Genomic DNA, 56,579 nt, shown 5'->3' with positions numbered 1-56,579 from the left:
GCCGTCGAGCCGCCTCCCGAGGCCGCACCGGCAGCGGCAGCAGCACCCGTTGCCGCACCGGCAGCAGCACCCGTTGCCGCTCCCGTGGCAGCCCCGGCAGCGCCCGCCGCCCCCGCAGTCGCAGCCCCGGCAGCGCCCGTCGCGGCCCCGGCCGCTCCGGCAGCAGCACCGGCAGCAGCACCGGCCGCGGTCCGTGGATCGCACGCCGGAACCTCCGGCTACGTGACGCCGATCGTTCGCAAGCTCGCCAACGAAGCCGGCGTGGATCTCTCCACGATCACCGGGACCGGGGTGGGCGGGCGCATCCGCAAGGAAGACATCGCCGCCGCCGCCCAGGCAGCTCCCGCCGCGGCGTCCGCACCGGTCGTCGAGGTCTCGCCGCTGCGTGGGACCACCCAGCCGATGTCGCGCCTTCGCAAGGTCGTCGCCGAGCGGGCCGTCATTTCGATGAACTCCTCCGCGCAGCTCACCACCGTTGTCGAGGTCGATGTCACCCGCATCGCCATGCTTCGCGACAAGGTCAAGGCGGACTTCCACGCCAAGACGGGCAACAAGCTCTCGTTCCTGCCGTTCTTCGCCCTGGCCGCGGCCGAGGCTCTGCGGACGTACCCGATCATCAACGCCAGCGTTGACGGCGACCAGATCGTCTACCCGGCGCAGGAGAACATCAGCATCGCGGTCGACACCGAACGCGGCCTGCTGACCCCGGTCGTGCGCAACGCCGGAGAGCTCGACCTCGCCGGCTTCGCCGCGGAGATCGCCGACCTGGCGGCGCGGACGCGCGACAACAAGCTCAAGCCGGACGAGCTGTCCGGTGGTACCTTCACGCTGACCAACACCGGTTCGCGCGGCGCCTTGTTCGACACCCCGGTGGTCTTCCTGCCGCAGAGCGCCATCCTCGGCACCGGAATCGTCTACAAGAAGCCGGTCGTCGTGACGACCGACGGCCTGGACTCGATCGCCGTGCGGTCGTGCCTGTACCTGGCCCTGTCGTACGACCACCGCATCGTCGACGGCGCGGACGCCTCACGCTTCCTCACCACGATGAAGGCGCGCCTCGAGGCCGGCGCGTTCGAGGGCAACCTGGGCATCTGATCTGATCTGATCTGATCAGCCCGCTTCATCCGCTCCACAGGCTGGGGGCGACCCGCTCGGGTCGCCCCCAGTCTTTTTGTCGCTGAGGGGTCGCATATCGACCTTCCTGGGGCACACGAAGGTCGATTTGCGACCCCTCACGGCCTGGGCGGCAGGTAGTAGTCGAAGATCTCGCGCAGACGCCAGCCGGCTTCGCCCCTGACCACGAGGACCGAGGCCGGCTGGCCGTGCGGTCCAGCCTGTTCGCCGGGCGGCGCCTGATCACCGGGCGGGGCGAGCGCGACGAGCGCCGAGTTGCCGGAGCGTTCCACCAGGCTCACCGTATGGCGCTCGAAGGTGGGCGCGTCGGCCGCGGCACCTCCCTGCTGGGCAGACCGTGCGGAGTACGTGTCCGCGGCCATGACGGCCGAACCCGGCTGGTCGACGCCGTCGAGGCAGACGACGGATGCCGCGGCGAGGCAGCCGGCGCGCAGCGCGAGCAGCACCGGAACCGCGAGAACCGGCTCGTCGCCGGACAGCGCCGCCAGCTCCGGCGCCTCGAGGCTGTCCCGTCCCTCTCCCACGGCGGCCGAGGCTCGCCCTGCCCCGCCGGCAGGCTGCCTGCCGGAGGCATCCGTGTCGGCGCCACCCGGGCCGGAGGCCTCCGTGCCGGTTCGGGCGGGCAGGAGGCCGGTCGCCAGGAGGACGAGCCCCGCGGCCACGACGCCCGCGAGCCAGAGCGGGCGACGATGCGGCCTGGCCTTGTCGCGCAGGCGCGCCACCGTTCGCCCCATATGATGCCCGTCCAGCGCGCCGAGGACCGCCGTCCGGACCTCCGGGGGGAGGTGCAGCTCGAGCAGGCGGGCCGCCAGGTGCCTCACCGCCTGCGGTCTCACGGTCGGTGGCCTCACCGCCTGGGGTCTCACTGTCTGCGGACTCAGCGTCGACGGCCCCACCGTCGACCCGGCGGCCCCGGCGTGCGCCCCGCGGACACGGCCGTGCCTCGCTTCGATCCGCAGCGCCGCCCGCCCGGCTTGTGCCCGGACCGCCGCGCCCCCGACGCCCTCGCCGTCCTGCGGCCCAGGCGCGCGCACGGGCGTCGCAGCGGCCCAGCCGAAGAGCCGGCGCTCCAGCTCGTCGAGGCACGGCCGGAACGGCACGGCGCCGGCGGCCTCGTCGAACCACGCGGTCAGCCGTCCGGCCGCCGGAGCGGCCGGATCAGCCGGGTCGAGGCAATCGAGCACACCGTGGGTCAGCACGCCGAGCCGCAGGTAGTTGGCGCGGAGGGCGGGGATCCGGGCCACCCCGGCGGGCGGCAGGTCGCGCAGTCCGCCGAGCCCGGCGAGCACCGGCCGGCCCCGCTCGTCGAACAGCACCGACGCCAGGCTGAACCCCACATGCGCGAAGCCCGCCTCATGCAGCGCGGAGAGCGCCGTGACCATCGGGGCGAGGATCGTGACGGCCTCGCCAGGGCGGAGCGCGTCGACCCCGGCGAGGCGCCGGTTCAAAGACGCCCCTGCCAGGCGTTCCAGCACAAGGCAGACACGCCCGTCGGGCAGGGTGGCCACGTCCAGCAGCCCCGGAAGCAGCCCAGCGGGAGACTGCGACAGCGCGCGGACCTCCCGCTCGATCGACGCTGGATCCGTCTCAGGGTCGAACACCTTGAGCGCGACAGTGACCGGCAGGCTGCCGACCGGGAGGCCGCCGGTTTCGTCCCCCGGCTCCGCGCGCCGGCCGGCGTGGCCGAGGTAGACGACGGCCCTCCGGCCCGACCCCAGCCGCCGCACGACGCGGTACCCGGCGAGGGTCGACGGCTCGGGGCCGCCGACCCACTCCGCGCGGGCCGGGTCGGAGCGCGGCGGCACACCCGGGGTGTCCCCCGGCGCCGCTGCCCGGTTCGCGCGTCTGCCCACGAGGACAGTGTCACGCCGCTGCAACGGACGCCCGGCCGTCGAGGGCGACCTCGTGGCCCGGGGCGTGGACCGCTGACGGTGGAGGAGGGGCAGAGACCCTCGGACGAGACCCTAGACTGGACGCATGCTCGACTTTGTCGTCGCGGGGCTAAGCGCCAACTCCGTGCCGTATGTTGAGGGCCTTGAGCTCCAACGCGCAGTCCACCGTTCGGTCGTCGCTCGTGAGCGACCCGACACCGTCATCCTCCTGGAACACCCGGCCGTGTACACCGCCGGGAAACGCACCGAACCGGAGGAACGTCCCACCGACGGGACCCCGGTCATCGATGCCGACCGGGGCGGCAAGATCACCTGGCACGGGCCGGGGCAGCTGGTCGGCTATCCGATCCTGCACCTCGCCGAACCCGTTGACGTCGTCGGCTATGTGCGGGGCCTGGAGGGGATCCTCATCGACGTGCTCGCCGGCTTCGGAATCGACGGAGTCCGCGTGCGCGGACGCTCCGGCGTCTGGGTCGGCCCCGCCGGCAAGGAAGACAAGATCGCCGCCATCGGCATCCGCGTCGCCGAGGGTGTCACCATGCACGGTTTCGCCCTCAATTGCAGCAACTCGCTCGAACCGTACAGCCGCATCATCGCCTGCGGTATCAAGGATGCCGGCGTCACGACCATGTCCCTGGTCCTCGGCCGCGAGGTGGATCCGTCCGAGTTGATCGAACCCATCCGGGCTCGATTCCGGAGCGACGCGATGAGCGACGTGGCGGTGAACGCATGAGCGCAGCGCCCGAGGGCCGGAAGATGCTCCGGCTCGAGATCCGCAATGCCGAGACCCCGATCGAGCGCAAGCCCGAGTGGATCAAGATCAAGGCCAAGATGGGTCCCGAATACCAGCAGATGCAGAAGCTGGTCAAGAGCGAGAACCTGAACACGGTCTGCCAGGAGGCCGGCTGCCCGAACATCTACGAGTGCTGGGAAGACCGCGAGGCGACCTTCCTGATCGGCGGCTCGCAGTGCACCAGGCGGTGCGACTTCTGCATGATCGACACTGGCAAACCGGCCGACTACGACCGCGACGAGCCCCGCCGCGTCGCGGAATCCGTCGTCAAGATGCAGCTCCGCTACGCGACCGTCACCGGTGTGGCCCGGGACGACCAGCCCGACGAGGGTTCGTGGATCTACGCCGAAACGATTAGGGAGATCCATCGCCAGAGCCCGGGCACGGGTGTGGAGATCCTCGTCCCGGACTTCTCCGGCAACCCGGATCACCTCGGCGAGGTCTTCTCGGCCAAACCGGAGGTCTTCGCGCACAACGTCGAGACCGTGCCGCGCATCTTCAAGCGCGTCCGCCCCGCGTTCCGCTACGACCGTTCCCTCGACGTCCTCACGCAGGGCCGTAACGCCGGGCTGATCACCAAGTCGAACCTCATCCTCGGCATGGGCGAAGAGCGGGCCGAGGTCAGCCAGGCCCTCCAGGACCTGCACGACGCCGGAACCGACATCATCACGATCACCCAGTACCTGCGGCCGAGCGCCCGCCACCTCCCGGTGGCCCGCTGGGTGAAGCCGGAGGAGTTCGTCGAGCTCAAGGAAGAGGCCGAGGCGATCGGATTCCTCGGCGTGCTGTCCGGGCCGCTCGTGCGTTCGTCCTACCGGGCCGGCCGCCTGTGGGCCCAGTCGATGATGAAGAGCGGCCGCGAGGTTCCGGAGGATCTGCAGCACCTCGCGGATGCGACGCTCGGCTTCGCGCAGGCCGTGTCGTGAGCCCGTTTCGGTCACGCGGGATTCGGCTGACTGGGTAGTCTTAGACTCATGGCACGCAGCAAGGACAAGACCCCCCGTCCCCCGAAAGAACCCGGCCGCATAAAGCAAATGTGGCAGGTCTTCCAGATGACGAGGCGCTACGACTCGAACATCGTCCTGTTCATGATCCTGGGCTTCCTGATCCCCGTCGTGCTGAGCGTCGGGCTGGCCCTGCTGACCTCGGGCGGCGGCTGGACCATCGCCCTCTGGGCCGTCGCCGGCGTGCTCGGCGGCGTGCTCGCGATGCTGATCATCCTGGGCCGCCGCGCCGAGAAGGCCGCGTACTCCCAGATCGAAGGCCAGCCGGGAGCCGTCGGCGCGGTGCTCCGCAGTTCGCTCAAGCGCGGCTGGGTCGGCAGCGAGATGCCGGTCGCCGTGAACGGCAAGACCCAGGACGCCATCTACCGCGCCGTCGGCCGCGGCGGTGTCGTGCTGATCAGCGAGGGACCCCGCAGCCGCACGGCGCGCATGCTGGACGACGAACGCCGGATGGTGTCGCGACTCGGCGGCAACATCGCCGTAACGGTGGTTTCCGTCGGCCCGGACGAGGACGCGGTCCCCCTGCACAAGCTCGCTCGCCGGTTGACGAAGATCAAGCCGACGCTGACCAAGGCCGAAGTCCTCGCCGTCAACAACCGTCTGAACTCGATGGCCCGGAAGCTGCCCATCCCCAAGGGTGTCGACCCGACCAAGGCCCGGCCGAAGCGCGCGTAGCCTCACCCTCCCCGCAGCCCTCACCTCCCGGCAGCACAGGACACGCCCGGCCGGATCGGCCGGGCGTTTTCTCTGTCCGGCTTCTCTGCCCGACGTCAGCCGCGGACGAGGACCGTTCCGGCCACCTTGTCGTGGAAGCCGCGCTGGTCCGAATCCCAGACGAGAGCCGGGACGACCAGGCCGAGGAGGACCGACCGCACGATCGGGCGCCAGGGTCCCACCCAGCCCCCGGCGAGCGGCACGACGTAGAGCCCGACCAGGCGATGCCCGACGCTGCCGCCGATCGTCGGGATGAACAGGATCTGCAAGGCGACGAAGAGACCCGTGGTGGCGAACCCGTTGACGAAACCGTCCGCGGAGAAGAAGAGCGCGGATGCCGCGTAGGCGAGCGCCCAGTCGATCGCCAGGGCCGCGATCCGTCGCCCGGGGCGGGCCACCGAGCGGGGTCCGGACTCGGGAAGGCCGAGGCGCTCCCCCGGCCATTTGCTGGGGGCCAGCTGGCCAAAGGGGATGGATTTCGATCTCGGGTCCGACACCCGATAAGTCTACCGAGCGCGCTCCGGCGTAACATGTGTGAAACATAAGCGTCACCCTCGGGTAATGCCGTCAGACTAATCTCAGTGAAGTCGCACCGACCGACCTGTCCCAGATCCACGCCGTTTGGAGTTAATCCGCATGTTCCGCGATTCCTCAGAAGTGCTCAAATACATCAAGGACACGGACGTCAAGTTCCTTGACATCCGATTCACTGACCTGCCCGGTGTGCAGCAGCACTTCAACATCCCGGCCTCGACGGTGGACGAAGACTTCTTCACCGTCGGCCAGATGTTCGATGGTTCGTCGATCCGCGGTTTCGCGTCGATCCACGAGTCGGACATGCAGCTCATCCCGGATGTCACCACCGCCTACATCGACGCCTTCCGCGCCGAGCGCACGCTCATCATGCTCTTCGACATCTACAACCCGCGCAACGGTGAGATCTACTCCAAGGACCCGCGCCAGGTGGCCAAGAAGGCCGAGAAGTACCTGGCCTCCACCGGCATCGCCGACACCGCGTTCTTCGCCCCCGAAGCCGAGTTCTACATCTTCGACGACGTGCGCTACGAAGTGAACCAGCACTCCAGCTTCTACTCCGTCGACTCCAGCGAGGGCGCCTGGAACTCGGGCAAGCAGGAAGAGGGCGGAAACCTCGCCAACAAGACCCCGTTCAAGGGCGGCTACTTCCCGGTCAGCCCGGTCGACCAGCACGCCGACCTGCGCGACGACATCTGCCTCAAGCTGATCGACGCCGGACTCATCCTCGAACGCAGCCACCACGAGGTGGGCACCGGCGGCCAGGGCGAGATCAACTACCGCTTCGACACGATGGTGGCGGCGGCCGACGACCTCCTCAAGTTCAAGTACATCGTCAAGAACACCGCGCACGACTGGGGCAAGACGGCCACCTTCATGCCCAAGCCGCTGTTCGGCGACAACGGCTCGGGGATGCACACCCACCAGTCCCTGTGGGCCGACGGCAAGCCGCTGTTCTACGACGAGGCCGGCTACGGCGGACTCTCCGACGTTGCCCGCTGGTACATCGGCGGCCTGCTCAAGCACGCTCCCGCCGTGCTCGCGTTCACGAACCCGAGCGTCAACTCCTACCACCGCCTGGTCCCGGGCTTCGAAGCCCCGGTCAACCTGGTCTACTCGGCCGGCAACCGCTCGGCGTCGATCCGGATCCCGATCACCGGCACCAACCCCAAGGCCAAGCGCATCGAGTTCCGGGCGCCGGACGCCTCCGGAAACCCGTACCTCGCGTTCGCCGCGCAGCTCATGGCCGGCCTCGACGGAATCAAGAACCGCATCGAGCCGCACGAGCCGGTCGACAAGGACCTCTACGAGCTGCCGCCCGAGGAAGCCAAGAACATCCCGCAGGTCCCGTCCTCGCTCGAGGCCGCCCTGGACGCCCTCGAGGCCGACCACGACTTCCTGCTCGCCGGGAACGTGTTCACGCCCGAGCTGATCGAGACCTGGATCGGCTACAAGCGCGAACACGAGATCAAGCCGCTCGCGCAGCGCCCGCACCCGTTCGAATTCGAACTGTACTACGGCGTCTAGACACCAGCTCAACGCGTTTCGGCGGGGCCGCAACTCTTCGGAGGTGCGGCCCCGCTGCGTTGCGGTCCCGCGGCCGGCGGGTCAGCCGGTGGTCGGCCCGGCGCGCTCCACCGGACCGTAGAAGAGCCGCTCGAACACGGCGCGCGCCCGGCGGGTGACCGCGAGGTAGTCCTCTTCGAGCGCGTTGGCGGAGCCGGGCGGATACTCCATCACCCGCGCGACGCCCTCGAGCTGGACGCGGTCGGTCGGCAGGACATCCGAGGTGCGGTTCGTCCACAGGGTGATCGCCGAGCGGGCCCGCGAGGCGAAGTCCCACGCGGCACGGAGCGTCGCCGCGTCCGTCTCGGCGACCAGCCCGGCCTCGACCGCCGCCTGGAGCGCGCGCAGGGTCGACGTGGTGCGGAGGCCGGGGACGGCCGCCGCGTGCTGCAACTGCAGCAGCTGCACGAACCATTCCACGTCGCTCAGCGACCCTCGGCCGAGTTTCAGGTGCCGGTTCGGATCGGCCGCCTGGGGCAGGCGTTCGTTCTCGACCCGCGCCTTGATGCGTTTGACCTCGCGTACCTCCTGCTCGGCGATCGCGACCGGGTAGCGCACGGAGTCCGCCACCGCCTCGAAGTCGGCCAGGAGCGCCCGGTCCCCCGCCACTCCCCTGCCCCGCAACAGCGCCTGGGCCTCCCAGGTGAGCGACCAGCGCCGGTAGTAGGCCTCGTACGAGTCGAGTGAGCGGGCGACGGGGCCGTTCTTGCCCTCCGGCCGCAGGCCGATGTCCAGGTCGAGCGGGAGGCGGTTGTCCTCGGTGAGCCGGTTGAGTTCGCGCACGATGAACCTGGCGCGGTCGTGGGCGGCTTCGCCCTGCACCTGGCCGGCCCGGAAGACGTACATGACGTCGGCGTCCGAGCCGAAGCCCAGCTCCGCGCCGCCGAAGCGTCCCATGCCGATGACCGCGAACTCGATCCCGTCCGGCGCCGTTGACGCGTCCGCACCGCCCAGGCCGGTGCCGCGGATGGCGGCGAGGACGCTCTGGATGACGGTGGCGTTGACGTCGGTCAGCCCGGCGGCGAGCTCCTCGATCGTGAGCTGGCCGAGCACGGAGGAGAACGCCAGCCGGAGCATCTCCCGGCGCCGGGCGGTGCGCAGGATCGACGCGGCGGCATCCGGGCTCTCATGCCGCGCCAGCACGGCGCGCGCCTCCTCCTGGAGCGCGGCCAGGGGGCGCGGGCGCAGATCGTCTTCGTCTTCGAGCCACGCGACGGCCTCGGGGATCTTCTCCAGCAGCTCGCCGACGAATCGGGAGGCCGAGAGCACATGGGTCAGGCGCTGGGCGGCACCGGACGAGTCCCGCAGCATCCGGAGGAACCAGTAGGTCGAGCCCAGGTTGTCGCTGAGCCGCCGGAAGGCGAGCAGGCCGTAGTCGGGGTCGGCGCCCTCCGAGAACCACTGCAGCATCACCGGGATCAGGTGGCGCTGGATCGCGGCGCGGCGGGACACCCCGCCGGTGAGCGCGCCGATGTGGCCGAGGGCGCCTTTCGGGTTCCGGAAGCCGATCGCGGCGAGCCTGGCCTCCGCCTGCGCGGTCGTGAGCGCCCGCCCCTCGGCCGGCAGGGCGGCCACCGCGGACAGCAGCGGACGGTAGAAGAGCCGTTCGTGCAGGCCGCGCACGCGCTGCTTGGTCTCCGCCCACCGTGCCGTCAGCTGGGCGGCGCTCGTCGCCAGCCCGGTGGCCCGGGCCAGGATGCGCAGGCTCGCCTCGTCGCGCGGCACCAGGTGCGTGCGGCGCAGTTTCTCGAGCTGCAGCCGGTGTTCCATCAGCCGGAGCATGCGGTAGTCCTGCGCGAACTCGGCGGCCTCGGCGCGGCCGACGTAGCCCGCGTCCGCCAGGGCGACCAGGGCCGGCAGGGTTCCGGGCTGCCGCACGTCGGGGTCGGCCTGGCCGTGCACGAGCTGGAGCAGCTGCACGGTGAACTCGATGTCCCTGAGGCCGCCGGGACCGAGCTTGAGCTGCACGTCCACCTCGTCGTCGGGGATGTTCGTCGTCACCCGCTCGCGCATCCGCTGCACGGATTCGACGAAGTTCTCCCGGCTCGCGCTGGTCCAGACCTTGGGGGCGACCCCCTCGACGTACCGGGCGCCGAGGTCGAGGTCGCCGGCCAGCGGCCGGGCCTTGAGCAGCGCCTGGAACTCCCAGCTCTTCGCCCACCGTTCGTAGTAGGCCAGGTGCGACTCCAGCGAACGGACGAGCGCTCCGTCCTTGCCCTCCGGCCGGAGGTTGGGATCGACCTCCCAGAGCTCGGGCTCGACGGCGGACTCATTGATGCCGCGGATCATCACGATGGCCAGTCGGGTGGCGATGTCGACCGCTCGTGCGCTGCCGAGGCCGGCCTCCTCGTTTCCCTCGGCAACGAAGATCACGTCGACGTCGCTGACGTAGTTCAGTTCGTTGGCCCCGGCCTTGCCCATCCCGATGACCGCCAGGCGGGTCTCGCGCACCTGCTCGACCGGATAGACGCCGTGGGCGGCAACGGCGCCCGAGCACATGCTGCGGGCAACGGCCAGCGACGCCTCGAGGGCGGCGGCGGCCAGGTCGGCGAGGGTGCGCGCCACCTCGTCGACGCCCGCGACCGGGTCTTCCTGCTCCAGGTCGAATGCCGCCAGCTCCGCGAGCCGTCGGCGGTACCGCACGCGCAGGGCCACCCAGCCCGCGTCCTCGACCAGGGTTGCGAAGCCGTCCAGGGCGCCGACGGAATCCAGCAGGTCGGCGGCCAGCTCCTCGGGGCCGGGTAGCGTCGCCCGGGTGCCGGCGAGGATCCCGAGCTCGTCCGGGTGGCGGAGGAAGAACTCGGCCAGGCCGCTCGACGCGCCGATCACCTTCAGCAGGCGGAGGGTAGCGTCCGGATGCTCGAGCAGGGCTCGCGCCTCCCCCGGCGCCTGGCGCAGAAGCGCGAGCAGGGCCCCGAGCGCGGCGTCCGGGCTGGCCGTCCGGCCGAGCAGCGGGAGGAGGGCAGGCGCGTCCGGGCCGCCGAGGGAGTGGACTTCCTCGAGCCGGGCGCGGACGACGCCGAGCTCGACGAATCCCACCCGGGCAAGCTCGGTCAGGGTCAGCTGTTGCCGCGCCATGAAGTGCCGTTCCTCGTCTGCTCGTCCCCCTCGAGCTTTAGAGCATCTCGAGGTTCTTGCGCAGCTCGAACGGGGTGACCTGGGACCGGTAGTCTCGCCACTCCTGGCGCTTGTTGAGCAGCACGTAGTTGAAGACCTGCTCGCCCAGGGTCTCCGCGACGAGCTCGGACTCCTCCATGAACTGGATGGCGTGGTCGAGGCTGGCCGGAAGCTGGTGGTAGCCGAGGGCCCGGCGTTCCGTGTCGCTCAGGCTCCAGACGTTGTCCTCCGCCTCCGGGGGAAGCTCGTAGCCCTCCTCGATGCCCTTGAGCCCGGCGGCGAGCATGAGCGAATAGGCCAGGTACGGGTTCGCTGCCGAGTCGATGGCCCGGTATTCGACGCGGGCGCTCTGCCCCTTGTTGGGCTTGTAGAGGGGCACCCGGATGAGCGCAGAGCGGTTGTTGTGCCCCCAGCAGACGAAGCTCGGGGCCTCGTCCCCGCCCCACAGGCGCTTGTACGAGTTCACGAACTGGTTGGTGACGGCGGTGATCTCCGGCGCGTGCTTGAGCAGGCCGGCGATGAACTGGCGGCCGGTCCTGGACAGCTGGTACTGGGCGCCCGCCTCGTAGAACGCGTTCGTATCGCCTTCGAACAGCGAGAGATGGGTGTGCATGCCGGAGCCGGGATGCTCGGACATGGGCTTGGGCATGAACGTCGCGTAGACGCCCTGCTCGATCGCCACCTCCTTGATGACGGTCCGGAAGGTCATGATGTTGTCGGCCGTCGTCAACGCGTCGGCGTACCGCAGGTCGATCTCGTTCTGGCCCGGGCCGGCCTCGTGGTGGCTGAACTCGACCGAGATGCCGAGGTCTTCGAGCATCCGCACGGACCGGCGCCGGAAGTCGTGCGCGGTGCCGCCGGGGACGTTGTCGAAGTAGCCGGCCGAGTCGACCGGAACGGGACCGTTCTTGCCGAACTTGGAGGACTTGAGGAGGTAGAACTCGATCTCGGGGTGCGTGTAGAACGTGAAGCCGCGTTCGGCCGCCTTCGCGAGGGTGCGCTTGAGCACGTTCCTCGGGTCGGCGACGGCCGGCTGTCCGTCCGGCGTCGTGATGTCGCAGAACATGCGCGCGGTCGGATCCACCTCACCGCGCCAGGGCAGGATCTGGAACGTGGTCGGGTCGGGGTGCGCGAGCACGTCGGCCTCGAACGACCGGGTGAGGCCCTCGATGGCCGACCCGTCGAATCCGAGACCCTCGGCGAACGCCCCCTCGACCTCGGCCGGGGCGATGGCCACCGACTTGAGGGTCCCGACGACGTCGGTGAACCAGAGACGGACGAACTTGATACCCCGCTCCTCGATGGTACGAAGAACGAAGTCGCGCTGCTTGTCCATTCAGGCCCTTTCTTGTTCCCTCCTAGGCTAGTGTCTGCCGTCGCCGATCGGGCGAAAACGGGGCCGGCACGACGCCGAATGACGCTCTGACTACACTTGAGCCATGCCAGAGTCGTCCACGCCCGACGCATCCGCCGCCGCCCCGGAGCAGAACCCGTTCGCGGTTGTTCCCCCTGGCCCCAAGCGAGTGCGCACGCGCCACTTCCACAACGCGAAGCAGCAGGGGATCCCGATCACCGGGCTCACCAGCTATGACATGCTCACCGCCCAGATCTTCGACCAGGCCGGGATCGACTTCCTGCTCGTGGGCGATTCGGCCGGGAACAACGTGTTCGGCTACGAGACCACCCTCCCGGTGACCGTCGATGAGCTCATCCCGCTCACCCGCGCCGTGGCGAGGGCGGTGACCCGGGCGCTGGTCGTCGCGGACATGCCGTTCGGCTCGTATGAGACCGGGCAGGTGGAGGCGCTGCACACCGCGGTGCGCTTTATGAAGGAGGCCCAGGCCCACGCCGTCAAACTCGAGGGCGGCGTGCGCAGCCACAAGCAGATCAAACGGATCGTCACCTCCGGCATCCCGGTCATGGGCCACATCGGCTTCACCCCGCAGAGCGAGCACGGCCTCGGCGGCCACATCATCCAGGGTCGCGGCGAAGCCGCCGATCGGCTGATCGAGGACGCTCTCGCGGTGCAGGACGCCGGCGCATTCGCGGTCGTGCTCGAAATGGTCCCGTCGTCGGTCGCCGCGCAGGTGACCGCGCGGCTGGAGATCCCGACCATCGGGGTCGGCGCCGGGCCGGACGTGGACGGCCAGCTGATGGTGTGGACCGACTTCGCCGGCATGACCGACGGCCGGGTCCCCCGTTTCGTGCGCCGGTATGCGAACCTGCGCGGCGTCCTGACGGATGCCGTGCACCAGTTCAAGGACGACGTCGATTCGGGCGCCTACCCGGCGCCCGAGCACAGCTACGAGTAGAGCCGGCTACGAGCAGGGCGTTCGTCGCGTGCGGGTGCGGGCCGGTCAGCGGCCTTCCCGGGCGTCGTCCTCCGCCCATTTGGCGCTGTTCGCCCGGAGCTTCTCCAGGGCGTGACTCGCCTCGAGCTCGGTGGCGAACGGTCCTACCCGATCGATGGACTGCGACTGGGGGCCCTGCTCGACCTGGCCGGTGCGCATGTTGTACCAGAACTGGTGTTCAGTATCAGCGGTCATAATTGATTTTATGCCTAAGAACCCCGCCGGTCACCTCACACCAGGAACGGTGTCCCCCACCCGCCCCGTACCCGCCCACATTGTGCGCCCGGAGTACGTGGGCAAGGAGGCCCCCGCCCGCTTCGCCGGGTCCGACGTGTATTCGCCGGAGAAGATCGAGCTGATCCGCGAGTCCGGCCGGATCGCGGCGCAGGCCATCCAGGCGGTCGGCCGCGCCGTGCGGCCCGGTGTGACGACCGAGGAGCTCGACCGGATCGGCCACGATTTCGTGATAGCCCAGGGCGCCTACCCGTCGACCCTCGGCTACCGCGGATACCCCAAGTCGCTGTGCAGCTCGGTCAACGAGGTCATCTGCCACGGCATCCCCGACGACACGGTGCTGGAAAACGGCGACCTCGTCAACATCGACATCACCGCCTACAAGAACGGCGTGCACGGCGACAGCAACGTCACCTTCATCGTGGGCGAGGCCGCCGACGAGGTCACCCTGCTCGTCGAGCGCACCCGCGAGGCCCTCGCCCGCGGGATCAAGGCCGTCGCCCCCGGGCGCCAGGTCAACGTGATCGGCCGGGCGATCGAGTCCTACGCCAGGCGCTTCAATTACGGGGTCGTTCGCGACTTCACCGGCCACGGCGTCGGCGAGGCCTTCCACTCCGGGCTGATCATCCCGCACTACGACTCGGCTCCGCTCTATGACACGGTGATGGAGGTCGGCATGGTGTTCACGATCGAGCCGATGCTCACGCTGGGCACGCACCAGTGGGACATGTGGGCGGACGACTGGACCGTGACGACGAAGGACCGGAGCCTGACGGCGCAATTCGAGCACACCCTGGTGGTCACGGAGCGCGGCGCCGAGATCCTCACCCTGCCGTAGCCGGTAGGTTTTCACTATGAGTTCATCGACGGCCATCGGGATCGACATCGGCGGGACCGGCATCAAGGGGGCCGTGGTCGACCTCTCGACCGGCGAACTGCTCTCCGACCGGGTCAAGCTCGCGACGCCGAAGGGCGGGAGCCCGCGGGACATCATCGAGACGACCCGCAAGCTCCTGACGCTGGTCTCGGGGGGTTCCGACGCCAACGCCGCGCTACCGATCGGCGTGTGCTTCCCCGCGGTGGTCAAGCACGGGCGCACCATGTCGGCCGCCAACGTGTCCGACAAGTGGATCGGCCTGGATGCGGAACAGCTCTTCGAGGAGGGCCTCGGCCGCCCGATCCACTTCGTGAACGACGCGGATGCCGCCGGTTATGCGGAGGCGCAGTTCGGCGCCGCCCGCAACGTCCCCGGTGTCGTCCTCCTGACCACGCTCGGCACCGGCATCGGCTCGGCGCTCCTGAACGACGGGGTGCTCGTGCCCAACACCGAGCTCGGCCACCTCGAGATCGACGGCCGTGACTACGAGACCCGGGCGGCCTTCTCGGCGAAGGAACGAGAGAACCTGAGCTGGGAGAAATGGGCCGGCCGGCTGCAGAGGTACTACACGACCCTCGAGAAGCTCTTCTCCCCCGACCTCTTCATCGTCGGCGGCGGGGTGTCGAAGCACCACCAGGAGTTCCTGCCCCTGCTCACACTCTCGACCCCGATCGTGCCCGCGGTGCATCGCAACAACGCGGGCATCCTCGGCGCCGCGGCCCTCGCCATCAGGTTCGGCGTCTGAACTCGACCCCTCGGGACACATCACCCGCAGGCGGGTAGGCTCCCCGCCAGGACCAGTCGTCCGTGAGGAGGTCTCCCCGGTGAGAGGGCCGCAACGCCCACGGAACCCCCCGGCGGCCGCCGCACACTCCCGCACGCGCCATGACGCCGCTCGCTGACTTGCCGTTCATAGAGCCTCAGGACCGCCGGGAGTGGCGGGCCTGGCTGGAGGAGCACCATGCCGACTCCCCCGACGTGTGGCTGGCCGTGGGCAAGAAGGGGAACTCGGTCACCGGCCTGGACTACCAGGCCGCGGTGGAGGAGGCCGTCTGCTTCGGCTGGATCGACAGCGTCGTGAATCGCCTGGACGATGCCCGCTTCAAGCAACTCATGACCCCGCGTAAGCGCGGCAGCATCTGGGCGCAGAGCAACAAGGAGCGGGTGGCCCGGCTCACGGAGCAGGGCCTCATGGCCCCCGCGGGACTCGCGGCCGTGGCGGCCGCGCGGAACGACGGATCGTGGACGCTCCTGGACGAGGTGGAGGCGCTCGTGATCCCGGAGGACCTGGCGGCCGCCCTCACCGGCGACCCGGTTGGCGGGCGCGCGTTCGAGGCCCTGCCGCCCTCGACGCGCAAGCAGCTGCTGTACTGGATTTGCCAGCGCCAAACGTCCGGCAACCCGCCAGAAGCGGATCACGGAGGTCGTCGCCGCCGCGGCCGAGGGACGGCCGGTGCGGCCAGCGACTGCCGGCGGCTGACCCCGCCTGGCCTGCGGGGAGGGAATGGGCCGGCTGGTACGCCGGGTTCTGTCCCGGTGCCGAAGCACCCTGGACGGCCATCTATCTTGGGACTACGTTGCCGCAGCCCTCTAGCGGTCTACCCGGAAACTCGGCGAGCAGCCTTAGCGTTTCCTGTTCGACCTTGCTCCGGACGAGGTTTACCGAGCCGACCAGGTCACCCTGGCCTCTGGTGGTCTCTTACACCACCGTTTCACCCTTACCGCCGGCCGAGGCCGGTGGCGGTCTACTTTCTGTGGCACTGTCTCGCGGGTTGCCCCGGGTGGGTGTTACCCACCGCCCTGCTCTGTGGAGCCCGGACGTTCCTCGGCATCCGCCGCCCCGAAGGGCACCGAATGACGCGACCGTCTTGCCGACCCATTCAGGTCAAATCTTACAGGCCGAAGCTCTCGCCCATGTCCATGGCCCGGTTGGCGATCGCGTCGGCGCGCGCATTGTCGGCGCGGGGAATCCATTCGAAGGTGACCGACCGGTGGCCGATCAGGCCGCGCGCCTCCTCAGCGAGCGCGCGCATGTCCGGATGCTTGATCTTCCAGCGGCCGGACATCTGCTCGACGACGAGCTGGGAGTCCATCCGCACGTGGATGTCCGCGGTCGGGTCGATCCTGACGGCGCGCCGGATGCCTTCGAGCATGCCGCGGTATTCGGCGACGTTGTTCGTCGCGATGCCCACCCAGGTCCCGATCTCCGCGAGGATCTCACCGGTCGCCGCGTCGATGACGAGCGATCCGCTCCCGGCGCGTCCCGGGTTTCCGCGGGACCCGCCGTCGGCTTCGACGATGAATGACCGCCCCACTAGATGCCGGATTCCTCCGTGCGCACCAGGATGGCGCCGCAGTCCGGGCAGAAGACGACTTCCTCGGCGGCGGCGGCCCGTACGATCTCGAGGTCGTTGCCGGTGAGCGTCATGGTGCAGCCGCTGCAGGTCCGGGCGCGGAGCAGCGCGGCGGCGTTGCCCCGGCCCACCACACGGCGCTTCTCGTACAGGGCGCGCAGCTCCTCCGTCAGGGTCGCCGCGATGGTCTCGCGGTCCCTGGCCAGGTCGCTCAATTCGCGTTCCAGTTCGGCCAGCCGGATGTCCCTGGCCTTTTCGGCCTGGCCGATCTGCTCCGCGAGAGCGTCACGGGACGCTTCCACCTCGGCGACGGCCGCTTCGCGTTCTTCAAGGCGCTCCATCACCGCCAGCTCGATTTCCTCGAGGTCGGTGTGCCTCTTCCGCAGGGCGGCCAGTTCGGTCTCGAGGGCCTGGACGTCCTTGACCGAAGAGGTGTGCTCGACCCGGTCGGTGTCGCGGGCGATGCGCTTCTCCACCACGTCGACGTCCGATTCGATCCGGCCGAGCTCGATGCGCACATCCTCGAGTTCGCCGGTGCGCGCCGCCAGGGTCATCCGGGTCTTCTCGGCCGTGGCGCCGAACGCGGCGAGTTCGGCGAGCTGGGGCAGCGCCTTCGCCTGGTGCTGGGTCTGCTGGATCCTCGTGTCAAGGGCCTGGAGCCGGAGAAGTTCCTTCTGCTGTGCTGGAGATGCCTTCACAATGTCCTGACCTTTACGAGTGTTGTGTGTGAACGAGTTGAGGGAGCCGGATGGCTACTGGATGACGACGAAGTCCCACGGATCCGTGCGGAGCTCGCTGACGGTGACGCGCATGCCCGGGAGGGCCTGGCGAAGCTGCTCGGCGGCGGTCTCGAGCCACAACCACTCGCTCGCCCAGTGCGAGACGTCGAGGAGCGCCGGCCCGGCGCCGGCCAGCCTGGCCTGCTCCCGGGACTCGGAGGCGGGGTGGTGCCGGAGATCGGCGGTGATGTACACGTCGGCAGCGAGCACGGCCGGATGCCCGAGCAGCGAGTCCCCGGCGCCGCCGCAGAGGGCGACGGTCTGGATCGGCCGCCCGTACTCCCCCGCCGCACGCACCCCGGACGCGGTGGGCGGCAGCAAGTCCGCCACGCGTCGGGCCAGCAGGCCGAGGGTCGTCGGTTCGGCGAGGCGGCCGACCCGGCCGATCCCCGTTCCCGGGACGGTGCCCTCGCTGATGGGCAGGGCGTCCACGAGCCCGAGCCGGGAGGCGAAGATGTCGGAGACGCCGTCGACGACGATGTCGGCGTTGGTGTGGGCCGCCAGGAGCGCGCAATTCGAGCGGATCAGGCGACTGAGCAGCGCTCCCTTGTAGCGGTCTTCGGCGACGCTGGTCACGCCGCGCAGGAGCAGCGGGTGATGCACGAAGAGGAGGTCGGCGTTGGCTTCGATGGCCTCGTCGACGGTGTCGGCCACGGCGTCGACGGCCAGGTGGATGTAGTCGACCGGGCTTGCCGGGTCCCCGCTCAGCAGGCCGGGCGCGTCCCACTGAGCAGCCCCGGATAGCGGCCACAGGTCGTGGGCGACCCGGGTTACGTCGGCGAGCGAAAATGACACGGGGCCAGCCTACCGGTGACTACGCGCCGGGCGGGTGCCTGCGGGGTCCGCCCCGGAGCCTCGCCAGGAAGCCTCGCCGTCTCCTGCCCTCGACGACGCGCTCATCCGCGCCGACCCGCGGGCTTCCGATCGGTTCGGCCGCTCCGGGGACCACGTCGTCGGCATCGTCGGGAAGGTCCGTGTCGAACCCGTTTGCGACCACCGGGTGCGAGCCGGTCGGGGCTCCCTTGTCGACCGCAGCGGCGAGATCGTCATCGCCGTGCGCTTCGGGTTCCTCGGGTGGTTCGGAGCCTTCCTGGCCCGCCGACTCGCCATCGAGCATGTCGGGATTCTACTCGGAAGGCCTCCGGTTTGGCCCGCCCCGGCCAGACCAGGGCGACCACGCCGGCCAGCAGCAGGACGAGTCCGGCCCAGCCGAACGGATGCAGTCTCTCGCCGACGACGAGGACGGCCAGGAGGGTGGCCACCAGCGGCTCGACCAGGGTCAGGGTCGTGGCCGTGCTGCTCCGCACATGCCGGAGGCCGGCGCCGAACAGCAGATAGGCGGCGAACATCGGACCGATCGCGAGGTAGGCAGAAATGCCGATGCTGCCGGCCGAGGTAAGGAGCGGGCCTCCGGTCGCGACGAGCACCGGAAGGAGGCACAGGGCGCCCAGGCCGAACAGCGCCCCCATCGTGGCGTTCGAGCCATGCCCGCGGCCGATCAAGCGGTGCGAGCTATCGGTGTAGACGGCATAGCTCAGGCCGGCGGCGAGGCCGAGGAACACGCCCAGGGCGGCCGAGCCGTCCGCGCCGGCGACCGCGGGGCGCCCGATCACCAGCAGCGCCGTGCCGACGAGGGCGGTCGCCGTGCACCCGGCCCACCGCGCCGTGAGGCCGCCGTGCTTGTCCCGGAGGAAGTCGATCAGGCCGGCGAAGACGGGCGCCGAGGCCAGCGAGACGACGGTGCCCATGGCCACCCCGGCCAGGTGCATGGAACTGTAGAAGGCGAGCGGGTAGACCACGATTCCCAGGACGCCGACGACGAGGAGCCGGCGCGCCGAACGGTCCCGGATCGCCCGGACGGCCCCGCGCGAGGTGAGCGCGAAGAGCAGAGCCCCGCCGACCGCCATGGTCGCGGCGCCCGTGGCCAGCGGGCTGACAGAATCCGGAAGGAAGTGCGCGGCCGTCCCCGTCGTTCCCCAGAGCACTGCCGCCACGAGGATCGGGGCTACCCCGCGGCCCCGGTTCACCAGCCGAGGGTCCCGGGCTCACCTTTGAACGGCCCGACGACGCGGGAGGTGATCCAGCCGCCGTAGAACCCGCCGGCCTGCGGCCGCACACGCTCGCCGTCGACCGTGCACTCGTCCATGCGGCCGGGGTACACGGCGACGCGGTCGACCAACTCCCGGTAGCCGGGCGCTGGCGAAGGATAGAACCAGGCCGCGGCCTCCGCCCGTTCGCCGGCGGGCAGGGCGACGCTGAGGTAGGACGCCGCCCCCTTGTACTCGCACACGGTATGGCCGTCTGCGGGCTGCAGGACACCGGGCGCGAAGGCCGATCGCGGCAGGTAGTAGACCGGCGGGTGGCTGGTCTCCAACACCCGCACGGCGTCCGTGGTGTCGGCGATGACCTGCCCGCCGAAACGGACGACGACCCGGGCTTCCACTTGCTCCACCCGCGGTGGGCGGGGGTAGTCCCACACGGATTCCTGCCACGGACCCGGCCGGGCGACCTCTTCCTGGGGCGGTTTCATCCAGCCAGCGTACCGGCAACGCAACCCGGGTACACTCCCCGCTGGATGCGTGATCGGAGAGGCACTCCGTCGTGACTCCAGGCAAGAGGAGGCATTTCCATGGCCGAAGACGTGATCGTCGCGATCGATGGCGGGCCGGCCAGCAACGCGGCCGTGGACTGGATGCTGGACCGGGCGCGGACGGCCACCCTGTCAGTGGAGCTCACCACGGTGGTCGAGCTCGACTGGGCCCCCGCCGGCGGACCGGAGGATGATTTCCACATTGTCTACGAACGCGCGCTGTCGGAGGCGGGGCGCCGGGTGGATGAGGCCGCGCCGACCCTCAGGAAGACCAGCGTCGTGCGCCGCGGCAGTCCGGTGGAGGAGCTCATTCGCGCCTCGACCAGGGCTGATCTCCTGGTCATCGGCACGAACAAGAGGACCGGATTCCTTGCGGGTGCGGTGTACGGAACGCTGCCCCTCCGGCTGGCGGCTCACGCTCGCTGTCCCCTGGTCGTCGTCCCGGCCAATTGGACTCGCAGCGACGGGCCCGTCGTGGCCGGGGCCGAAGACGACCGCTCTTCGGATGTCGCCCTGGACTTCGCTGCGCGTGAGGCGGCCCGGCTCGGCCGGGGCCTGGTGATCGTGCACGCCTGGACGATCCCCGCCACGCTGGGCCTCGACGACGGCTCGATCGTTCCCTTCGACGCCCTCCAGGAGGCCCACGAGGAGATCCTGGCCCTGGCCGCCGGGCGCATCAGGGCCGCTCATCCGGGACTGGAGGTCGCCCCCGTCCTGGAGCAGGGTCCCGCGGCGCCGACGCTCGTCGAGGCGTCGCAAATGGCCGCGCTTCTGGTCGTCGGCACCCACGGCCGCGGCGCCGTGGCCGGCCTCATCCTCGGTTCGGTCAGCCACGATGTGCTGCTGAACATGCCGTGCCCGATCGCGGTTGTCCCGCGCCCGGCCCCGCCGCCGGTCACCGCGATGTAGTCCGCCTATCGGGAACGGTCAGAAGTCGAACTCGTCAGTAGTTGAACTCGTCGAACTGGGCGAACTCGGGATCGCTGACCAGCCCGAGGGGCGTCTGGACGGACCGGTCCTCCGCCTTGCGACGCAGCAATTCCGTCGTGCCCAATTCGACGAGTTCGATGGTCGCCCTCTCGGCCGTCACGCTGACCAGTTGGCTGGCGGAGCCGATCAGGAACTGGGCCCGGCCGTGGGTGCCGTCGTCGCAGATGACCGGGATGTCGACCACGTCGACCTGGCTTCGGCCGCTGAGGGCTTCCGCGTAGACGAGCACGGCATCCGCAAGATCAGTGCCGGTGACGACGGAGCCGCCGGGATGAAAGATGCGTTTCATGGTTATCCCCTGTTTGCTCACGATGGACGTGTGCTGCCGGGGTCCGGGGCCGCGGAGACCATTCTACGCCGCCCGCCCGCCCGGGCGCCCCTGCCGGCGAAGAATGTCTCCCGACGATGCGATATAGGCCAGGGCTCTCAGAGAGAGAGAGAGTGCGGTTGACGACGCCTTCGGCGACGTCGACCAGCGGGATGCCGTTGCTCCGGGCGTGGTCCCGCAGAAGCCTGAAGGCCTCGTCCATGTTGGCCTGGTGGGTGAAGGCGAGCACGCCCTTGGCCTGCTCGATCAGCACCCGGCTGCTGAGGGCATGCTGGAGCTGCTGGCGAGCCACGTCGCTCTCCCTGATGGCCCGCTCCTGCAGGATGCCGATCGTGGCCACGTCGGCGAGGGCCTGCACAGTCAGCGCATCCTCCTCGCCGAGGCCGCCCAGGCGGTCCCAGAAGAGGTTCAGCGAACCGATGGTCGTCGACCGGAGCCTCAGGGGCACGGCGCGCATGGAGGCGAAGCCCTGTTCGAGTGCTCCCGCGCGGAACCGCGGCCACTTGGGTCCGACTGCGTCGATGTCGGGGACGGAAACGGCGCGCCCGGTCGTGAAGCACTCCACGCAGGGCCCGCTTCCGGACCGCAACTGGAGAATCTCGACCAGCCGGCTGCGCTCGTTCGTGGATGCGACGACCTCGAGCTCGCCATCGCCGGCGGACAGGATGATGCCGGCGGCCGACGAGGCAAAGAGTGGCACGCACTTCTCCACGAGCGTCTGCAACAGGTCAACGATGTCATAGCCGACGACGAGCGTATCGGCAAGAGTGACGAAGGTCTCGACCAGCTGACCTTCACGTGTCTGGGTCACCATGAAAGCATTCTAGATGTCGTTCAAATCCGAGGCGAAATCCACCCGCCGTGCCACGATGTCGGCCGCCACCTCGCGCACCGATCGCCCGTGGGAAAAAGCATAGCCGTGGATGACGAGGAGCGCGTCCGCGGCGGACAGGCCGAGTTGGGCCAGGATCATCCCGGTGGCCTGGTGAACCACCCGCCGGGAGTAGCCGTCGTCCGCCTCCGCGTCCTGCTTCAGGGGCTGGGCGGACAGGGTGCGCCGGAGGACCTGGAGCGCGACGAGGCCGGCCAGGGCCACGGCATCCGTGACCTGGACCTCTGACAACATTCCCGGGCGCTTCGCGTACAGGTCGATGGCTCCGATGTTGAGCGATCCCAGCACGAGCGGGAAGGCGTACAGCGCCCCGACCGGCGCGTCGCCGATGGCCTGGAGGAAGACGGGCCAGGCGGAAGTAACCGTGCCGTGCAGGTCCGGCATCAGGACGGGCCGGCGCGTGGCCAGCGCATCCCAGCAGGGGCCCTCCCCGAGGTCGAACTGGAGCTCGTCGATCCGGGCGGCATGTTTGTCGCTCGCGCAGACCGTCTCGGTGCCGAAGGGGACGCCCAGGGTTGAGATCGCGACCCCGGTGATCGGCAGCACCCGCAGGAACGGCCGGCACAGGGTGGTTGCGTTGTGGTGGGCCGAGGAGAGTTCCTCGACCGCTGCCCCGAACGATCGCCGATCAGCCATGGGGGGTGGGAGCAGACGCAGGTGCGGTGGACCGGGTTGACATGGTGACCTCAGGATCACCCCGCTTCGCGGCAGACCGACCGGTTTCGTCGTTGGCACGGACTGGGCCGCGTTGCCACCAGCGTATCGCCCCGGCAGCACGCGGCGCCGGATTGGCTGACCCCCCTTGACAATGGAGGTTGCGGAAGTTAGGAGCAGGCCCCTGCTCTACGGGTGGCGTGTTCCTCGCCCGGCCAGGACGGCTCGGTAGCCCTCCCGATAGCTCGGGTAGCTGAAGCTGAACCCCGTGCTCCGCAGGAGCTGGTTGCGGAGCCGCTTGTCGCCGCCGCGCGGGCCGAGGGTTTCGGTGATCGTCGGCGCAGGCAGCCCGAGCTCGTCGGCGAGGAACTCCAGGACCTCGGTGCCGGCGACCGGGGCACTGTCCACGCCGAGGTAGAGCGGTGCCGGCTGTTCCGTCCTCAGCATCAGGTGAACGATCGCGGCTGCCGCGTCGTCACGGTGGATGCGGTTCGTGTGCCGCGACCGAGCCGACACTGTGGCCCGGCCTTCCCTCACCTGCGTGATGAGGCGCTCCCGGCCGGGACCGTAGACGCCGGCCAGTCGGAACACCACGGCCGCCGGGATGCGGGCGTGCAGCATCCGTTCGGCTTCCAGCAGGATGGCGTCGGTGCCGGCTTGCGGGTTCGCCGGCGTCTGCTCGTCGACCCAGCTGCCGTCGGACACGTCGTAGACGGCCGTTGATGAGACCAGCAGGAAACGGCGGGGGGTGACGGCGGCCTCGTCGAGGGCGTCGAGGAGGTTGCGCAGGCCGTCGACGTAGGCCGCCCGGTACGCCTCGGGCGTGGGACTGCCCGCGGCCAGTGCCACGATGACGATCTCGGTGTCCGGCGGCACGGCCGGTTTCTCCCGGCTGAGGTCGATCGACTGGCCGGAAATCGCCGCGGGCAGCAGGCCCGGGTTGCGGCGCAGGCCCAGCACTCGGTGTCCGAGTTCGACAAAACGGAGGCCGGTCTCCGTGCCGAGGTCGCCGCATCCCGCGATGAGTACCTTCACGTGTTCCCCTCGTTCATGGGGGTCAGTCCCGGGGTCCTGACCCGGGGTCATGGTCCCGGGGTCCTGCTGGTGGGCCCTACCGGGCTCGAACCGATGACATCCACGGTGTAAACGTGGCGCTCTACCAACTGAGCTAAAGGCCCCGACCGCGCCACACGGGCGCGAGTTCGAGTAGGTCAAGCATACCCATCGCGGACCTACACTGATGCATGAGCACTGAGCGACTGACCTGGCACAGCCAGCACAAGAAGACCCTCGACCGTGGCGCCCGGGCGGCCGACCTCATGCGCAACGGGATGGGCAGCTGGCCGTTCGTGGGCACGTTCCTCGCCATCATGGCGGTCTGGGCGGTCCTGAACACGGTCGGGCTGGACCGTCAACTGCACTGGGACCCTTACCCCTTCATCCTGCTGAACCTGTTCCTCAGCATGCTCGCCGGCCTGCAGGGCGCCATCCTGCTCATCGCGGCGAAGCGGCAGGACGCCATCGCCGCAGCGCTCGCCCAGCACGACTACGACACCGACGTCTCGGCGAAGGCCGACATCGGCCTGCTGATGGCGCTCAACGAGCGCCAGTTGGAGATGATCATGGACCTGCGCCTGCTAGTGACGGGCCTGCACGACGACCGCTCCGGCGACCCGGCCCCCGCGGCCCAGTAGGGGGCCGGGGGCAAAGGCGTCAGGCGGGCTGGAGTTCGGCCAGCGCCGCCTGGTAGGCGCCCAGGGAGCGCGGCTCCCCCGGCGCCGTGATGAAACTCGCACGGATGATCCCGTTCGGGTCGATCAGGAACGTCGCTCTGTTCGAGAATCCCTTGGCGTCGAGGAAGACGCCATATTCCTTGGCGACGGCGCCGTGCGGCCAGAAGTCGGCGACCAGGCTGAAGGTGTACCCCTCCTGCTCCCCCCACGCGCGCAGGGTGTGCCGGGAATCCACGGAGATGCCGATGAGTTCCACGCCGGCGGCGTCGAAGAGCGCGAGGTTGTCCCGGAGCTCGCAGAGTTCACCGCTGCAAATGCCCGAAAAGGCCAGCGGGAAGAAGACCAGCGCGACCGACTTTTCGCCGCGGTAGCGGCTGAGCTGGATGCGCTCGCCGTACTGGTTGACGAGCTCGAAATCGGGTGCCAGGGTCTCGTTTTCCAGTGCCATGGTGCGTTTCCTTTCCGTGCCGCGATGGAGGCGGCTGAACACGGTCACAAAGCATAGCCCCGCCGGATGGGCGCACCCGACCTTCCGGCGCCGCCTCGCACGGACACCGACTAAAATTAGTAGGCTGGCGTGGTGCCGCGGGGTGTGTCTGACCCACCCCCGTTTCCGGCACCACTAAACATGGCACGACCTGCCTAACAGAGAGAGGTCGAGTGTGACTGTCGACGATCAGGATCCGTACTCGGTTGCTAAGCACGACGCAGACCCCCAGGAGACCGCCGAGTGGTCGGAATCGCTGGATTCGCTCGTAGCGGAGCACGGGCACGAACGTGGCCGCGAGATCATGCTGAGCCTGCTCAAACGCTCCAAGGAACTGCACCTCGGCGTGCCGATGGTGCCCACGACGGATTACATCAACACGATCGCCGCCGAGAACGAACCCGAGTTCCCCGGTGACGAGGACATCGAACGCCGCTATCGCGCCTGGATCCGCTGGAACGCGGCGGTGCTGGTGCACCGCTCCCAGCGCCCGGGCATCGCCGTCGGCGGGCACATCGCGACCTACGCGTCATCCGCCGCCCTCTACGAGGTTGGCTACAACCACTTCTTCCGCGGCCAGGACCACCCCGGCGGTGGCGACCAGATCTTCATCCAGGGGCACGCCTCCCCCGGCACCTACGCCCGCGCCTTCCTCGAGGGTCGCCTGAGCACGGACCAGCTCGACGGCTTCCGCCAGGAGAAGTCGCACGCCCCCAACGGCATTTCGTCGTACCCGCACCCGCGGCTGATGCCCGAGTTCTGGCAGTTCCCCACCGTGTCCATGGGTCTCGGACCGATCAACGCGATCTACCAGGCGCAGCTGAACCGCTACCTGACCAACCGCGGAATCAAGGATGCCAGCGACCAGCAGGTCTGGGCGTTCCTCGGCGACGGCGAAATGGACGAGGTCGAAAGCCGCGGCCAGCTCCAGGTCGCCGCCAACGAGGGCCTCGACAACCTCAACTTCATCGTCAACTGCAACCTCCAGCGCCTCGACGGCCCGGTGCGCGGCAACGGCAAGATCATCCAGGAGCTCGAGAGCTTCTTCCGCGGTGCCGGCTGGAACGTCATCAAGGTTGTCTGGGGCCGCGAGTGGGACGAACTGCTGAAACGCGACACCGACGGCGCCCTGCTCAACCTGATGAACGTCACCCCCGACGGCGACTACCAGACGTACAAGGCCGAAAGCGGCGCCTACGTGCGGGAGAACTTCTTCGGCCGCGACCCGCGGGCGCTCAAGCTCATCGAGGACTACACCGACGACGAGGTCTGGAACCTCAAGCGCGGCGGGCACGACTACCGCAAGGTCTATGCGGCGTTCAAGGCGGCGTCCGAGCACAAGGGCCAGCCCACCGTCATCCTGGCGAAGACGATCAAGGGTTACGGCCTCGGGCCGAGCTTCGAGGGCCGCAACGCGACCCACCAGATGAAGAAGATGACGCTCGACAACCTCAAGACGTTCCGCGACAGCATGCACGTGCCGATCACGGATGCCCAGCTCGAGGAGAACCCGTACCTGCCGCCGTATTACACCCCTGGCGACCAGGACGAGGCGATCCAGTACCTGCACGATCGCCGCCGGGCGCTCGGCGGCTACCTGCCGGAGCGTCGCAGCAAGTACACCCAGCTGAACCTGCCGGAAGACGCCACCTACGCCGTCTCGAAGAAGGGCTCCGGCACGCAGGAGATCGCCACCACCATGGCGTTCGTGCGGCTGCTCAAGGATCTGCTTCGCTCGAAGGACTTCGGCCACCGGATCGTGCCGATCATCCCCGACGAGGCCCGCACGTTCGGCATCGACGCGTTCTTCCCGAACGCGAAGATCTACAACCCGAACGGCCAGCACTACACCGCGGTGGACCACGCCCAGCTGCTCGCCTACAAGGAGAGCCCGCAGGGCCAGATCCTGCACGTCGGCATCAATGAGGCCGGAGCCATGGCGGCGTTCACGAACGTCGGCACCTCGTACGCCACCCAGGGCGAGCCGCTGATCCCGATCTACGTCTTCTACTCGATGTTCGGCTTCCAGCGCACCGGCGACGCCATGTGGGCGGCGGGCGACCAGATGGCGCGCGGCTTCATGATCGGCGCCACCGCCGGCCGCACCACGCTCACCGGCGAAGGCCTCCAGCACGCCGACGGCCACTCGCCGCTGCTGGCCTCGACCAACCCGGCCGTCGTCTCCTACGACCCCGCGTACGGCTACGAGATCGGCCACATCGTGCGCGACGGGCTCGAGCGGATGTACGGCGGCAAGCACGCCACGCCGAACGTCATGTACTACATCACGGTCTACAACGAGCCGTATGTGCAGCCGCCGCAGCCGGAGAACGTGGATGTCGACGGCATCCTTCGCGGAATCCACCGGGTCAGCGAGTCCACGCTGACCGGACCGAAGGCGCAGCTGATGGCGTCGGGCGTGGCCGTGGGCTGGGCACTCGAGGCGCAGAAGATGCTCGCGGAAGACTGGGGAGTGTCCGCCGACGTCTGGTCGGTCACCTCCTGGTCCGAGCTGCGCCGCGACGGTCTCGCGGCCGAGGAGCACAACTTCCTCTACCCGGATGCCGAGCCGCGCACCGCGTACGTGACCGAGAAGCTGGCCGGGGCAAGCGGCCCGTTCGTCGCCGTGACCGACTTCATGCACGCGATTCCCGACCAGATCCGCCAATTCGTGCCGGGTGACTTCGCGACGCTGGGTGCCGACGACTTCGGTTTCTCCGACACGCGTCCGGCGGCCCGCCGCTTCTTCAAGATCGACGGACCGTCGATGGTCGTGCGCACGCTCCAGCAGCTCGCCAGGCGCGGCGAGATCGACCGCAGCCTGGTGGGCCAGGCGATCGCGAAGTACGAGCTGCACGACGTCACGGCGGGCACCACCGGCTCCGCCGGGGGCGAGAGCTAAGCTCCCCGTGGCACCGGCGCCCAAGACGAAGGAACAGACGCTCGCCTGGCTGCGGACAATCTCTGGTGAGTTGTCCACGGCCACGCTCAAGCGTCTCGAGGACACGCTGCCCTGGTACGGCGATATGCCACCGGGGCGGCGGTCCGCCGTCGGTCTTGTCGCGCAGGCCGGGATCACCTCGTTCATCTCCTGGTTCGACGATCCCACGTCGACCCCGTGGATCGCGGCGGATGTCTTCGGCGCCGCCCCGCGCGAGCTGCTTCGCTCGATCAGCCTCCAGCAGACCCTGCAGCTGATCCGCGTCAGCGTGGAGGTCGTCGAGGAGCGGGTCAAAGACGGCAGCGAACTCCTCCGGGAGGCCATCCTGCTCTACTCGCGGGAGATCGCATTCGGTGCGGCGGATGTCTACGCCCGGGCCGCCGAGGCCCGCGGGCTCTGGGACGCCCGGCTCGAAGCCCTCGTCGTCGACTCAATCCTCAGCGGCGAATACGACGACGAGCTCCCCAGCCGGATCGCGGCGCTCGGCTGGCATGGGCACGGCGAGGTCTGCGTGCTCGTCGGGACAACCCCGAAGATGCTCGACGTGGACCGCCTGCGCCGATCGGCGAGGCACATGGCCGCCGACGTGCTGATCGGCGTGCAGGGCAACCGGCTCGTGCTCGTGATCGGCCGCGCCCATCCCACCGCGGTCGACCCCGACGACGCGATCGGCACATCCGGCGCGCTCAGCTTCATGGAAATCGCCCTCCAGCTCGAGCCCAGTTTCGGCCCCGGCCACCTGGTCCTCGGGCACGAGGTGCCCAACCTCGTCGACGCCTCCAAGAGCGCGAAGGCCGCCCTGGCCGGCTTCGCCGTCGCCCGATCGTGGCGGAACGCCCCGCGCCCGGTGCAGGCCGACGACCTGCTGCCCGAGCGTGCCCTCGCCGGTGATCCGCTCGCCCGGGCGACGCTGATCCACCGGATCTACCGTCCGCTGCAGGCACATTCCACCGAGCTGCTCACCACCCTGTGGTGCTACCTCGACAACGGCCGGTCCCTCGAAGCGACGGCGCGGGAACTGTTCGTGCACCCGAATACCGTGCGCTATCGCCTCAAGCGGGTGTCCGAGGTCATCGGCTACGACGCCACCGGAGCCCGGGAAGCCCTCATCCTGCAGGCGGCCTTGATCATCGGCTCGATCAGCGACCACGACGGTTCGACCCGTCGTCGCTGAGGCGGCCGCGGAGACGGTTTTGCCGGATACGACAAACGATCGCCCGATACTTGGTGCACCATCGACACCCGGGCTCCCGCCCGGGTTGGGAGACTAGTCACGTGATTGTCGTCGTTTGCCCCGGACAGGGCTCCCAAACCCCAGGATTCCTCGCCCCGTGGCTCGAGCGCCCCGACTTCGCCGCCGAGCTGGCGGACATGTCGGAGGCGGTCGGCATCGACCTCCAGGCGCACGGCACGCAGAGCGACGCCGACACGATCCGGGACACCGCGATCGCCCAGCCACTCATCGTTGCGGCCGGGCTCCTGACCCTCCGGGCTCTGCTGGCCGACGGCCGCCGGAGCGCCGTCGCCGGCATCGCCGGCCACTCCGTCGGCGAGATCACGGCCGCCGCCGGCGCCGGAATCCTCAGCGCCGCCGACGCGGTGCGCTTCGTCCGTGAGCGCGGGACCGCCATGGCCAGGGCCGCGGCGCTCGAACCCACCGGCATGAGCGCCGTCATCGGCGCCGACGAGGCCGAACTGCTCGGCCGGCTCGCCGAGCTGGACCTCGAACCCGCCAATTTCAACGGCGGCGGCCAGATCGTCGTCGCCGGGGCGCTCGGCGCGCTCGGCGCCCTCGCCGAGACCCCGCCCAGCCGTGCCCGGGTGATTCCGCTCCAGGTCGCCGGCGCATTCCACACGCGGTATATGCGCCCGGCCCGGGAGCAGCTCGCGTCCGTCGCTGCCGGCCTCGCGCCCCACGATCCCACCCTGCCGATCTGGACCAATCACGACGGCAGCCGGGTTTCCAGCGGCGCCCGTTTCCTCGAGCTGCTGGTCGGCCAGGTCGCGTCGCCGGTACGGTGGGACCTGTGCATGCAATCCTTCGCGGATGCCGGCGTGACCGGCATCATCGAAGTTGCACCTGCCGGAGCCCTCGTCGGGCTCGCAAAGCGGGCACTCAAAGGCGTTCCCAGCGTCGCCATCAAAACGCCGGACGATCTTCCGGCCGCGTGGGCGCTGCTCGAGCAGCAGCCCTGAGCCGGAACTAAGAAACACAAGCGAGGAAGTCGCATGACCCAGCCAACACTCCAGCAGTCGCACGGACCGCAGTACACCCGCATCCTCTCGGTGGGGGCCGCCCGCGGCGACCTCGTCGTGCCCAACGAGGAACTGGTCGGACCTATCGACTCCTCCGACGAGTGGATCCAGCAGCGCACCGGAATCATCAGCCGCACGAGGGCCAGCCAGGACATCCTCGCCGTCGACCTCGCCACGGACGCCGCCCGCGAGGCCATCGAGCGCAGCGGGATCGATCCAGCGCTCATCGACGCGGTCATCGTCGCCACCATCAGCAACACCCAGCAGACCCCGTCCATTGCCGCCGTGGTCGCCGACCGGGTCGGCACGACGCCGGCCGCCGCCTACGACGTCAACGCCGCGTGCGCCGGCTACGCGTACGCGATCGCCCAGGCCGACGCGCTCATCCGCGCCGGGGCCGCCCACTACGCGCTCGTCATCGGCGCGGAGAAGCTCTCCGACGTCGTCGATCCCACCGACCGCAGCATCTCCTTTCTGCTCGGTGACGGCGCCGGCGCCGTGGTCATCGGCCCGAGCGAGTTCCCCGGGATCTCCCCCACCGTGTGGGGTTCCGACGGCTCGAAGGCCGACGCCGTGGGCATGAACCACACCCTGCAGGAGTACCGACGGGGCGAAGCGCCCTGGCCGACCCTGCGCCAGGAGGGCCAGACGGTCTTCCGCTGGGCGGTCTGGGACATGGCCAAGGTTGCCAAGGAGGCCCTCGCGGCCGCCGGCATCACCAGCGACCAGCTCGCCGCCTTCATCCCGCACCAGGCCAACATGCGCATCATCGACGAGTTCGCCAAGCAGCTGAAGCTGCCGGATTCCGTCGTGATCGCCCGTGACATCGCGACCACCGGCAACACGTCGGCCGCGTCCATCCCGCTGGCAACCCACCGCCTGCTCGAAGAACACCCCGAGCTCAGCGGCGGCCTCGCGCTCCAGATCGGCTTCGGCGCCGGACTGGTCTACGGCGCGCAGGTCGTTGTGCTGCCGTAGCCCCGCACGTCCATCTAAACTGAGTCTCGGTCAAACGAGACACCCCCAAGGAGAAAACAACATGGCATTGTCCACCGAAGAAGTTCTTGCCGGCCTGGCCGAACTCATCAACGACGAGACGGGCATCGCAGCCGACACGGTCGAGCTGGACAAGTCGTTCACCGACGACCTGGACATCGACTCCATCTCGATGATGACCATCGTCGTCAACGCAGAAGAGAAGTTCGACGTCAAGATCCCCGACGAAGAGGTCAAGAACCTCAAGACGGTCGGCGACGCCGTCTCGTTCATCACTAAGGCGCAGGGCTAAGACCTGCGCCGACGGACAGGCCGGCCGGCATTCGCCGACCGGCCTGTTCGTGCGGGACTTGTCTCTCGCGTTTCCACGCCTCACGGGGAGTTATTTTATGACCAAAAAGATCGTTATCACCGGCATCGGCGCGACCTCGCCTCTCGGCGGGACCGCCTCCGAAAGCTGGTCCGCACTGCTGGCCGGTGAATCCGGCGCACGCACGCTCGACTACGACTGGGTCGCCGAGACTCAACTTCCGGTGACCTTCGCCGCCCAGGCCCGGGTCTCCCCGAGCGAGATCCTCGCCCGGCACGAAACGAAGCGCCTTGACCCGTCCAGCCAGTTCGCGCTGATCGCCGGGCGTGAGGCCTGGGCCGATGCCGGCTCACCCGAGGTCGATCCCGACCGCCTGGCCGTCGACTGGTCGACCGGCATCGGCGGGGTCTGGACCCTGCTCGATGCCTGGGACACCCTGCGCGAGCGCGGCCCCCGGCGGGTTCTGCCGATGACCGTTCCGATGCTCATGCCCAACGGCCCCGGAGCTGCGATCGGAATGGACCTGCATGCCCGCGCGGGCATCCGGACCGTCGTGTCCGCGTGCGCGTCCAGCACGGAGGCCCTCGCCAACGCCTACGACCGCCTGCAGGCCGGCCTCGCCGACATCATCATCGCCGGCGGCTCCGAGGCGGCGATCCACCCGCTGCCGATCGCGGCCTTCGCCTCCATGCAGGCCCTGTCCAAGCGCAATGACGACCCGGCCGCCGCATCGCGCCCCTACGACATCAACCGGGACGGTTTCGTGCTCGGTGAGGGCGCCGCCGCCCTCGTCGTCGAGACCGAGGAGCACGCCAAGGCCCGCGGCGCGAGGATCTACGCCGAACTCCTTGGCGGCGCCGTGACCAGCGACGCGTACCACATCACCGCGCCGGACCCCGAGGGGTCGGCGGCCGCCCGGGCCATGATCGCCGCGATCCGCAACGCGGGCGCGGACCTGAAGGACGTCTCGCACATCAACGCGCACGCCACCAGCACGCCGGTCGGCGACATCGCCGAGTACAACGCACTGCGGCGCGTCTTCGGGGACCTGCTCGACGGAATCCCCGTCTCGGCCACCAAGGCGTCCACCGGGCACCTGCTCGGCGGCGCCGGCGCCATCGAGGCGCTGTTCACCGTGCTGGCCCTCTCGGACCGCGTCGCTCCCCCGACGATCAACCTGACCGACCAGGACCCGAGCATTCCGCTCGACGTGGTCACCTCGCCGCGCGCCCTGCCGGCCGGCGATCTGCTCGCGATCAGCAACTCGTTCGGATTCGGCGGCCACAACGCGGTCGTCGCGTTCCGAAGCGTGTAGACGTCGCTTTCGGCACGGAGCCCACCGGGCTGCGTGCCGAAGCGGGCCTACTTGGCCGTGACGATGGCGGTGGCCGCCGTCAGCTTTGTGACCGAGACGTAGCCGGTCTTCGTGCTCGTCACGGTACAGGTGATGCGTTTGCCGACATCCGCGGTGACGACCTTGTAGTCCCAGAAGGCGGAGCCGCCGGTCGCCCCGGGGATGGCAACTCCGTTGCGCCGCCAGGTGAAGACCACCGGAACCGGGGATGGCTCCCACTGCCCGGTGTGCACCGACAGGACCTTGCCCACCTTCGCCGTGCCGGTGATCCACGGCGTCGGTGTCGACGTCATGAAGCCGGGCAGGATGGCTGTCGTCGGGGCGCTGATCCGGGTGGTGGTCGCGTAGGTCGTCCTGGTCCCGACGACGACGACCGTCATGTTCCTGTCAAAGTCCGCCCCGGTGAGCAGGTACACCGCCTTGGTGGCGCCCGGGATGTTCACGCCGTCGTGTCGCCACTGGTAGCTGAGCTGCACCGGGGACGGCTGCCAGCTGCCCGGGTTCGGGGTCAGCTGGTTGCCGACGCGCAACGTTCCCGAGATCGTGGGGACCGGCGCCGCCGTGAATGCCTGCGCGGGCACGGGGTCCGTCTGGGCGCTCGTGCGGGCGACGGAGGCGCAGCCGGACTTCGATCCGGTCACGGTGACGGTCAGGCGCGAGCCGATATCGGCCACGCGAACCGTATAGGTGGTTCCGGTCGCGCCCGTCATCGCAGCACCGTCCCGCCGCCATTGGTAGGTCAGGCTGATCGGTGCGGGGGCCCAGGTTCCGGGCTGGGCCGTCAGGATCGAGCCAACGGTGACCGATCCGGAGATGGTCGGAACGGGCGTGGTGGTGGGGCATCCCGAGGGCACGGGGATGGTCGGGGCGCTTGTCCGGGACACCGTGGTGTAGCCGGGCTTCGACCCGGTCACGGTGACCGTGAGGACCGCGCCGATGTTCGCCGCCGTCACTGTGTAGGTCGACCCCGTCGCCCCGGTGATGAGCGCTCCGTTGGCGCGCCACGCGTAGCTCAGGGTGACCGGGGCGGGGCCCCAGGCTCCGGGAAGCGCCGTGAGGACAGAGCCGACCGCGACGGTTCCCGAGACGGTCGGGATCGGCGCGGTCAGGGTGCCCGCCGCGATCGGCCCGGTCCCCGTGCTGGTGCGGCTGGCGGTGACGTAGCCGGTCCTGGTCCCGGTGACGGTGACCGCCACGACGGCGCCGACGTCGGCCACGACCGGCGTGTACGTGGTCGCTGTTGCGCCGGGGATGGCCACGCCGTTGCGCAGCCACTGATAGGCGAGTGCGACCGGTGCTGGACCCCAGGCGCCGGCTGTGGCGGTGAGGGTGCCGCCGAGCACCGCGGTGCCGGAGACGACCGGTGTCGGCGCCGCGAGTGTGCCCGGCCCCACGGGTGACGTGCCGGCGCTCGACCGGGTGATCGTGTTGTAGGCCGGCTTGGTTCCGGTCACCTCGACCGTGATCACGGTGCCGAGCTCGGTGGCGGTGAGAATCAGCGACAGGCCCGTCGCGCCGTCGATCGGCACGCCGTCACGGAGCCACTGGATCTGCAGGCCCACCGCGCCGGGCCCCCAGGGGCTGGAGAGGATGGTCAGCGTCGAGCCGACCGCGCTGCTGCCGGAGATGGAGGGCGTCGGGGCCGTGAGTGTGCCGGCCGCGACGAGGGACGTCGGAAGGCTCGTGCGGGTGACCGAGCCGAAGCCGACCTTCGAGCCCGTCACCGCGACGCTGATCGCCGTCGCCAGGTCCGCTGCGCCGAGGGTGAGGGAGACCCCGTTCGCGCCGGGGATCACCGCTCCGTCGCGCAGCCATTGGTAGGCGAGCTCGACCGGGGCCGGACCCCAGCTGCCGGATGCCGCGGTCAGGGTTTGACCGACGGCGGCAACTCCGGAGATGGTCGGCACGGGCGTCGGGGCGAGGAGCAGGACCGTCACCGGCGCCGACACCCGCGTGACGGTGGAGTAGCCAGGCTTTGTGCCGGTCACCGAGACGGTGATCGCCGTCCCGCCGTCGACCGTGCCGAGCAGCAGCGTCGCGCCGGTCTCTCCCGGGATGGCAATGCCATTGCGCAGCCACTGGAGCCCCAGGGTCACCGGGGCCGGGTCCCATACTCCCGCGTCGACCGTGAGGGTCGAGCCGATGCTGGCGGAGCCTGTCACCGTCGGAACCGGAGCCGTGAGGGTGCCGGCGTCGATCGGCGCCGTCGGCGACCCACTCCGCGTGATCGTGCCGTAGGCGGTCTTCGAACCGGTCACCTCCACCGTGATGACCGCGCCGAGGTCGACCGCTCCGAGCAGGAGTGCGGAACCGGTGGCCCCCGCGATCGGGGCGCCGTCGCGGAACCACTGGATCGCCAGGCTGACGGCGGCAGGGCCCCAGGTCCCCGGGTCCACCGTCAGCGTGGAGCCGACCACCGCATTGCCGGCGACGGAGGGCGCCGGAGCGGTCAGGATGCCGGCCGCGACCGGTCCCGTGGCGGCACTGGCGCGGGTGGCCGAGGTGTAGCCGGCCCTGGCTCCGGTGACCGCAACGCTCATCGAGGCGCCCAGCTCGGCTGCGCCCAGCGCGAAGGTCACGCCCGTCGCACCGGCTACCGCGACGCCGTCGCGAAGCCACTGGTACGAAAGCTCGACGGGCGCCGGTCCCCAGCTGCCCGAGTTGGCGGTCAGCGTCGATCCGACCATCACGCCGCCCGAAATCGTTGGCACCGGAGCCGGGGAAAGAGCGGGAACGGTGATGACAACGGGGACGGATGTGCGGGTCACCGTTGTGTAGCCGGGCTTGCCGCCGGTCACCGAGACGCTGATCGAGGTGCCGCCGTCGGCGAGCCCGAGCAGGAGAGTCGAGCCGGATTGACCGGCGAGCGGGGTCCCGTTGCGCAGCCACTGGATAGCCAGGGTCAGAGGGGTGGGACCCCAGGCGCCGGTGTCGACGGTCAGGGTCGAGCCCACGTCGGCGCTGCCGGAGACGGTGGGTAGCGGGGCGGACAGCGTGCCAACGCCGATCGGTGCCGTGGGCGCGCTGGTCTGGCTGACCGGGGCGTAGCCGGCCCTGGCCCCGGTCACCGTGACGCTCAGCGCGGCGGCCAGATCGGCGACGCCGAGCAGGATCGACGCGCTCGTCTCCCCGGCGACGGCCGCGCCGTCACGCAGCCACTGGTACGTCAGCTCGACGGGTGCCGGGCCCCAGGTGCCGGGGCTTGCGCTCAGCGTGCCGCCGACCGCGGTCAGCCCCGAAATCGTGGGCACGGGAGTGGGGCTGAGCACCGGGATCCCGGCTACCTCGACGGCGGCGGACTGCCGGGTCGCCGTGGTGTAGCCGGGCTTGCTGCCCGTCACCGAAACTGTGATCGATGTGCCGCCGTCGATCACCGCGAGCAGAATCGTGGCGCCCGTCTCACCGGGGATGGCGCCGCCGTTGCGCAGCCACTGGACCGACAGGCCCACGGGGCTCGGGCCCCAGGTTCCGGTGTCGACCGTCAGCGTCGAGCCGACGGTCCCGGTGCCGGAAATCGTGGGCACCGGGGCGATCAGCGTGCCGGCCACGACCGGGGACGTGCCGGTGCCGGCGCGGGTGATCGAGCCGTATGCGGTCTTGGAGCCGCTCACCTCAACGGTGACGATCGCTCCGAGATCGGCCGCGCCGAGGAGAAGCGAGGATGCGTTCGCCCCGGGAATCGCCACCCCGTCCCTGAACCATTGGATGGCCAGGGTAACCGGGGCAGGCCCCCAGGTCCCGGTGGTGACCGTGAGAGTCGAACCCACGACTGCGCTGCCGGTGATCACGGGGGCCTGGCTGGACAGGATGCCCGCCACGACGGCCACGGTCGGCGGACTCGTCCGGCTGACCGAGGCGTAGCCGGCCTTGGCGCCGGTGACCGCAACGGCCAGCACAGCACCGAGATCTGCGGCGCCCAACACGAGCGACACACCGGTCTCGCCGGAGATGGCCAGGCCGTCACGCTGCCATTGGTACGACAGCTCGACCGGGGCCGGACCCCACGTGCCCGAGGCCGCGGTCAGGGTCTCCCCGACCCGGGCAAGACCCGAGACCGTGGGAACAGGTGTCGGCTCCAGCACCGGGATACCCGGCACGTCGACCGCGGTCGATACCCGGGTGAGTGTGGCATATCCGGACCTCGTGCCCGTCACGGACACCGAAATGGACGTGCCTGCGTCGGTGGATCCGAGCAGCAACGTCGTGCCGGTGGCATCCGCGATCGGAACCCCGTCCCGCAGCCACCGGATGGCCAGCGTCACCGGTCCCGGAGTCCACGAGCCCGGGTTAACGGTCAGCGTCGAGCCCACGAGTGCGACACCCGCAATGGTCGGGACCGGTCCCGAGAGCAGGCCCGCCGTGATGGGAACGGTCGGCAGGCTCGTTCGTGTGACGGACTCGTAGCCGACCTTCGACCCGGTCACGGCAACGGTGATCGTCGCCGCCAGGTCGGCGGCGCCGAGCAGCATCGACACTCCGGTTTCACCGGCGACGGCGACGCCGTTCCGGAGCCACTGGTAGGAGATCTCGACGGGCGCCGGGCCCCAGGGCGGCACGCTGGCCGTCAGCGTTTCGCCGACCATCGTGCTCCCAACCACCACCGGGACCGGAGTGGGGCTGAGGACGGGGGCCGTGCCGATCGTCACGGCCGCTGACAGCATGGTCAGGGTCGAGTAGCCGGGCTTGCTGCCCGTCACCGAAGCGGTGATCTCCGCGCCCGCGTCAGCGGCCCCGAGAACCAGCGACGTGCCGGTCTCGCCGGGGATGACTATGCCTTCCCTCTGCCATTCAACCGCCACGTCGACCGGGCTGGGTTCCCAGCCCCCGGTGTCGAGCGTCAGGGTCGAGCCCAGGGCCGTGTCGCCGGAGATGGTCGGCACCGGACCCGTGAGGTCGCACAGGATGTAGGCGGATGTCGCCACGCTGGTGTGCGAGACGGGGACGTAGCCGGGTTTCGAGCCGGTCACCACGACAGCGACGGGTTCGCCGACCGAGGTGCCCGGGACCAGGAAGCTGGTGCCCGTCTCCCCCGGCACGGCGACGCCGCTGACGGTCCACTGGTAGCTCAGCGAGACCGGCGCCGGCGTCCACGCGCCGGGCAGAACGGTGAGCGCCTCGCAGGCGTTCGGGGTGCCAACGATCACCGGCACCGAGCCGACGATGGGATCGATCGGAGTGGCTCCGCCGCCGCCGGCGCAGTCGGCGGCATTGAGATACCGCAGATTGTCGAGCAGGACGACCGAGTCCAGGATGCTGTCCCCGATGTCCTGCAGGGAGAAGACCGCCTTCCAGCTGCCGCCCTCTTCGATCAGCGGTGCGCGCGCCGTGAGCCCGGGCGTCCACCCGTTGATGCCGTTGCCCGCGATCGGCGCGAAACCCACGATGGTATTGATGGAGAGGATCTGTCCGGCGGAGTCGAGCGCCCGGTTGTTGGGGGCCACTATCGTGCTGCCGTCGAGGGTGATGTTCGACGACGGAGTCTCAAAGGTGAAGACGTCGTTATACGCGGACCCGACGTACTGCGGGTACTCATCCGAGCCGAAGGCGAAGTCCACGGCCAGGCAGGCGGCGCCCGGCGGCGGGCTGAGCGTGAGCGTGAGCCGGGTGAGGTCCTGGCCTCCGGCGCCGGAAGGGGCGTCTGCCAGGTCGGTGGACAGGCCGTAGTCGGGTTCATGCGCGGCCGCCGCATCGACGGCGTCGCCGGTCGAGAGTACGACGTAGCTTCCGCCGGCCCGGGGGAAGCTGCCCAGGCTGCCGGTGCCGACGGCCGCGGCCAGCCCGTCGGCCTCGACCCCGAGCAGCATCGTCCCGTCTGCCTCCATGGCCGCGGCCAGCTCGGCCGCTGAGAAGGCCGGGACCGAGACGGGGTCGCTGGCGAGTGTCACCGTTGCGTAGCCGGCTTTCGTCGCGGTGACCTCGAACAGGATCTTCGACCCGCGCGCATCCGCCGGGATGGTAAACGTGCTGCCGGTTGCGCCGGCAAGCGGCAGCCCGTTCTTCTTCCACTGGATGTCCAGGGAATCGGGTGCCGGCAGCCAGGTGCCGACAATCGCGGTCAGGGTCGAACCGACGGCCGGTGTGCCGGAGATCACCGGCACGGGTGTGGCCTGCCAGGCGGCCAAGGTGTCGCCGACGTGGGCGTCAATCGAGGTTTGGTGATCGGCGGCGCCGAGGCCGATCACGTTGGCGGAATCGCTGCTGTCGGCGTTGGAATACCACTCGACGTCGGCGGGACTCGGCCCTCCGGAGAATCGCAGGCGATAGGAACCGGCGGGGAGGTCGGAGAATGCGTAGGCGCCGACGGTGTCGGTCACCGTGGTCGCGATCGGCGTCAGGCCGGGGGGCGAGGCAACGAAGGCCTCGACGGTCGCGCCGGCAACGGGGGCACCGGTGTCAAAGCGGTAGACGTGGCCGCTGATGCCGTTTGCCGAGTCGTAGAGGGTGAATCCCGCGCTGGCGGTGCCGCCCCCGGTCAGGTTGAGGTCGAACGCGTCGGCGAAGTTGAGTGCCAGGTAGTACCAGAGGGCGATCCGCCCCGCCGCGGAGGCCTTCACCCGGTAAACGCCGGGCGTCAGACCGGTGAATGCGTACTGGCCGAGCGCGTCGGTCACCGCCGTGCGCACGGGCGTCGTCCCGTCGCCGTCGGCGGCGTACAGCTCGACCGACGCGCCCGCGAGGGGACCGGTGGTGAGCCCGTCGGACACGACTCCGCTGATCAGCGCCACCCCGGCGGCCGGCTCCAGGTACACGTCGATCCCGGCGTAGTGCGTTCCGTCAACGACGGACAGGTCGGTGGCGCCGGCGAAGGTGAGGTAGCCGCTGTACCACCGCGGCGCGAACAGGCCAGGATCAGCCGAAGCCCGCAACCGGTACGTGCCGAACGGGAGGGCGGTCACGGAATACGAGCCGTCCGCGGCGGTGGCGACGGACCTCACCGGGGACAGGCCGGTGCCGGCCGCGTCGAAGACGTCCACGGTCGCATTCGCGATCCCGGTTCCGCCCGGATCCCGGACGACGCCCTCGATCGAGTCGGTGGCATCGGTGAGGTACACGTCGATGGCGCTCAAGTGGGTCCCATCGACCAGCGCCAGGTCGGTGGCGGTGTCGAAGGTCAGGTACCCGGTGTACCAGCGCGGCATGAACACGGCCGCATCGGCCGAGGCCCGCAGGCGGTACGTTCCAAACGGCAGGCTGGACACCACGTAGGAACCGTCCGCGGCCGACACCACCGAGGACACCGGGGAACTTCCGTCGCCGGTCGCGTCGAAGAACTCGACGGTCGCATTCGCGATCCCGGTTCCGCCCGGATCCCGGACGACGCCCTCGATCGAGTCGGTGGCATCGGTGAGGTACACGTCGATGGCGCTCAAGTGGGTCCCATCGACCAGCGCCAGGTCGGTGGCGGTGTCGAAGGTCAGGTACCCGGTGTACCAGCGCGGCATGAACACGGCCGCATCGGCCGAGGCCCGCAGGCGGTACGTTCCAAACGGCAGGCTGGACACCACGTAGGAACCGTCCGCGGCCGACACCACCGAGGACACCGGGGAACTTCCGTCGCCGGTCGCGTCGAAGAACTCGACGGTCGCATTCGCGATCCCGGTTCCGCCCGGATCCCGGACGACGCCCTCGATCGAGTCGGTGGCATCGGTGAGGTACACGTCGATCGCGGCCAGGTGGGTTCCGTCGACCAGCGCCAGGTCGGTGGCGGTGTCGAAGGTGAGGTAGCCGCTGTACCAGCGCGGCATAAACGCTGCCGCGTCCGCGGATGCCCGCAACCGGTACGTGCCGAACGGGAGGGCGGTCACGGAATACGAGCCGTCCGCGGCGGTGGCGACGGACCTCACCGGGGACAGGCCGGTGCCGGCCGCGTCGAAGACGTCCACGGTCGCATTCGCGATCCCGGTTCCGCCCGGATCCCGGACGACGCCCTCGATCGAGTCGGTGGCATCGGTGAGGTACACGTCGATGGCGCTCAAGTGGGTCCCATCGACCAGCGCCAGGTCGGTGGCGGTGTCGAAGGTCAGATACCCGGTGTACCAGCGCGGCATGAACACGGCCGCATCGGCCGAGGCCCGCACGCGATAGGTCCCAAAGGGCAGGCTCGACACGGAGTATGAGCCGTCCGCGGCCGAGACGACCGAGGTCACCGGGCTGCTTCCATCGCCGGCGGCATCGAAGAACTCCACGGTCGCGTTCGCCACCCCGGTGCCGCCCGGATCACGCACGACGCCCTCGATCGAGTCGGTGGCATCGGTGAGGTACACGTCGATGGCGGTCAGCTGGTTTCCATCGGCCAGCGCCAGGTCGGTGGCGGTCGCGAAGGTCAGGTACCCGGTGTACCAGCGCGGCATGAACACGGCAGGATCAGCCGACGCCCGGAGCCGGTACGTCCCGATCGGCAGGCCCGACACAGCGTAGGAGCCGTCCGCTGCCGTGACGACCGATTGCACCGAGGCGCTGCCGTCGCCGGTCGCGTCGAAGAACTCCACCGTCGCATCCGCGACACCGTCTCCGCCCGGGTCGCGGACCGCCCCGGCAATCGAGGTGTCATCCACGGCGTACGCCGGGGCGGGAGCAAGGAGGCTGCCCACGAGCGCGAGCGCGACGAGGATGACCGAAGCACGCTGGAGCTGCTTCCGGCCCCGGTCGCGGCGGCTGCGGCGGGTGCGCGGTTCGGGCAGGAAGGCATGACGAGCGGACACGGGTACCTCCACGTGCGGGACGACAAGGTCGTCCGGCGAGGGTGCTGACTTGTGCAGCCCACTGGGTGGAGATAGTCGGCCACGCGGCCCCACTGGGACCGCTCGGGTGAGTTTTGCTCATCTTTCTGCCGAGCCCGATCGTTCGTCAAGCCCCGAACGAGGGGAGACTGGTCTGTCCACCCCCGAGGCCAGGAAAGACCCCGGCCGGTTTCCGGCCGGGGTCTTCTTCTTGAGTACGATTCGAAGCGTTTCGTTTACGTGCCGCCGGGAGTGGTCTCCGACTTGCGCGCCTCGCGCCACGATCCCGCGAATCGCAGGTTCTGGGTCAGCCGACCTTGTGCAGCCAGACGACGGAATTGAGATCGCTCGCGTGGCGGAACGGTTCGAGTTCGTCGTCCCACGCCTGGCCGAGCGCGAGCCGGAGCTCGCGGTGGAGTTCCAGCGCGTTCACGCCGGCCAGCTCGATGGCGTAACGCACCCGATCCTCCGGCACGACGATGTTGCCGACGGTGTCGGTCTGGGCGTAGAAGATGCCAAGGTCCGGGGTGTGCAGCCAGCGTCCACCGTCGGTACCGAGGCCGGCATCTTCCGTGACCTCGTAGCGAAGGTGTTCCCATCCGCGCAGGGCCGAGGCGAGGGCAGCCCCCGTACCCCGGTCGCCCTCCCAGTAATACTCGGCGCGCTGGGCGCCCTTGAGCACGGGCTGGTCGGTCCAGTCGAAATTGACCGCCTCGCCCAGGGCGCGTCCTGCCGCCCACTCGACGTGCGGGCAGAGTGCACGAGGAGAGGAGTGCACATAAAGCACTCCCCGTGCAGTTGCTGCCTGCCGTGCCTGTGTTGCCGCCATCGTTCATTCTCCGTTCCTCTGAGGTGCGTCTTCCCCAACGACCTCTGAACGGGCGAACTCGAATGCAGTGAGTACAGCCTGGCTATGAAATTGAACGACATTGCTGTCGCTAGCTGAATTATGCCCCACCGCGCCGGAAAATCACAACACTGTGATTCCGCGAGTTCGTCCGGGGTCGCCCGTTCTGTATATTCGGTATAGCTATATCGGGCAATTTCTCGGAGGAACGGTGTCGGTTCGAAGCAGCCTTCTGGTCATCCTCACGATCGGGCCGGCCTACGGGTTCCAGTTGCACGGCGAGTTGCAGTCGCGGACCGCGGGCCGGCGAACGGTCAACGTCGGGCAGATCTACGGCACCCTGGACCGCCTGGTCACGCAGGGTGCGGTTGAGTCCGCCGGGACCACCGCCGATGGGCTTCCCCTGTACCGGCTGACCGACCTGGGGCGCGCCGAGGCGCTGACCTGGCTCTGCGACACGGGCAGTCCGGTCGGCGAGGAATGGAACGACCTCGTGGACCGGGTGTTGCTCGCGTCCTCGCTGCCGGACGCCGATGTGCTGGGAATCATCGCGGGCTACCGAACTCGCTGGCGCCGGGTGGGTGACGGAGCCGCGCTCACCGGACAGGACAGGCTGGCCGCCTCGGCAGCATCCGCTCTCGCCGTCGCCGCCCTGGCCTGGCTCGACGAGGCGGAGGCGGCGCTGGCCGGTGAGGCCGCGGGGACATTCGGGCGGGAGCTGAGCCACGCTCGCCCCCGGCGAGGACGGCGCCCCGCAGCGGGCGTGCCGGCACAGCCGGAGCCCCAGCGGTCAGTGCAGTAGCTCGCCGCTCTTCGTCAGCACGTTTCGCTCCCCCGCCTCGATGGCGATGGGGAACCGGTTCCGGGCCGGGGGAATCGGGCAGTTGAAGTTGTAGCTGAAGGCGCACGGGGGCAGGTACGCCCGGTTGAAGTCGAGGATGACGGTCCCGTCGTCGCCTGGCGACACTCGCAGGAAGCGACCCATGCTGTAGGTGAGGACGCCGTTGGTCGTGTCGCCGAAGACCAGCAGGAGGGAGGGCCCGTCCGGGAAGGCCGCCAGGCGATACTCCGCCCCGTCCCTGTCGAAGACGATCTCTCGGGGCAGCGTCTTCTGCCGGGTCGCGCCCTCGTCGTTGACGTGGGCGACGCTCACCTCCGCACCGGCCAGCGGCACGAAGGACGCGCGAATCACCCACTCGGGCTCGTAGGGGAAGGCGTCGATGGAGCCGAACGCGCGGATACCGTCGGACTCGGCGTCCCACACGCGCAGGGCGTACCCTCCGGCCGCGTCGGCGATGATGGTGCCGGTGCGGGCCGGGCTGAACCGGATGTGTGACGGCGCGAGCGCGTCCATCCCGGCGACGATGACGCTCCCGTCGACGAGCTCGTCGTCGACGCGGATTCCATCGGCCGCCGCCGCGGTCAGGCGAAGCCCGGAGAGCCCGCTCGGCAGAGGCGACCAGAGACCCGGAACGCCCCAGACCGGCTGGGACACCCCGACGTCGCCGGTGATCCACTGGGTGTTGACGAGGGCCAGGTTGCCCTGGGGCGCCAGGACCGTCCGCCGTCTCGCGTCCCGGAAGGCCTCGAGCCCGGTCGTCCCGGACGCTTCTGCCGGGCACCGGTCCGAAATCAGGTCAGTCATGGATGCGTCCTCCCGCCTCGCACACTACTTCGCCTCCGCGTAGCTGTCGACAGTGGCCGCCGTGAGCAGGAAGTCGACGGGGAAGTCGCCGAAGAGGAGACGACCGGCCGTGGCGGCCGCCCGCGTGATGATCTGCTCCACCTCCCCGGCCAGCGCGACCGGCGTGTGCACGATGACCTCGTCGTGCAGGAAGAAAACCAGGTGCGGCGTCCGGGCGAACGCCGAGGGTCGCCCAGGGGCCTCGGCGCCGCGGAGCGTCCACAGCTCCTTGCGAACCTCGGCCATCCAGCACAGCGCCCACTCGGCGGCGCTCCCCTGCACCACGAAGTTGCGGGTGAACCGGCCCCAGTCGCGGGCCTGGCTGCGCGCCCGGCGTTCGTCGCCGTCCGAGGCCGCCGGGTCGTAGGCCTGGGCCTGCGTGGCCAGCCAGCTCTCGCCCGGCCTGGGTGAGGACCGACCGAGCCGGGTCGTGACGATGTCACCGCGTTCGCCGGCGCGCGCGGCGGTCTCGGTGAGGCCGAGCGCCCGCGGGTAGGCCCGGGCGAGCTTTGGCAGCAGGCGCCCGCTCTCCCCCGTCGTCGCGCCGTACATCGCCCCGAGCATGGCCACCTTGGCCTGGTCGCGGGTTTCCACCACGCCGCTGGCGACAATGCCCGCATAGAGGTCGGTGTCGCGCCCGGCCGCGGCCATGGCCGTGTCGGCGGAGAGCGCGGCGAGGATACGGGGTTCCAGCTGGGCGGCATCGGCCACCACGAGTTTCCATCCCTCGTCGGCGACGACCGCTCCGCGCACCTGTTTGGGCAGCTGCAGCGGCCCCCCGCCGCTGGCGCCCCACCGGCCGGTGGCGGCGCCACCCGGGACATACTCGGGGTGGAAACGGCCGTTGACGATCCAGGTGTCCATCCAGTACCACCCGTTCGCGCTGAGCAGGCGGGCCAGTCTCTTGTATTCGAGCAGCGGCTCAATCACCGGATGGTCGAGCTTCTTCAGTTCCCACGCCCGGGTCGACGTGGCCATCAGGCCCGCTCGCTGCAAGGCCTTCAGCAGCTCCTGCTGCGAGTCCAGGTTGAACGCCTGCTCGTCGAGTTCGCCGCGGATACGCCGGGCCAGCTGTTCGAGCCGCTCGGGCCGGGTGCCGTGCGCCACCCGGGTGCCGAGCTCGGCGGTCAACAGTCGATCGTGGACGTCGGTGCGCCACGGCAGCCCAGCGAACTGCATCTCCGCCGCGATGAGGGCTCCGACCGACTCTGCGGCGAGCAGGAGCCGAAGACGGCCGGGTTCCGGGCAGGAGGCGACCGCCGCGAGCTGGCCGAGGAACTCGGCCATGGTGTCATCGTCGGCCGGTTCGTCGCCGCCCGCCAGGTCACCGGCGTCGAAGGCCAGGTCGAAGAGGGTCGCGCCGACCGGAAGTGCGACGACCGGGGACGCGGGCGCGCGATCCCACGGACCGGGAGCTCGCCGGGCGAGTTCGCTCGTCGCCGTCAGCTCCGACCCGCGCAGGATCGCGTGGCACAACCGCAGGTCGTGGCAGCGGCGCACCCGGACCCCGGCGGCCAGGAGCGCGGGCGACCACCGCGAGGTGTCGTCCCAGACCCAGCGCGGCTGGTCGGCCTCCCTGGTCGAGACGAAGCCGGGAAAGTCGTCCACGGCGATGCGCTCCGCCGGGGCGCCGGGGGCGCCCGCAGCGTCGAGCTCGGTGACCAGGATCTCACCGTTGCCCGTTCGGGTTGCCAGAAGGTACACAATGCCATTCTGCCGTGCCCGACCGACACCCGGCATGGCGCCCGGCCGGTTCAGCCGCCCGACCACGCCTCCTGGAGCAGGCCGATCGTCTCGTCATCGGTCAGCTGGTGGAAGTCGGTGTAGAACGGGCCGATCGCCCAGAACTCGGCGGGGACCTCGAGTACGACGACGAGGTCGGCCAGCTCCCGCAGGTCGGCCACGGTGTCGGCGGGTGCGACCGGCACCGCGAGCACCGTCCTGGCGGCCCCCTGGCGTTTCACCGCGGCCAGCGCGGCCTTGGCCGTGGCCCCGGTCGCGAGCCCGTCGTCGACGATGACGGCGACCCGGCCGGCCGGGCTCACCTGCGGCCGGTCGCCCAGGTAGCGCCGGCGACGCCGTTCGATCTCCTCGAGCTCGGCCTGCCGAGCCCTGGCGAGGCCGGCCGAGTCGCTGCCGGTCGCCGCGTAGACGTCTGCGTTGATGATGGTCTGCGGGTCTTCCCCGTTTACGACCGCGCCCATCGCCACCTCCGGCCAGCCCGGCGCGCCGATCTTGCGCACGAGGATGAGGTCGAGGGGCGCGTGCAGTCGCGCGGCGACCTCCACGGCGACCGGCACTCCTCCGCGCGGCAGCGCGTAGACGACCGGATCCACGAGGTCGAGCGTCGCCAACCGCTCGGCCAGTTGCCGGCCGGCGTCGGTTCGGTCCCGGAACATATCGGTGTCCTCTCGCTTAGGGCACGCGTGCGACCAGGTCGTCGATGACGCCGGTCACCGGCGCATTCGTGGCGGATCCGGACAAGTAGAACCTGATACCCACTCCCCCGGCCGCCTGAAGCGCGACGGTGGCATCCGTCACCGAGCGCTGCCAGGTTGCCGGTTCGACGCTGCCGACCTTCCACACCTTCGCCCTCAGGATGGTGGGGCCGCCGCCGGTCACCTGCACACGAACGTTGAGCCGTTCCCCGGCTGCGAAGCTGAGGCCGGGAAGGGTGATCGCGGACTGCAGGGTCACCTCGCCGCCGCCCGTGGCGTTGACGCGCACCAGCGACAGGCCGACGGCTCCGGAAGAACGCAACGCGATCTTGGCCTCGTAGGCGCCGGCACCGGCGACGCGTCGTCCGCTGACCCAGACATACGTGCCCGTGCCCGTCGCGGCTTTGGTGGCGGACACGACGAGTCCCAGATCGGTCGCCGCGCTGGCCACCTGGCCGAGGTAGCCGCCGGCCGCCGCACCCGGCGCGGCGAGGCGGATGTTTCCGGCGCCGTCGACCGAGTAGAGGGTGGCGCTCCCGGTGGTCGTCCAGGGACCGCCGGCGTCTGCCGTCCCGAGGCCGTTCGCGACCGTTCGCCCGAATGCGTCGGAGGCCTGAATCCCGGGCGAGGGCGGCGCGGTCACGTCGATGACCCGGGTCGCTTCCCCCGTGGCGCCGGCGTCGTCGGTGACCGTCAGCCTGACCGGATAGCTGCCCGCTGCGAGGTAGCCGTGTGACGGTGTGGGGCCGGTCCCGGTGCCGCCGTCGCCGAAGCTCCACGAGTAGCCGGCTATCGTTCCGTCCGGGTCGGCGGAGGCCGTTCCGTCGAGGCTGCAGGCGAGGCCGGCGCACGCGGCGCTGAAGGAGGCCACAGGCGCCTGGTTCGCGGGGGATGCGCCCGCCGCGATCGTGAAGGAATCGGTGAAGGTCCCGCCGGCTATCGGAACGAATCCCGCCGTCAGCGTGTCCGCCGTCACCCGCACTTCGAGATTGCCGTGGCTGGGGTTCTGGTTCAGCCCCGATGACGCCGCGAAGTAGCCGACCTCGGAGTCGCTCGCGTCGACGTCGCGCAGGGCCACACCGCCCGTCCCGACGATGGCCATGACCGTGCCGGCACCCTTCGCGAGGGCGTTGTCGGTGTCGGCGACGCAACCCGGGGCGTACGTCCCCGGCGTGATCGCCGGGCAGGACGCGCCCAACGCGAGCTGCTTCGATCGCGCGTACAGGTGTTCGTGGCCGCTCACCACCAGGTCGACGCGCTTGGCGAGCAGAAGATTGAGCAGGTCTGCTCCTGGTTCGCAGGTGTAGATGCCGACCGACAGGCACGGCTTGTGCACTCCTGCCACCACCCAGGGGATGCCTGCGCTCCGGGCGCCATCGATGGCGCTCGCGGTCCACTGGTAGCGCGCGCTCCCGGGGGCGTACGACCACAGGCCGTTCGGGTAGGTCAACGCCGGCGAGATCATGATGAACCGCACGAGCGGGTTCACCTGGGGCACGTCCACGTAGTACTGGCGCCCGTAGGTTCCGACCAGCCCGGGGAGCTGGTTGGGCAGACAGGCCGAGAAGTCGTTGACATTGCCATTGAGCCCGTTGCTCTCGTGGTTGCCGGAGACGAGCTCGAACGGAAAGCCGGCCCCGACCCTGGCGGTCACGAAATCGCACCAGGCCTGCTCGGACCCTGTCGTGTCGTAGGACAGGTCGCCGAGGGCGAGGTGCAGGTCGGGCTGGATGCTCGCGACCTGGTCGAGCACGGCCCCGGACTGGGTGCGGGCGGCGATGTCGCCGGAGGCCGTGAAGTGCACGGAGGTCGCGCCGTCGGCCGCGAGGAGCCGCTGCGTCTCCGGCTGGGGCGTGGATCCCGCGAATGCCGCCAGCACGAGGCTCGCCCCCGCGATTCCCGCGGCCAGGGATGTCGCGACTCGTGACGCCTTTCCTCGCATCGGCCGCTCCTCGGGTGTCAGGCCAACCGGCCTCCTGCTGAGGAGGCTAGACCCTGTTCGTCCCCGGGGACAATGCTTCTTCGGTGGGTGCCTCCGGCGGGTGCCGCAGCGGTCGCCAGGTGTCCAGCGCGATCGCCAGCCCGAGGACGCAGAGCGACAGGGACACGGAGGCGGCGATATCCGTCAGCCAGTGGTAGCCGAGGTAGAGGCGGGTGAGGGCGACCAGTCCCACTCCCACGATGGCGACCACCGCGCACAGCACGGCGGCTCCCCAGCTCCGCCCCCGGGAGACCACGAGATAGCCGCCGACGATCAGGAAGTCAGCCACGCCGAGGACGTGCCCGGACGGAAAGGAGAAGGAGGGGTCGACTCCGATGAGCATGAACTCTTCCGGTGGTCGCGACCGGCCGACCAGGCGCGCAATCAGCAGGGCGAGGGACATGCCGGTGAGCATGGCCAGTGCAAGGACGAGCACCCGCCACGCGTGCCCGGAACGCCAGACCCACAGGGCGATGAACACCGCGACGACAATGGGCATGCCGATCGGGCCGGACACCTCGGCGATGATGACCATGACGGTCGTCCAGCCCTCGGAACGGTGCTCCACCATCCACGCCCGCACCGGCTCGTCGAGGAGGGTGAGGCCCTGCTGGTTCAGGACCCCGTTCAACACCAGGAAGAAAGCGGTCGCACCGAGCACGACGAGCATGGCCGCCGCGATGAACCAGCCGGTGCGCGCCGGCTGCACCGGCGGGGACTCCTCCGACAGATAGTTCTGCACCCAGCGGGGGCGTCGGCTGGTTTCGGTCGAGGAGCTCTGGCTCATGCTCTCAGGCTAGACGACGGCGGTACTCTCGTTGCAGAAGCACGGGAGGCAACCGATGATTTCCGAACTGCAGCCGAACGAGATCTTCGTGTTCGGTTCGAACGCGGGGGGCCTCCACCTCGGGGGCGCTGCCCGTTTCGCGTTCGAGAACTTCGGTGCCGTCTGGGGCGAGGGTCACGGGCTGCACGGCCGGACCTATGCGATCGACACGATGAGCGGTTTCGCCGTGCTGCGAGAGAACGTGCGTGACTTCGTGGGATTCGCGGCGGAGCATCCCGAGCTGCGCTTCCTCGTGACCGAAGTGGGGTGCGGGATTGCCGGGTACACGCCGGCACAGGTCGCGCCGCTGTTCGCCGGCAGCGGGAGGAACGTCGTTCTACCGGCGAGTTTCCGGTAGAACGACGTTCCAATGGGAACGCGGGCACCCGGAGCGCTTAGTCGGCCCCCTCACCTACCGGGGGCTGAAGACCGGAAGGATTGAGGGTTCGTGCCCGAAGACCGGACGAAACAGCCAATATCCACCCACAGGTTCCGGTATTCACGAACCCCGGCCCACTCAAGGCGCCCTGTTCAGCAGTCTCCTAGGCGCCGGTCGGTGGGGCGGGCCGAACCCCGGCCGGGCCGGAGCGCGAGAGCTGCGTGAGTTCGACGACCTCGGCGAGTTCGGCGAGGCGGTGCGCGCGGCCCGATTCCGCCGGGGTGAACGGCTCGCCCGGGCGGGAGAAGATGAGGGGTGCGTGCCAGGTTGTCGGGACCTTGAGGAGGGTTGGCCCCAGCTTCGTGACCCGTGGATCCGGCGCGCCGGACAGGTCGACCACGAGCTCGGCCGCCAGGAGCTCGGCGATTGCGGGCCCGAGGTCACCCGGATTCTCGGCGACCCGGGCGGCCAGGGTCAGCGCCCGGGTCTGTCCGTCGGTCAGCGCCACGGCGGTCGTCGGCCATAGCCGGGTCGAGCGTCCGCCGCCGGCCTCCACGGCGACGAACAGGTCGTCTTCCGTGAGGTCGCCGGGCGCGCTGAGCACCAGCTCGTCCAGCACGCCGGCGCTGACGGGGTGCACGTGGATGCTGAGGATGTTCGCCTCGAGCCGGGCGAGGCCGTGGGTGAGGCGCTCGAGGGCGCCCGGCGCGTCGGCGAGCACCGTGCGCACACGCCATAGCGCGGGCGAGGTGTCGAGCTTCCGCCGCCGGCGCAGGGCGGGCGCGTGCAACCAGCTCCACAGGAGCCGCCTGGCGGAGGGCTCCGCGACCCAGATCACGAGGGCCGTCGCGGTGCCGGCCAGCACGAGCACCTTGGCCAGGTACGGCAGCTCGGCCTGCACAATGACCGCGTGCACGAGGAGTTCGATGGGAAGGATGGTGACCACGTTGACGACGGTCAGGCGTCCCTTGGAGGCCTCGGGCAACTGGCCGCAGCTGTCGCAGGTCAGTTCCGCCGTGCTCGGTTTTCCAGTGCCCGGTTTTCGTGCGTTCCCCCGCGTCATGGCTCCATTCTGGGCAACTCCGGTTACGGGAGCGTTGCGGCGGTGTCACGGACGTGCGAATTCGGGGACTCAGCGGGGCAGGGCCAGGTCGATGACCACCGATCCGGATGCGGTTCCGGCCCGGAGATCGTCGAGGGCGCGATCCACCTGGCCGAAGGAGTAGGGCCTCACCGTGGGTACGATCCGGAGATTGTGCGCGATCCGCAGGAAGTCCTGCCCGTCTGCCCGGGTGTTCGAGGTCACGCTGCGCAGGTCGCGCTCGTAGAACAGGGTGGAGTCGTAGTCCAGTGCGGGGATCCGAGAGACGTGGATCCCGGCGAGGACGACCGTGCCGCCGCGCGTCGTGGCCCGCAGCGCGAGCGGCACCAGGGTGCCGGCCGGGGCGAAGATGATGGCGGAATCCAGCGGGGCCGGGGGCACGGCATCCGCTTCGCCAACGAAGGACGCGCCGAGCGCGCGGGCGAGAGCCTGGTTTCGTTCCCCCCGCGTCATCGCGAACACCTCCGCGCCGGCGGCGAGGGCCAGTTGCGCGGTGATGTGGGCGCTCGATCCGAATCCGTAGATCCCCAGCCGACCTCCGGGCGGCAGGGCTGCCCTGGACAGGGCGCGGTAGCCGATGATCCCGGCGCAGAGCAGCGGCGCAGTTTCGACCGGATCGCTGCCCTCGGCCAGCCGGTAGGCGAAGCTTTCCGGCACGGTCGCGTACTCCGCGAAGCCGCCGTCCGCGTCCCATCCCGTGTACTGGGACTCGGGACAGAGGTTCTCCCGTCCCGCGCGACACCACCGGCACACCCCGCAGGTGCGCCGGAGCCAGGCGATGCCGACCAGGTCGCCGACCGCCAGCTGCCGGACGTCGCTGCCGAGGCGCTCGACGATACCGACGACCTGGTGGCCGGGCGTCACCCCCGCGAGGTGGGGCGCCAGCTCGCCGTCCACCACGTGCAGATCCGTGCGGCAGACCCCGCAGGCCAGCACCCTGACGAGGACCTCGTCGGCAGCCGCCTGTGGCACCGGCTTCCGCACGAGCTCGACACGCCGACGATCGAGGTCTGTCGTCCACGCCTTCATGCTGTCCACCGGTGGCCTCCCGCCTTTCGCCCCCAGTATCGCCAGCTCCGGTGTTCCGGTCTACGCCGTGTCCCCCATCCGACCGACTGCGGTCGCCGGGCGTTGACTGCTACCGTGACGCCAGCGACACACCCGGTCGACGATCTCACAGGCACCGTGGCCTGCGAGACGTGGCCGAACAAGGGGGTCAGTTCATGAGAATCACGTGCCCTCACTGCCAATCGGATGCCTCCCTGGTGCCGAACCGCGCGCGGTTCGAGGGGGTGCTGCTCCCCCGCTATGTTGTGGCATGTCCGGGGTGCGATCGGACCACGGCGCACCAGGACAGGCAGGAGCTGCTGGTCGCCGCACTGGTCGGGAACCGCCACGGCAGCGGCAGCCATGAACTGACGGTCGCCGCCGAGGGCGTGGGTCATGTCAGTTTCCACACCGACCCCACCGGGGAGACGACGCCGGCCGTGGAGCACTCGGAACTCCTCGAATACGTCACGAGCAGCATCACCGCCGAGGACACCTTCAGCCTCGTGCTCCGAACGGTCGAGACGGGGTCGAATTGCCCCTCACCGCAGGGCGGCATCCCGTACACGGCCGTGCGCGGCTGGCTGGTCGACAACGGCGAGATTCTCGCCCTCACCGGCCAGGAGGTGTGGGAAGCGTCCTGCCGGGAGTCCGACTCCGACACACCGCTGGACCCCGAGGCTGACGTGCACTACGTCGACGCCGACGCGATTCCCCGCCCGTACCGCTGGTAGCGCGCGGCACCGGCCGGTCAGGCCAGCCCGAGGAAGCCCGCACCCAGCCAGGCGCAGGCGGCACCGATGATGAGGAACGCCGCCACCCAGACGACGCCCGGCAGGTGGGTGAGGCGTGCCAGCTGGTCGGCGTCCGACGTGCCGTCATGGCGGGAACGCGACCGGGTCCGATGCAGTTCAAGTACCGCCCGCACGGCCCCGAGGAGCAGCACCGCGGTCACGAGCAGCGCGAAGACGCTCTGCACTCCGGCGGAGCCGAACCAGGAGACGCCCAGGACCGCAGCGGCGCTCACGGCGACCGACCACAGGCCGAACAAGTTGCGAATCTGCACGAGCATGAGGGCCAGCGCCGCGAGCATGAGCCACAGAAGGGCGACGCTGTAGCCGAAGCTGAGCAGCCGTGCGGCACCGAGCCCGAGCAGTGACGGGGCGACATACCCGGCCAGGAGGGTGAAGACCATCCCGGGCCCGCGGGGTCGGCCGCGGCTGACGGTCAGTCCGGAGGTATCCGAGTGCAGGCGGATGCCGCCCAGCCGACGGCCGCTGAGCGTCGCGGCGACGGCGTGACCGCCCTCGTGCACCAGCGTGATGACGTGCCGGCTGTGCCGCCAGAGCGCGGGAACGAGCACGAGGACCGCTGCGGCAGCGACGGTCAACCAGGCGGTGAACAGCGGGAGCGGCGCGGTTCGGCTCGCAACGGTCTCCCAGAACCCGAACAGCACATCCATGGTCATCAGCCTAGGGATGGATTGTCTCCCGGCGGACCGTGGAGGCCAGGCCGACATCTGGCTAGACTCCCACTTTGTTTCAGTCTTTTCGCCCCGGCATTCGAGCGGGACGCGCGCACGAGCCGAGGCAATGAGAGCGAAAGCAGGACGCCATGAACATCACCGCGGAGAACATCAACGCCCTCATGGGCGCCATTGTGCTCGACCCCGAAGGCGAGAAGATCGGACACGTCGGCCAGGTCTTTCTCGACCAGATCACCGGGCTCCCGAGCTGGGTCAGCGTTCGCACGGGACTCTTCGGACTGTCCGAATCGTTCGCGCCCCTCGATGAAGCCGACTGGGACGGCGAGGAACTGCATGTGCCCTACGCGAAGTCCCTGGTCAAGGACGCCCCGCGGGTCGATGTCGACAACGACGAGCCCCTCAGCGCCACCGAGGAGCACGAGCTCTACGACCACTACGGGTTGCGCGCGGGGACGGGTGACGTGGAAACCGGGGAGCCGAGGTTCCGCAAGCACATCGGCTCGGATGCGGTGTTCGGGGACGAGGGGGCCGGGCCGAGGGACGCTGGTTCCTGATTACCGCAGCGCTCGTTCAGGACCAGGTCGTTCGGGGACCGGACCGTGCGCGAAAGCGGATCGTGGCCGGAATTGCCCTACCCCCTTTCGCGCGGAGCGATCCGGCATTATCTTGGCCGTCTACTATCCGACAAGCGAAGAGAAGGAGGCCGACATGAGCGGCGCAGACAAGATGGAGAACGCGGCAGACAAGGCCGTGGGCAAGGCGAAGGAGGCCGCGGGCGAGGCCACCGGCAACGAATCGCTCGAGGCAGAGGGCAAGGCCGACCAGACCAAGGCCAACCTGAAGCAGGCCGGCGAGAACATCAAGGACGCCTTCAAGAAGTAGTCGTCCTGGCCGAACGGCATTGCGCCGACGTTGCGGTCCTGGACGTGCCGCGAACCAATGGCCACGTCCAGGCCGCCGGGCGCTCCCCTGCGCCGGCACGAGGGCGCACTCTGCCCTAGTCTCAGGGAATGGGTGGGATACAGGGTGGTTCGGGCTTGCTGGTCGGGGTGCTGGCCCTCGGAGCGCTCGGTTTCGTCGCCGCCCAGCAGCTCGGGCCGCTGACCCCGGCTCTCGAGGGCATCCTGAGCACTCCGCTCGGCCAACCGAACGGCGCCGCAGAGCCGGGGACTGGCGCGGCCGGCGGAGCTCCCACCACGGCAGGCGGAGGCGTTCCCTCCCGTCCGGGCGATGCCGTGCCGATGACCGTTGAACACGTGCACGATGGCGACACGCTGTTCCTGCGCACGACTCAGCCCAACGCCTTCGTCGCCACAACGGACACCGTCAAGGTGCGGCTGGTCGGGATCGATACGCCCGAAGTGGGCGACCTTGCCGAATGCTTCGGCAATGAGGCCACCGCACAGTTGCGGACGCTCTTGCCCGACGGCAGTGTGACCTGGATCACCGCCGACAGCGACCCCCTCGACCAATACGGACGCAGCCTGTTCTACCTGTGGACCGAGGACGGGCGATTCGTGAACTACGAACTCGTTGCCTCCGGCGCCGCGGAATCGCTCAGGATCGAGCCGAACGACGCCTACTACCCGCTGCTGCTGGCAGCCGAGGACAGTGCTGCGGCCTCCGGCGCCGGCATGTGGGGCGCCTGTTGATGTGCCGTTAGCCCCGTAGCCCTCGGGTAGAACTGGACGACCTCGTCGGTCCGGCACGCGGCTGGAACGGCGAGGGGTAGCGCAACCCGAACCGTCATCATCGGCCCCCTTGTCGATTTTTCGTCAGCTTGGCGGGAGGGGACCAACTGCGAAAGGCACAAGACCCGCCTTGCCGATGCCGGAATCGCCGACGATCCCCCGATCGTCTCCGGTGCCCCAGGCGATACGCCAGGTCAGCCCGAGGTCTACTCGCTGACGGGCGTGCCTGCACTGGAATACGGATGACTCATCGTCGCCGAGGTCCACCGTCACGGCCCCCTCTCCCACGCAGTCCAGGGCGACTTCGAGACCAGCGCCGCTCGCGTCGAGGGTGCCCTGGAAGTCGCCGTTTGCCTCCGGCTCGCTGGTCCACGTCCCCAGGGGGGTGCCGGTCGTCGTCGGAGGGTCAATCGGCTGCCGGTCGGCCGGAGAGAGGCTCATCGAGAAGTCGCCGCGAGGGCTCAGTTCCGCCGTCAGCTCGTTGTTGCCGAGAATGCCGTCGTAGGTGACCGGCGAGCGCACCGTCACCGCCGTCCCGACGACCAGTCCTCGCTGGGCGACGTCGTCCGCCGTCTTGCAGCTGAACGCGGTGACCACGTCCTCGGGATGCACGATCAGGCAGTACAGCCCGGTGCCCGTTTCGCGGCCGAGGTATACACCGAATCCCTGCCCGGCCAGTGAGGTGCCCGAAACGTTCCGGAGGGAGCCTGCCGCGAACTGGTCGCCGAGGTCGGGCACGGCAACGTCGGGGAAGCGGGACGGAATATCGAAGATGAGCAGGGGCGCGGCGCCGGCGTTGGCCACCGGGGCGCCTGGCACGTCGATCGGAGCCAGGACCGAGGTCCCGATCAGGACCGTGACGATGCCGGCCGCGAAGGCGGCCGCGGCGACCAACGGCAGGACGAAACGACGACGAGGCGGGCCGGTGAGTCCGTGCGGCGTCGTCGGGATGTCCAAAGAATCCGTGCTGGCGGCATCCGGAGCAGGAGCACCGGCGAAGCGGTCGTGGCCGTCGAGCCCGGCCTCCCGCAGCCGCGTGGCCCGCAGCGCGCGCAGCCGGAGCTCGGATGGGGTCGCCCGCACTGTTTCACCGGTGTCCGGGTCGATGAAGTCGACGACGGATTCCGCGCTGCCGGCCCTGGAATACACCGCCGCCTCGAGCTGGGCGAGTTCCACTGCGGGATCAGGTCGTCCGGCATCCGTGTGCGCCTCGGCCCACACCGCCGCAGCCTCGTCCTTGTCCACGCGCCCCCGTTACCTTCTTCGTATCCCTTGATCGTGTAATTGTGTGAGGGTGTTGGCCTGTCAGGCCCGGCATGATTGTTGCCCCCAGTCGTTGATGATCCGGGGGGTGTTGTCACCGGGTCTGATTGGCATCAGGTGATCGCTGATAGGGGCTGGGCCGGACTCGTTTCCAGGCCGTTCGTAACGTGGATGCCGAGACTTGATGCCGTGGTTCCTGGCCAGCGATGACAGGAGACGGGAGCATTCATGATCG

At 69.8% G+C, this 56,579-nt stretch carries 50 protein-coding genes, 1 tRNA gene, 1 other RNA gene and 1 pseudogene; 24 read left to right on the top strand and 29 right to left on the bottom strand.

Annotated features, from left to right (window positions below; all coding sequences use genetic code 11):
- A partial coding sequence (locus E3O23_RS08585) for a 2-oxo acid dehydrogenase subunit E2 (RefSeq protein WP_134490098.1) occupies positions 1-1,095 on the top strand: 1,095 nt, incomplete at its 5' end.
- 137 nt (positions 1,096-1,232) lie between these two features.
- Here E3O23_RS08585 and E3O23_RS08580 read toward each other — a convergent pair.
- A complete protein-coding gene (locus E3O23_RS08580; protein WP_134490096.1) occupies positions 1,233-2,987 on the bottom strand; it encodes a hypothetical protein in 1,755 nt (584 codons plus the stop codon).
- 124 nt (positions 2,988-3,111) lie between these two features.
- On the opposite strand from E3O23_RS08580, the gene lipB reads away from it, so the two are divergent.
- Genes lipB through E3O23_RS08565 form a run of 3 tightly spaced genes read left to right on the top strand, consistent with a single transcriptional unit; the run spans position 3,112 to position 5,498 of the window.
- Entirely contained in the window at positions 3,112-3,759 is a 648-nt protein-coding gene (gene lipB, locus E3O23_RS08575) for a lipoyl(octanoyl) transferase LipB (protein ID WP_134490094.1), read from the top strand.
- The gene (gene lipA, locus E3O23_RS08570) at positions 3,756-4,745 is read left to right on the top strand and encodes a lipoyl synthase (RefSeq protein ID WP_134490093.1); all 990 of its coding nucleotides are present in this window, start codon (positions 3,756-3,758) and stop codon (positions 4,743-4,745) included. The genes lipB and lipA overlap by 4 nt, the downstream gene beginning before the upstream one ends.
- 48 nt (positions 4,746-4,793) lie before the next feature.
- Positions 4,794-5,498 carry a DUF4191 domain-containing protein gene (locus E3O23_RS08565; protein ID WP_134490091.1) on the top strand — a complete coding sequence of 235 codons (705 nt, stop codon included), beginning with the start codon at positions 4,794-4,796 and terminating at the stop codon, positions 5,496-5,498.
- Positions 5,499-5,593: 95 nt separating this feature from the next.
- Here the strand turns inward: E3O23_RS08565 and E3O23_RS08560 are convergent, their stop codons facing one another.
- The gene (locus E3O23_RS08560) at positions 5,594-6,034 is read right to left on the bottom strand and encodes an RDD family protein (RefSeq protein ID WP_134490089.1); all 441 of its coding nucleotides are present in this window, start codon (positions 6,032-6,034) and stop codon (positions 5,594-5,596) included.
- Positions 6,035-6,173: 139 nt separating this feature from the next.
- Between E3O23_RS08560 and glnA (E3O23_RS08555) the strand changes: the two genes are divergently transcribed.
- Positions 6,174-7,598, top strand: a complete 1,425-nt coding sequence (gene glnA, locus E3O23_RS08555; RefSeq protein WP_134490087.1) for a type I glutamate--ammonia ligase — start codon at positions 6,174-6,176, stop codon at positions 7,596-7,598.
- An 81-nt stretch (positions 7,599-7,679) separates the two neighbouring features.
- Here glnA (E3O23_RS08555) and E3O23_RS08550 read toward each other — a convergent pair whose 3' ends face one another.
- Both E3O23_RS08550 and glnA (E3O23_RS08545) read right to left on the bottom strand, forming a co-directional pair.
- Positions 7,680-10,715 (bottom strand): bifunctional [glutamine synthetase] adenylyltransferase/[glutamine synthetase]-adenylyl-L-tyrosine phosphorylase, encoded by a 3,036-nt coding sequence (locus E3O23_RS08550; RefSeq protein ID WP_134490085.1) that lies wholly within the window; start codon positions 10,713-10,715, stop codon positions 7,680-7,682.
- Positions 10,716-10,752: 37 nt separating this feature from the next.
- On the bottom strand, positions 10,753-12,090 hold the full coding sequence (gene glnA, locus E3O23_RS08545) for a type I glutamate--ammonia ligase (RefSeq protein ID WP_134490083.1): 1,338 nt from the start codon (positions 12,088-12,090) through the stop codon (positions 10,753-10,755).
- Between the two features lie 103 nt (positions 12,091-12,193).
- Here glnA (E3O23_RS08545) and panB point away from each other — a divergent pair, with 103 nt between their 5' ends.
- A complete protein-coding gene (gene panB, locus E3O23_RS08540; RefSeq protein ID WP_134490081.1) occupies positions 12,194-13,066 on the top strand; it encodes a 3-methyl-2-oxobutanoate hydroxymethyltransferase in 873 nt (290 codons plus the stop codon).
- A gap of 45 nt (positions 13,067-13,111) precedes the next feature.
- On the opposite strand, the gene E3O23_RS08535 is transcribed toward panB, so the two are convergent.
- Positions 13,112-13,300 (bottom strand): SPOR domain-containing protein, encoded by a 189-nt coding sequence (locus E3O23_RS08535; protein ID WP_134490079.1) that lies wholly within the window; start codon positions 13,298-13,300, stop codon positions 13,112-13,114.
- A 10-nt stretch (positions 13,301-13,310) separates the two neighbouring features.
- Between E3O23_RS08535 and map the strand changes: the two genes are divergently transcribed.
- The 4 genes and pseudogenes from map to E3O23_RS18860 all read left to right on the top strand — a co-directional run bounded on the left by map (position 13,311) and on the right by E3O23_RS18860 (position 15,696).
- A complete protein-coding gene (map, locus tag E3O23_RS08530; RefSeq protein ID WP_134490078.1) occupies positions 13,311-14,177 on the top strand; it encodes a type I methionyl aminopeptidase in 867 nt (288 codons plus the stop codon).
- A gap of 16 nt (positions 14,178-14,193) precedes the next feature.
- Positions 14,194-14,961: a polyphosphate--glucose phosphotransferase gene (gene ppgK, locus E3O23_RS08525; protein ID WP_134490076.1), complete on the top strand. Its 768-nt coding sequence runs from the start codon at positions 14,194-14,196 to the stop codon at positions 14,959-14,961.
- 140 nt (positions 14,962-15,101) lie between these two features.
- A pseudogene (locus E3O23_RS18865) lies at positions 15,102-15,593 on the top strand (YdeI/OmpD-associated family protein); the annotation flags it as partial.
- On the top strand, positions 15,532-15,696 hold the full coding sequence (locus E3O23_RS18860) for a YdeI/OmpD-associated family protein (protein ID WP_420897651.1): 165 nt from the start codon (positions 15,532-15,534) through the stop codon (positions 15,694-15,696). The pseudogene E3O23_RS18865 and the gene E3O23_RS18860, both read left to right, overlap by 62 nt.
- 21 nt (positions 15,697-15,717) lie before the next feature.
- Here E3O23_RS18860 and rnpB read toward each other — a convergent pair.
- The 7 genes from rnpB to E3O23_RS08485 form a co-directional block, all read right to left on the bottom strand.
- An RNA gene (gene rnpB / locus E3O23_RS08515) (RNase P RNA component class A) lies at positions 15,718-16,095 on the bottom strand.
- Between the two features lie 13 nt (positions 16,096-16,108).
- Positions 16,109-16,531, bottom strand: a complete 423-nt coding sequence (locus E3O23_RS08510) for a reverse transcriptase-like protein (RefSeq protein WP_134490074.1) — start codon at positions 16,529-16,531, stop codon at positions 16,109-16,111.
- Positions 16,531-17,268, bottom strand: coding sequence for a zinc ribbon domain-containing protein (locus tag E3O23_RS08505; RefSeq protein ID WP_134490072.1), 738 nt, complete (start codon positions 17,266-17,268; stop codon positions 16,531-16,533). Before E3O23_RS08505 ends, E3O23_RS08510 begins: the two co-directional genes overlap by 1 nt.
- A gap of 54 nt (positions 17,269-17,322) precedes the next feature.
- Positions 17,323-18,144 carry a Nif3-like dinuclear metal center hexameric protein gene (locus E3O23_RS08500; RefSeq protein WP_134490070.1) on the bottom strand — a complete coding sequence of 274 codons (822 nt, stop codon included), beginning with the start codon at positions 18,142-18,144 and terminating at the stop codon, positions 17,323-17,325.
- 19 nt (positions 18,145-18,163) lie between these two features.
- Positions 18,164-18,466: a hypothetical protein gene (locus E3O23_RS08495; RefSeq protein ID WP_134490068.1), complete on the bottom strand. Its 303-nt coding sequence runs from the start codon at positions 18,464-18,466 to the stop codon at positions 18,164-18,166.
- Complete coding sequence (locus E3O23_RS08490) at positions 18,396-19,376, bottom strand: DMT family transporter (RefSeq protein WP_166790459.1); 981 nt, start codon at positions 19,374-19,376, stop codon at positions 18,396-18,398. Before E3O23_RS08490 ends, E3O23_RS08495 begins: the two co-directional genes overlap by 71 nt.
- Positions 19,373-19,879 (bottom strand): DUF427 domain-containing protein, encoded by a 507-nt coding sequence (locus tag E3O23_RS08485; protein ID WP_134490064.1) that lies wholly within the window; start codon positions 19,877-19,879, stop codon positions 19,373-19,375. The genes E3O23_RS08490 and E3O23_RS08485 overlap by 4 nt, the downstream gene beginning before the upstream one ends.
- A gap of 99 nt (positions 19,880-19,978) precedes the next feature.
- On the opposite strand from E3O23_RS08485, the gene E3O23_RS08480 reads away from it, so the two are divergent.
- Positions 19,979-20,848 (top strand): universal stress protein, encoded by an 870-nt coding sequence (locus tag E3O23_RS08480; protein ID WP_134490062.1) that lies wholly within the window; start codon positions 19,979-19,981, stop codon positions 20,846-20,848.
- Between the two features lie 34 nt (positions 20,849-20,882).
- Here the strand turns inward: E3O23_RS08480 and E3O23_RS08475 are convergent, their stop codons facing one another.
- The 5 genes from E3O23_RS08475 to E3O23_RS08455 form a co-directional block, all read right to left on the bottom strand.
- Positions 20,883-21,218: a hypothetical protein gene (locus tag E3O23_RS08475; protein WP_134490061.1), complete on the bottom strand. Its 336-nt coding sequence runs from the start codon at positions 21,216-21,218 to the stop codon at positions 20,883-20,885.
- Positions 21,172-22,071: an ANTAR domain-containing protein gene (locus E3O23_RS08470; RefSeq protein ID WP_174776611.1), complete on the bottom strand. Its 900-nt coding sequence runs from the start codon at positions 22,069-22,071 to the stop codon at positions 21,172-21,174. Before E3O23_RS08470 ends, E3O23_RS08475 begins: the two co-directional genes overlap by 47 nt.
- Before the next feature lie 9 nt (positions 22,072-22,080).
- Positions 22,081-22,785 carry a GAF and ANTAR domain-containing protein gene (locus E3O23_RS08465; protein WP_134490059.1) on the bottom strand — a complete coding sequence of 235 codons (705 nt, stop codon included), beginning with the start codon at positions 22,783-22,785 and terminating at the stop codon, positions 22,081-22,083.
- Between the two features lie 207 nt (positions 22,786-22,992).
- A complete protein-coding gene (locus tag E3O23_RS08460) occupies positions 22,993-23,838 on the bottom strand; it encodes an NAD-dependent epimerase/dehydratase family protein (RefSeq protein WP_134490057.1) in 846 nt (281 codons plus the stop codon).
- A gap of 67 nt (positions 23,839-23,905) precedes the next feature.
- Positions 23,906-23,981: transfer RNA gene (locus E3O23_RS08455), tRNA-Val, on the bottom strand.
- A 66-nt stretch (positions 23,982-24,047) separates the two neighbouring features.
- Between E3O23_RS08455 and E3O23_RS08450 the strand changes: the two genes are divergently transcribed.
- On the top strand, positions 24,048-24,497 hold the full coding sequence (locus E3O23_RS08450) for a DUF1003 domain-containing protein (protein WP_134490055.1): 450 nt from the start codon (positions 24,048-24,050) through the stop codon (positions 24,495-24,497).
- 19 nt (positions 24,498-24,516) lie between these two features.
- On the opposite strand, the gene E3O23_RS08445 is transcribed toward E3O23_RS08450, so the two are convergent.
- Positions 24,517-24,984 (bottom strand): peroxiredoxin, encoded by a 468-nt coding sequence (locus tag E3O23_RS08445; RefSeq protein WP_134490053.1) that lies wholly within the window; start codon positions 24,982-24,984, stop codon positions 24,517-24,519.
- A gap of 214 nt (positions 24,985-25,198) precedes the next feature.
- Here E3O23_RS08445 and aceE point away from each other — a divergent pair, with 214 nt between their 5' ends.
- The 6 genes from aceE (at position 25,199) to E3O23_RS08415 (ending at position 32,841) form a co-directional block, all read left to right on the top strand.
- Positions 25,199-27,925 carry a pyruvate dehydrogenase (acetyl-transferring), homodimeric type gene (aceE, locus tag E3O23_RS08440; protein ID WP_134490051.1) on the top strand — a complete coding sequence of 909 codons (2,727 nt, stop codon included), beginning with the start codon at positions 25,199-25,201 and terminating at the stop codon, positions 27,923-27,925.
- A gap of 7 nt (positions 27,926-27,932) precedes the next feature.
- Entirely contained in the window at positions 27,933-29,138 is a 1,206-nt protein-coding gene (locus E3O23_RS08435; RefSeq protein WP_134490049.1) for a PucR family transcriptional regulator, read from the top strand.
- A 101-nt stretch (positions 29,139-29,239) separates the two neighbouring features.
- On the top strand, positions 29,240-30,160 hold the full coding sequence (locus tag E3O23_RS08430) for an ACP S-malonyltransferase (RefSeq protein ID WP_134490047.1): 921 nt from the start codon (positions 29,240-29,242) through the stop codon (positions 30,158-30,160).
- A 33-nt stretch (positions 30,161-30,193) separates the two neighbouring features.
- Entirely contained in the window at positions 30,194-31,198 is a 1,005-nt protein-coding gene (locus E3O23_RS08425; RefSeq protein WP_134490045.1) for a beta-ketoacyl-ACP synthase III, read from the top strand.
- 61 nt (positions 31,199-31,259) lie between these two features.
- The gene (locus tag E3O23_RS08420; RefSeq protein ID WP_134490043.1) at positions 31,260-31,508 is read left to right on the top strand and encodes an acyl carrier protein; all 249 of its coding nucleotides are present in this window, start codon (positions 31,260-31,262) and stop codon (positions 31,506-31,508) included.
- 97 nt (positions 31,509-31,605) lie between these two features.
- On the top strand, positions 31,606-32,841 hold the full coding sequence (locus E3O23_RS08415) for a beta-ketoacyl-[acyl-carrier-protein] synthase family protein (protein ID WP_134490041.1): 1,236 nt from the start codon (positions 31,606-31,608) through the stop codon (positions 32,839-32,841).
- Positions 32,842-32,888: 47 nt separating this feature from the next.
- Here the strand turns inward: E3O23_RS08415 and E3O23_RS08410 are convergent, their stop codons facing one another.
- A complete protein-coding gene (locus E3O23_RS08410; RefSeq protein WP_166790458.1) occupies positions 32,889-41,582 on the bottom strand; it encodes a carboxypeptidase regulatory-like domain-containing protein in 8,694 nt (2,897 codons plus the stop codon).
- Positions 41,583-41,907: 325 nt separating this feature from the next.
- Positions 41,908-42,429: a DUF3145 domain-containing protein gene (locus E3O23_RS08405; RefSeq protein ID WP_134490037.1), complete on the bottom strand. Its 522-nt coding sequence runs from the start codon at positions 42,427-42,429 to the stop codon at positions 41,908-41,910.
- Between the two features lie 229 nt (positions 42,430-42,658).
- Between E3O23_RS08405 and E3O23_RS08400 the strand changes: the two genes are divergently transcribed.
- Positions 42,659-43,249 (top strand): PadR family transcriptional regulator, encoded by a 591-nt coding sequence (locus E3O23_RS08400; RefSeq protein WP_166790457.1) that lies wholly within the window; start codon positions 42,659-42,661, stop codon positions 43,247-43,249.
- Here the strand turns inward: E3O23_RS08400 and E3O23_RS08395 are convergent.
- From E3O23_RS08395 to E3O23_RS08375, 5 genes are read right to left on the bottom strand one after another with little or no spacing between them, the layout of a single operon-like run.
- Complete coding sequence (locus E3O23_RS08395; protein ID WP_134490026.1) at positions 43,238-44,092, bottom strand: DUF1684 domain-containing protein; 855 nt, start codon at positions 44,090-44,092, stop codon at positions 43,238-43,240. The two genes, E3O23_RS08400 and E3O23_RS08395, sit on opposite strands and share 12 nt — an antisense overlap.
- Positions 44,093-44,116: 24 nt before the next feature.
- A complete protein-coding gene (locus tag E3O23_RS08390; protein WP_134490024.1) occupies positions 44,117-45,835 on the bottom strand; it encodes a bifunctional 3'-5' exonuclease/DNA polymerase in 1,719 nt (572 codons plus the stop codon).
- 50 nt (positions 45,836-45,885) lie between these two features.
- Positions 45,886-46,530, bottom strand: coding sequence for a phosphoribosyltransferase (locus E3O23_RS08385; RefSeq protein ID WP_134490022.1), 645 nt, complete (start codon positions 46,528-46,530; stop codon positions 45,886-45,888).
- A gap of 16 nt (positions 46,531-46,546) precedes the next feature.
- On the bottom strand, positions 46,547-48,511 hold the full coding sequence (locus tag E3O23_RS18120; protein ID WP_166790456.1) for a PKD domain-containing protein: 1,965 nt from the start codon (positions 48,509-48,511) through the stop codon (positions 46,547-46,549).
- Positions 48,512-48,557: 46 nt separating this feature from the next.
- On the bottom strand, positions 48,558-49,337 hold the full coding sequence (locus tag E3O23_RS08375) for a phosphatase PAP2 family protein (RefSeq protein ID WP_134490020.1): 780 nt from the start codon (positions 49,335-49,337) through the stop codon (positions 48,558-48,560).
- Between the two features lie 55 nt (positions 49,338-49,392).
- Between E3O23_RS08375 and E3O23_RS08370 the strand changes: the two genes are divergently transcribed.
- A complete protein-coding gene (locus E3O23_RS08370) occupies positions 49,393-49,734 on the top strand; it encodes an A1S_2505 family phage non-structural protein (protein WP_134490018.1) in 342 nt (113 codons plus the stop codon).
- Positions 49,735-49,918: 184 nt separating this feature from the next.
- Here E3O23_RS08370 and E3O23_RS08365 read toward each other — a convergent pair whose 3' ends face one another.
- Positions 49,919-50,818: an ACT domain-containing protein gene (locus tag E3O23_RS08365; RefSeq protein ID WP_241983390.1), complete on the bottom strand. Its 900-nt coding sequence runs from the start codon at positions 50,816-50,818 to the stop codon at positions 49,919-49,921.
- 69 nt (positions 50,819-50,887) lie between these two features.
- A complete protein-coding gene (locus E3O23_RS08360; RefSeq protein WP_174776612.1) occupies positions 50,888-51,886 on the bottom strand; it encodes a zinc-dependent alcohol dehydrogenase family protein in 999 nt (332 codons plus the stop codon).
- A gap of 194 nt (positions 51,887-52,080) precedes the next feature.
- On the opposite strand from E3O23_RS08360, the gene E3O23_RS08355 reads away from it, so the two are divergent.
- Positions 52,081-52,638, top strand: coding sequence for a zinc ribbon domain-containing protein (locus tag E3O23_RS08355; RefSeq protein ID WP_134490014.1), 558 nt, complete (start codon positions 52,081-52,083; stop codon positions 52,636-52,638).
- A gap of 17 nt (positions 52,639-52,655) precedes the next feature.
- Here E3O23_RS08355 and E3O23_RS08350 read toward each other — a convergent pair whose 3' ends face one another.
- Entirely contained in the window at positions 52,656-53,372 is a 717-nt protein-coding gene (locus tag E3O23_RS08350; RefSeq protein ID WP_198415167.1) for a M50 family metallopeptidase, read from the bottom strand.
- A 146-nt stretch (positions 53,373-53,518) separates the two neighbouring features.
- On the opposite strand from E3O23_RS08350, the gene E3O23_RS08345 reads away from it, so the two are divergent.
- From E3O23_RS08345 to E3O23_RS08335, 3 genes are all read left to right on the top strand, one after another.
- Positions 53,519-53,944, top strand: coding sequence for a PRC-barrel domain-containing protein (locus E3O23_RS08345; protein WP_134490012.1), 426 nt, complete (start codon positions 53,519-53,521; stop codon positions 53,942-53,944).
- Between the two features lie 154 nt (positions 53,945-54,098).
- Positions 54,099-54,272, top strand: coding sequence for a CsbD family protein (locus E3O23_RS08340; RefSeq protein WP_134490010.1), 174 nt, complete (start codon positions 54,099-54,101; stop codon positions 54,270-54,272).
- A 128-nt stretch (positions 54,273-54,400) separates the two neighbouring features.
- Entirely contained in the window at positions 54,401-55,042 is a 642-nt protein-coding gene (locus E3O23_RS08335) for a thermonuclease family protein (RefSeq protein ID WP_134490008.1), read from the top strand.
- A gap of 123 nt (positions 55,043-55,165) precedes the next feature.
- Here the strand turns inward: E3O23_RS08335 and E3O23_RS08330 are convergent, their stop codons facing one another.
- Positions 55,166-56,326: a DnaJ-like cysteine-rich domain-containing protein gene (locus E3O23_RS08330; RefSeq protein ID WP_134490007.1), complete on the bottom strand. Its 1,161-nt coding sequence runs from the start codon at positions 56,324-56,326 to the stop codon at positions 55,166-55,168.
- Between the last annotated feature and the right edge of the window lie 253 nt (positions 56,327-56,579).

It is taken from the genome of Cryobacterium tagatosivorans (genome assembly GCF_004402215.1).
GTDB lineage: Bacteria > Actinomycetota > Actinomycetes > Actinomycetales > Microbacteriaceae > Cryobacterium > Cryobacterium tagatosivorans.
This window is presented reverse-complemented; position numbering and strand designations above follow the sequence as displayed.

What these genes read in the sequence shown, in the direction of transcription:
- lipA (WP_134490093.1), top strand. Translation starts at nt 3,756, where the DNA reads ATGAGCGCAGCGCCCGAGGGCCGGAAGATGCTCCGGCTCGAGATCCGC.
- E3O23_RS08450 (WP_134490055.1), top strand. Translation starts at nt 24,048, where the DNA reads ATGAGCACTGAGCGACTGACCTGGCACAGCCAGCACAAGAAGACCCTC.
- E3O23_RS08565 (WP_134490091.1), top strand. Translation starts at nt 4,794, where the DNA reads ATGGCACGCAGCAAGGACAAGACCCCCCGTCCCCCGAAAGAACCCGGC.
- E3O23_RS08415 (WP_134490041.1), top strand. Translation starts at nt 31,606, where the DNA reads ATGACCAAAAAGATCGTTATCACCGGCATCGGCGCGACCTCGCCTCTC.
- E3O23_RS08550 (WP_134490085.1), bottom strand. Translation starts at nt 10,715, where the DNA reads ATGGCGCGGCAACAGCTGACCCTGACCGAGCTTGCCCGGGTGGGATTC.
- E3O23_RS08340 (WP_134490010.1), top strand. Translation starts at nt 54,099, where the DNA reads ATGAGCGGCGCAGACAAGATGGAGAACGCGGCAGACAAGGCCGTGGGC.
- E3O23_RS08495 (WP_134490068.1), bottom strand. Translation starts at nt 18,466, where the DNA reads ATGCTCGATGGCGAGTCGGCGGGCCAGGAAGGCTCCGAACCACCCGAG.
- E3O23_RS08395 (WP_134490026.1), bottom strand. Translation starts at nt 44,092, where the DNA reads ATGACTGACCTGATTTCGGACCGGTGCCCGGCAGAAGCGTCCGGGACG.
- E3O23_RS08535 (WP_134490079.1), bottom strand. Translation starts at nt 13,300, where the DNA reads ATGACCGCTGATACTGAACACCAGTTCTGGTACAACATGCGCACCGGC.
- ppgK (WP_134490076.1), top strand. Translation starts at nt 14,194, where the DNA reads ATGAGTTCATCGACGGCCATCGGGATCGACATCGGCGGGACCGGCATC.
- E3O23_RS08465 (WP_134490059.1), bottom strand. Translation starts at nt 22,785, where the DNA reads ATGGCTGATCGGCGATCGTTCGGGGCAGCGGTCGAGGAACTCTCCTCG.
- E3O23_RS08425 (WP_134490045.1), top strand. Translation starts at nt 30,194, where the DNA reads ATGACCCAGCCAACACTCCAGCAGTCGCACGGACCGCAGTACACCCGC.
- E3O23_RS08335 (WP_134490008.1), top strand. Translation starts at nt 54,401, where the DNA reads ATGGGTGGGATACAGGGTGGTTCGGGCTTGCTGGTCGGGGTGCTGGCC.
- E3O23_RS08420 (WP_134490043.1), top strand. Translation starts at nt 31,260, where the DNA reads ATGGCATTGTCCACCGAAGAAGTTCTTGCCGGCCTGGCCGAACTCATC.
- lipB (WP_134490094.1), top strand. Translation starts at nt 3,112, where the DNA reads ATGCTCGACTTTGTCGTCGCGGGGCTAAGCGCCAACTCCGTGCCGTAT.
- glnA (WP_134490087.1), top strand. Translation starts at nt 6,174, where the DNA reads ATGTTCCGCGATTCCTCAGAAGTGCTCAAATACATCAAGGACACGGAC.
- E3O23_RS08355 (WP_134490014.1), top strand. Translation starts at nt 52,081, where the DNA reads ATGAGAATCACGTGCCCTCACTGCCAATCGGATGCCTCCCTGGTGCCG.
- E3O23_RS08365 (WP_241983390.1), bottom strand. Translation starts at nt 50,818, where the DNA reads ATGACGCGGGGGAACGCACGAAAACCGGGCACTGGAAAACCGAGCACG.
- E3O23_RS08470 (WP_174776611.1), bottom strand. Translation starts at nt 22,071, where the DNA reads ATGGTGACCCAGACACGTGAAGGTCAGCTGGTCGAGACCTTCGTCACT.
- E3O23_RS08405 (WP_134490037.1), bottom strand. Translation starts at nt 42,429, where the DNA reads ATGGCGGCAACACAGGCACGGCAGGCAGCAACTGCACGGGGAGTGCTT.
- E3O23_RS08475 (WP_134490061.1), bottom strand. Translation starts at nt 21,218, where the DNA reads ATGAAACGCATCTTTCATCCCGGCGGCTCCGTCGTCACCGGCACTGAT.
- panB (WP_134490081.1), top strand. Translation starts at nt 12,194, where the DNA reads ATGCCAGAGTCGTCCACGCCCGACGCATCCGCCGCCGCCCCGGAGCAG.
- E3O23_RS08480 (WP_134490062.1), top strand. Translation starts at nt 19,979, where the DNA reads ATGGCCGAAGACGTGATCGTCGCGATCGATGGCGGGCCGGCCAGCAAC.
- E3O23_RS08445 (WP_134490053.1), bottom strand. Translation starts at nt 24,984, where the DNA reads ATGGCACTGGAAAACGAGACCCTGGCACCCGATTTCGAGCTCGTCAAC.
- E3O23_RS08485 (WP_134490064.1), bottom strand. Translation starts at nt 19,879, where the DNA reads ATGAAACCGCCCCAGGAAGAGGTCGCCCGGCCGGGTCCGTGGCAGGAA.
- E3O23_RS08370 (WP_134490018.1), top strand. Translation starts at nt 49,393, where the DNA reads ATGATTTCCGAACTGCAGCCGAACGAGATCTTCGTGTTCGGTTCGAAC.
- E3O23_RS08385 (WP_134490022.1), bottom strand. Translation starts at nt 46,530, where the DNA reads ATGTTCCGGGACCGAACCGACGCCGGCCGGCAACTGGCCGAGCGGTTG.
- E3O23_RS08360 (WP_174776612.1), bottom strand. Translation starts at nt 51,886, where the DNA reads ATGAAGGCGTGGACGACAGACCTCGATCGTCGGCGTGTCGAGCTCGTG.
- E3O23_RS08350 (WP_198415167.1), bottom strand. Translation starts at nt 53,372, where the DNA reads ATGACCATGGATGTGCTGTTCGGGTTCTGGGAGACCGTTGCGAGCCGA.
- map (WP_134490078.1), top strand. Translation starts at nt 13,311, where the DNA reads ATGCCTAAGAACCCCGCCGGTCACCTCACACCAGGAACGGTGTCCCCC.
- glnA (WP_134490083.1), bottom strand. Translation starts at nt 12,090, where the DNA reads ATGGACAAGCAGCGCGACTTCGTTCTTCGTACCATCGAGGAGCGGGGT.
- E3O23_RS08375 (WP_134490020.1), bottom strand. Translation starts at nt 49,337, where the DNA reads ATGAGCCAGAGCTCCTCGACCGAAACCAGCCGACGCCCCCGCTGGGTG.
- E3O23_RS18120 (WP_166790456.1), bottom strand. Translation starts at nt 48,511, where the DNA reads ATGCGAGGAAAGGCGTCACGAGTCGCGACATCCCTGGCCGCGGGAATC.
- E3O23_RS08345 (WP_134490012.1), top strand. Translation starts at nt 53,519, where the DNA reads ATGAACATCACCGCGGAGAACATCAACGCCCTCATGGGCGCCATTGTG.